This window comes from Ruegeria sp. EL01, assembly GCF_900313035.1.
GTDB lineage: Bacteria > Pseudomonadota > Alphaproteobacteria > Rhodobacterales > Rhodobacteraceae > Ruegeria.
The window spans coordinates 110519-166676 of sequence record NZ_OMPS01000009.1 but is presented as its reverse complement, the minus strand read 5'-3'; the positions used below and the strand labels follow the sequence as shown (position 1 = coordinate 166676).

61 protein-coding genes (2 of these 61 cut by a window edge) are annotated in these 56158 nt (G+C 56.9%); 34 read left to right on the top strand and 27 right to left on the bottom strand.

Annotated features, from left to right (window positions below; all coding sequences use genetic code 11):
* Together D9K61_RS06575 and murJ are read left to right on the top strand one after the other, a co-directional pair.
* A protein-coding gene (locus D9K61_RS06575) for a [protein-PII] uridylyltransferase (protein WP_120632443.1) crosses the window boundary here: on the top strand, positions 1-985 show its end. It extends 1835 nt beyond the left edge of the window; the window shows 985 of its 2820 coding nt (coding positions 1836-2820); its start codon lies beyond the left edge, outside the window; its stop codon occupies positions 983-985.
* On the top strand, positions 982-2523 hold the full coding sequence (murJ, locus tag D9K61_RS06570) for a murein biosynthesis integral membrane protein MurJ (protein WP_120632442.1): 1542 nt from the start codon (positions 982-984) through the stop codon (positions 2521-2523). The genes D9K61_RS06575 and murJ overlap by 4 nt, the downstream gene beginning before the upstream one ends.
* 4 nt (positions 2524-2527) lie before the next feature.
* Here the strand turns inward: murJ and D9K61_RS06565 are convergent, their stop codons facing one another.
* Positions 2528-3214 carry a rhomboid family intramembrane serine protease gene (locus D9K61_RS06565; protein ID WP_120632441.1) on the bottom strand — a complete coding sequence of 229 codons (687 nt, stop codon included), beginning with the start codon at positions 3212-3214 and terminating at the stop codon, positions 2528-2530.
* An 86-nt stretch (positions 3215-3300) separates the two neighbouring features.
* Here D9K61_RS06565 and trpS point away from each other — a divergent pair, with 86 nt between their 5' ends.
* From trpS to D9K61_RS06495, 14 genes are all read left to right on the top strand, one after another.
* Positions 3301-4329, top strand: coding sequence for a tryptophan--tRNA ligase (gene trpS / locus D9K61_RS06560; protein ID WP_120632440.1), 1029 nt, complete (start codon positions 3301-3303; stop codon positions 4327-4329).
* Between the two features lie 70 nt (positions 4330-4399).
* On the top strand, positions 4400-5263 hold the full coding sequence (locus tag D9K61_RS06555; RefSeq protein ID WP_120632439.1) for a branched-chain amino acid aminotransferase: 864 nt from the start codon (positions 4400-4402) through the stop codon (positions 5261-5263).
* 76 nt (positions 5264-5339) lie between these two features.
* Complete coding sequence (locus tag D9K61_RS06550) at positions 5340-5795, top strand: universal stress protein (RefSeq protein WP_120632438.1); 456 nt, start codon at positions 5340-5342, stop codon at positions 5793-5795.
* Positions 5796-5804: 9 nt separating this feature from the next.
* A complete protein-coding gene (locus tag D9K61_RS06545; RefSeq protein ID WP_120632437.1) occupies positions 5805-6398 on the top strand; it encodes a 2-hydroxychromene-2-carboxylate isomerase in 594 nt (197 codons plus the stop codon).
* 69 nt (positions 6399-6467) lie between these two features.
* Positions 6468-7031, top strand: a complete 564-nt coding sequence (locus tag D9K61_RS06540; protein ID WP_120632436.1) for a NifU family protein — start codon at positions 6468-6470, stop codon at positions 7029-7031.
* A gap of 46 nt (positions 7032-7077) precedes the next feature.
* Positions 7078-7458: a GFA family protein gene (locus tag D9K61_RS06535; protein WP_120632435.1), complete on the top strand. Its 381-nt coding sequence runs from the start codon at positions 7078-7080 to the stop codon at positions 7456-7458.
* A gap of 2 nt (positions 7459-7460) precedes the next feature.
* On the top strand, positions 7461-8063 hold the full coding sequence (gene tsaB / locus D9K61_RS06530; RefSeq protein ID WP_120632434.1) for a tRNA (adenosine(37)-N6)-threonylcarbamoyltransferase complex dimerization subunit type 1 TsaB: 603 nt from the start codon (positions 7461-7463) through the stop codon (positions 8061-8063).
* Positions 8060-8473, top strand: coding sequence for an N-acetyltransferase (locus tag D9K61_RS06525; RefSeq protein WP_120632433.1), 414 nt, complete (start codon positions 8060-8062; stop codon positions 8471-8473). Before tsaB ends, D9K61_RS06525 begins: the two co-directional genes overlap by 4 nt.
* A 157-nt stretch (positions 8474-8630) precedes the next feature.
* A complete protein-coding gene (locus tag D9K61_RS06520; RefSeq protein ID WP_120632432.1) occupies positions 8631-9629 on the top strand; it encodes a BMP family protein in 999 nt (332 codons plus the stop codon).
* Between the two features lie 104 nt (positions 9630-9733).
* On the top strand, positions 9734-11263 hold the full coding sequence (locus D9K61_RS06515) for an ABC transporter ATP-binding protein (RefSeq protein ID WP_120632431.1): 1530 nt from the start codon (positions 9734-9736) through the stop codon (positions 11261-11263).
* A 1-nt stretch (position 11264) separates the two neighbouring features.
* Positions 11265-12356: an ABC transporter permease gene (locus tag D9K61_RS06510; protein WP_120632430.1), complete on the top strand. Its 1092-nt coding sequence runs from the start codon at positions 11265-11267 to the stop codon at positions 12354-12356.
* Between the two features lie 3 nt (positions 12357-12359).
* Positions 12360-13328 carry an ABC transporter permease gene (locus tag D9K61_RS06505; RefSeq protein ID WP_120632429.1) on the top strand — a complete coding sequence of 323 codons (969 nt, stop codon included), beginning with the start codon at positions 12360-12362 and terminating at the stop codon, positions 13326-13328.
* A gap of 257 nt (positions 13329-13585) precedes the next feature.
* The gene (locus D9K61_RS06500) at positions 13586-14506 is read left to right on the top strand and encodes a sulfite exporter TauE/SafE family protein (RefSeq protein ID WP_120632517.1); all 921 of its coding nucleotides are present in this window, start codon (positions 13586-13588) and stop codon (positions 14504-14506) included.
* A gap of 2 nt (positions 14507-14508) precedes the next feature.
* The gene (locus D9K61_RS06495) at positions 14509-15276 is read left to right on the top strand and encodes a TIGR02186 family protein (RefSeq protein WP_120632516.1); all 768 of its coding nucleotides are present in this window, start codon (positions 14509-14511) and stop codon (positions 15274-15276) included.
* 3 nt (positions 15277-15279) lie between these two features.
* On the opposite strand, the gene D9K61_RS06490 is transcribed toward D9K61_RS06495, so the two are convergent.
* The 7 genes from D9K61_RS06490 to D9K61_RS06460 form a co-directional block, all read right to left on the bottom strand.
* A complete protein-coding gene (locus D9K61_RS06490) occupies positions 15280-16008 on the bottom strand; it encodes an SDR family oxidoreductase (RefSeq protein WP_120632428.1) in 729 nt (242 codons plus the stop codon).
* Positions 16005-17537 (bottom strand): ATP-dependent RecD-like DNA helicase, encoded by a 1533-nt coding sequence (locus D9K61_RS06485; RefSeq protein WP_120632427.1) that lies wholly within the window; start codon positions 17535-17537, stop codon positions 16005-16007. Before D9K61_RS06485 ends, D9K61_RS06490 begins: the two co-directional genes overlap by 4 nt.
* 60 nt (positions 17538-17597) lie before the next feature.
* A complete protein-coding gene (locus D9K61_RS06480; RefSeq protein ID WP_120632426.1) occupies positions 17598-18236 on the bottom strand; it encodes an acyl-homoserine-lactone synthase in 639 nt (212 codons plus the stop codon).
* A gap of 83 nt (positions 18237-18319) precedes the next feature.
* Entirely contained in the window at positions 18320-19039 is a 720-nt protein-coding gene (locus D9K61_RS06475) for a LuxR family transcriptional regulator (protein WP_120632425.1), read from the bottom strand.
* A complete protein-coding gene (locus tag D9K61_RS06470; RefSeq protein ID WP_120632424.1) occupies positions 18978-19196 on the bottom strand; it encodes a hypothetical protein in 219 nt (72 codons plus the stop codon). The genes D9K61_RS06475 and D9K61_RS06470 overlap by 62 nt, the downstream gene beginning before the upstream one ends.
* Before the next feature lie 207 nt (positions 19197-19403).
* Positions 19404-20690, bottom strand: a complete 1287-nt coding sequence (gene ccrA / locus D9K61_RS06465) for a crotonyl-CoA carboxylase/reductase (RefSeq protein WP_120632423.1) — start codon at positions 20688-20690, stop codon at positions 19404-19406.
* Positions 20691-20803: 113 nt separating this feature from the next.
* The gene (locus tag D9K61_RS06460) at positions 20804-22192 is read right to left on the bottom strand and encodes a 1-acyl-sn-glycerol-3-phosphate acyltransferase (RefSeq protein ID WP_120632422.1); all 1389 of its coding nucleotides are present in this window, start codon (positions 22190-22192) and stop codon (positions 20804-20806) included.
* A gap of 143 nt (positions 22193-22335) precedes the next feature.
* Between D9K61_RS06460 and D9K61_RS06455 the strand changes: the two genes are divergently transcribed.
* The 3 genes from D9K61_RS06455 (at position 22336) to deoD (ending at position 25476) form a co-directional block, all read left to right on the top strand.
* On the top strand, positions 22336-24303 hold the full coding sequence (locus tag D9K61_RS06455; RefSeq protein WP_120632421.1) for a protein meaA: 1968 nt from the start codon (positions 22336-22338) through the stop codon (positions 24301-24303).
* A gap of 124 nt (positions 24304-24427) precedes the next feature.
* The gene (locus tag D9K61_RS06450; protein ID WP_120632420.1) at positions 24428-24745 is read left to right on the top strand and encodes an H-NS family nucleoid-associated regulatory protein; all 318 of its coding nucleotides are present in this window, start codon (positions 24428-24430) and stop codon (positions 24743-24745) included.
* Positions 24746-24762: 17 nt separating this feature from the next.
* The gene (deoD, locus tag D9K61_RS06445) at positions 24763-25476 is read left to right on the top strand and encodes a purine-nucleoside phosphorylase (RefSeq protein ID WP_120632419.1); all 714 of its coding nucleotides are present in this window, start codon (positions 24763-24765) and stop codon (positions 25474-25476) included.
* Between the two features lie 283 nt (positions 25477-25759).
* On the opposite strand, the gene D9K61_RS26875 is transcribed toward deoD, so the two are convergent.
* The 11 genes from D9K61_RS26875 to D9K61_RS06390 all read right to left on the bottom strand — a co-directional run bounded on the left by D9K61_RS26875 (position 25760) and on the right by D9K61_RS06390 (position 33799).
* The gene (locus tag D9K61_RS26875) at positions 25760-25906 is read right to left on the bottom strand and encodes a hypothetical protein (protein ID WP_162946776.1); all 147 of its coding nucleotides are present in this window, start codon (positions 25904-25906) and stop codon (positions 25760-25762) included.
* Positions 25907-26041: 135 nt separating this feature from the next.
* A complete protein-coding gene (locus D9K61_RS06435) occupies positions 26042-26821 on the bottom strand; it encodes a succinate dehydrogenase iron-sulfur subunit (RefSeq protein WP_120632417.1) in 780 nt (259 codons plus the stop codon).
* A 31-nt stretch (positions 26822-26852) separates the two neighbouring features.
* Positions 26853-27479 (bottom strand): sulfotransferase, encoded by a 627-nt coding sequence (locus D9K61_RS06430; RefSeq protein WP_120632416.1) that lies wholly within the window; start codon positions 27477-27479, stop codon positions 26853-26855.
* Positions 27480-27578: 99 nt separating this feature from the next.
* On the bottom strand, positions 27579-29387 hold the full coding sequence (gene sdhA, locus D9K61_RS06425; RefSeq protein ID WP_120632415.1) for a succinate dehydrogenase flavoprotein subunit: 1809 nt from the start codon (positions 29385-29387) through the stop codon (positions 27579-27581).
* Between the two features lie 24 nt (positions 29388-29411).
* Complete coding sequence (locus tag D9K61_RS06420; protein ID WP_120632414.1) at positions 29412-29783, bottom strand: succinate dehydrogenase, hydrophobic membrane anchor protein; 372 nt, start codon at positions 29781-29783, stop codon at positions 29412-29414.
* 11 nt (positions 29784-29794) lie between these two features.
* A complete protein-coding gene (gene sdhC / locus D9K61_RS06415) occupies positions 29795-30178 on the bottom strand; it encodes a succinate dehydrogenase, cytochrome b556 subunit (RefSeq protein WP_120632515.1) in 384 nt (127 codons plus the stop codon).
* 214 nt (positions 30179-30392) lie between these two features.
* On the bottom strand, positions 30393-31055 hold the full coding sequence (locus tag D9K61_RS06410) for a DUF1194 domain-containing protein (protein WP_120632413.1): 663 nt from the start codon (positions 31053-31055) through the stop codon (positions 30393-30395).
* A 77-nt stretch (positions 31056-31132) separates the two neighbouring features.
* Positions 31133-32161, bottom strand: coding sequence for a MaoC family dehydratase (locus D9K61_RS06405; protein ID WP_120632412.1), 1029 nt, complete (start codon positions 32159-32161; stop codon positions 31133-31135).
* Entirely contained in the window at positions 32161-32367 is a 207-nt protein-coding gene (locus D9K61_RS06400; RefSeq protein ID WP_120632411.1) for a DUF1737 domain-containing protein, read from the bottom strand. Before D9K61_RS06400 ends, D9K61_RS06405 begins: the two co-directional genes overlap by 1 nt.
* Before the next feature lie 12 nt (positions 32368-32379).
* Positions 32380-32934: an NnrU family protein gene (locus D9K61_RS06395; protein WP_120632410.1), complete on the bottom strand. Its 555-nt coding sequence runs from the start codon at positions 32932-32934 to the stop codon at positions 32380-32382.
* Positions 32935-32941: 7 nt separating this feature from the next.
* On the bottom strand, positions 32942-33799 hold the full coding sequence (locus D9K61_RS06390) for a CoA ester lyase (RefSeq protein WP_120632409.1): 858 nt from the start codon (positions 33797-33799) through the stop codon (positions 32942-32944).
* A gap of 177 nt (positions 33800-33976) precedes the next feature.
* Between D9K61_RS06390 and D9K61_RS06385 the strand changes: the two genes are divergently transcribed.
* Positions 33977-34291 carry a hypothetical protein gene (locus D9K61_RS06385; protein ID WP_120632408.1) on the top strand — a complete coding sequence of 105 codons (315 nt, stop codon included), beginning with the start codon at positions 33977-33979 and terminating at the stop codon, positions 34289-34291.
* A 2-nt stretch (positions 34292-34293) separates the two neighbouring features.
* Here the strand turns inward: D9K61_RS06385 and D9K61_RS06380 are convergent, their stop codons facing one another.
* Positions 34294-35049, bottom strand: coding sequence for a sulfite exporter TauE/SafE family protein (locus D9K61_RS06380; protein ID WP_120632407.1), 756 nt, complete (start codon positions 35047-35049; stop codon positions 34294-34296).
* 160 nt (positions 35050-35209) lie between these two features.
* Between D9K61_RS06380 and mdh the strand changes: the two genes are divergently transcribed.
* From mdh to lpdA, 12 genes are all read left to right on the top strand, one after another.
* Positions 35210-36172: a malate dehydrogenase gene (mdh, locus tag D9K61_RS06375; RefSeq protein ID WP_120632406.1), complete on the top strand. Its 963-nt coding sequence runs from the start codon at positions 35210-35212 to the stop codon at positions 36170-36172.
* A gap of 325 nt (positions 36173-36497) precedes the next feature.
* Positions 36498-37691 carry an ADP-forming succinate--CoA ligase subunit beta gene (gene sucC / locus D9K61_RS06370; RefSeq protein WP_120632405.1) on the top strand — a complete coding sequence of 398 codons (1194 nt, stop codon included), beginning with the start codon at positions 36498-36500 and terminating at the stop codon, positions 37689-37691.
* A gap of 209 nt (positions 37692-37900) precedes the next feature.
* On the top strand, positions 37901-38152 hold the full coding sequence (locus D9K61_RS06365; RefSeq protein ID WP_120632404.1) for a hypothetical protein: 252 nt from the start codon (positions 37901-37903) through the stop codon (positions 38150-38152).
* Between the two features lie 173 nt (positions 38153-38325).
* Positions 38326-39153, top strand: a complete 828-nt coding sequence (locus tag D9K61_RS06360) for a glycosyltransferase family 25 protein (protein WP_120632403.1) — start codon at positions 38326-38328, stop codon at positions 39151-39153.
* A gap of 13 nt (positions 39154-39166) precedes the next feature.
* Entirely contained in the window at positions 39167-40048 is an 882-nt protein-coding gene (gene sucD, locus D9K61_RS06355) for a succinate--CoA ligase subunit alpha (protein WP_120632402.1), read from the top strand.
* A 149-nt stretch (positions 40049-40197) separates the two neighbouring features.
* Positions 40198-40695, top strand: a complete 498-nt coding sequence (locus D9K61_RS06350) for a DUF805 domain-containing protein (protein ID WP_120632401.1) — start codon at positions 40198-40200, stop codon at positions 40693-40695.
* The gene (locus tag D9K61_RS06345) at positions 40692-41234 is read left to right on the top strand and encodes a DUF805 domain-containing protein (protein ID WP_120632400.1); all 543 of its coding nucleotides are present in this window, start codon (positions 40692-40694) and stop codon (positions 41232-41234) included. The genes D9K61_RS06350 and D9K61_RS06345 overlap by 4 nt, the downstream gene beginning before the upstream one ends.
* Positions 41231-44188, top strand: coding sequence for a 2-oxoglutarate dehydrogenase E1 component (locus tag D9K61_RS06340; RefSeq protein ID WP_120632399.1), 2958 nt, complete (start codon positions 41231-41233; stop codon positions 44186-44188). Before D9K61_RS06345 ends, D9K61_RS06340 begins: the two co-directional genes overlap by 4 nt.
* 3 nt (positions 44189-44191) lie before the next feature.
* On the top strand, positions 44192-45709 hold the full coding sequence (odhB, locus tag D9K61_RS06335) for a 2-oxoglutarate dehydrogenase complex dihydrolipoyllysine-residue succinyltransferase (protein ID WP_120632398.1): 1518 nt from the start codon (positions 44192-44194) through the stop codon (positions 45707-45709).
* A gap of 2 nt (positions 45710-45711) precedes the next feature.
* Complete coding sequence (locus D9K61_RS06330; protein WP_120632397.1) at positions 45712-45981, top strand: hypothetical protein; 270 nt, start codon at positions 45712-45714, stop codon at positions 45979-45981.
* Positions 45982-46069: 88 nt separating this feature from the next.
* Positions 46070-46459, top strand: a complete 390-nt coding sequence (locus D9K61_RS06325; RefSeq protein WP_120632396.1) for an MAPEG family protein — start codon at positions 46070-46072, stop codon at positions 46457-46459.
* Between the two features lie 86 nt (positions 46460-46545).
* On the top strand, positions 46546-47934 hold the full coding sequence (gene lpdA / locus D9K61_RS06320) for a dihydrolipoyl dehydrogenase (protein WP_120632395.1): 1389 nt from the start codon (positions 46546-46548) through the stop codon (positions 47932-47934).
* 17 nt (positions 47935-47951) lie between these two features.
* Here the strand turns inward: lpdA and D9K61_RS06315 are convergent, their stop codons facing one another.
* Positions 47952-48530: a TetR/AcrR family transcriptional regulator gene (locus tag D9K61_RS06315; protein ID WP_120632394.1), complete on the bottom strand. Its 579-nt coding sequence runs from the start codon at positions 48528-48530 to the stop codon at positions 47952-47954.
* Between the two features lie 101 nt (positions 48531-48631).
* On the opposite strand from D9K61_RS06315, the gene D9K61_RS06310 reads away from it, so the two are divergent.
* Positions 48632-49225, top strand: a complete 594-nt coding sequence (locus tag D9K61_RS06310; protein WP_120632393.1) for an NAD(P)H-dependent oxidoreductase — start codon at positions 48632-48634, stop codon at positions 49223-49225.
* Between the two features lie 19 nt (positions 49226-49244).
* On the opposite strand, the gene D9K61_RS06305 is transcribed toward D9K61_RS06310, so the two are convergent.
* From D9K61_RS06305 to D9K61_RS06290, 4 genes are read right to left on the bottom strand one after another with little or no spacing between them, the layout of a single operon-like run.
* The gene (locus D9K61_RS06305; protein WP_120632392.1) at positions 49245-49850 is read right to left on the bottom strand and encodes a pyridoxamine 5'-phosphate oxidase family protein; all 606 of its coding nucleotides are present in this window, start codon (positions 49848-49850) and stop codon (positions 49245-49247) included.
* Positions 49837-50580 (bottom strand): lysophospholipid acyltransferase family protein, encoded by a 744-nt coding sequence (locus D9K61_RS06300; protein ID WP_371688460.1) that lies wholly within the window; start codon positions 50578-50580, stop codon positions 49837-49839. Before D9K61_RS06300 ends, D9K61_RS06305 begins: the two co-directional genes overlap by 14 nt.
* Positions 50577-51476 (bottom strand): ABC transporter permease, encoded by a 900-nt coding sequence (locus D9K61_RS06295; RefSeq protein ID WP_120632391.1) that lies wholly within the window; start codon positions 51474-51476, stop codon positions 50577-50579. Before D9K61_RS06295 ends, D9K61_RS06300 begins: the two co-directional genes overlap by 4 nt.
* Positions 51473-52150, bottom strand: a complete 678-nt coding sequence (locus tag D9K61_RS06290; protein WP_120632513.1) for a cell division ATP-binding protein FtsE — start codon at positions 52148-52150, stop codon at positions 51473-51475. Before D9K61_RS06290 ends, D9K61_RS06295 begins: the two co-directional genes overlap by 4 nt.
* Before the next feature lie 183 nt (positions 52151-52333).
* Between D9K61_RS06290 and D9K61_RS06285 the strand changes: the two genes are divergently transcribed.
* Positions 52334-53086 (top strand): zinc-ribbon domain-containing protein, encoded by a 753-nt coding sequence (locus tag D9K61_RS06285; RefSeq protein WP_120632390.1) that lies wholly within the window; start codon positions 52334-52336, stop codon positions 53084-53086.
* 15 nt (positions 53087-53101) lie between these two features.
* On the opposite strand, the gene D9K61_RS06280 is transcribed toward D9K61_RS06285, so the two are convergent.
* Entirely contained in the window at positions 53102-55645 is a 2544-nt protein-coding gene (locus tag D9K61_RS06280) for a TIGR02302 family protein (protein WP_371688459.1), read from the bottom strand.
* A 36-nt stretch (positions 55646-55681) separates the two neighbouring features.
* Positions 55682-56158, bottom strand: the 3' portion of a protein-coding gene (lysA, locus tag D9K61_RS06275) for a diaminopimelate decarboxylase (RefSeq protein ID WP_120632388.1). The gene runs 789 nt beyond the window's last position; 477 of the gene's 1266 nt are visible here — the last part of the coding sequence; its start codon lies beyond the right edge, outside the window; its stop codon occupies positions 55682-55684.

The following is a 56158-nucleotide window of genomic DNA, read 5'->3' as shown; positions in this document are numbered from 1 at the left end:
GCGCACGGTGCGGGATTTCGCCAAGGCGGTGAAGACGGTCAAACGGCTGGACCTGTTAACGGTTTTGACAGTCTGCGACATTCGCGGCGTCGGGCCGACCACTTGGAACAATTGGAAAGCTACGCTGCTGCGCGCCCTGCATGCGGAAACCAAGCGCGCGTTGGAGACCGGTATGGAGGATCTGAACCGTGCCAATCGCGGGACAGAGGCCAAGAAAGCCCTGCGGACGGCATTGCAATCTTGGGCCAAGGCCGACCTCAAGTTGGAAACCGGGCGTCACTATGCGCCCTACTGGCAAGGCCTGAACCTAGCGACACATGTAGAGTTTGCCGAAATGCTGAAGGCGCTGGAACGCAGCGGAGATCCTGGCGCTATGGAGATCCTTCTGCACCCGGACGAAGACCGGGATGCCACGCGCGCTTGTTTTGCCATGGGGGATCACCCCGGTATTTTTGCGCGCATCGCCGGGGCTCTGGCCCTTGTCGGGGCGAATGTGGTTGATGCACGCAGCTATACCACCAAGGACGGATATGTGACGGATGCGTTCTGGATTCAGGATTCCGAAGGCCACCCGTTCGAAGCCTCGCGTCTACCCCGTCTAACCCAGATGATTCACAAGACACTTAAGGGCGAGGTCGTGGCACGTGATGCCTTGAAATCCCGTGACAAGATCAAGAAGCGTGAACGCGCCTTCAAAGTGCCGACCCATATTACTTTCGACAATGACGGATCCGAAATCTACACGATTATCGAGGTTGATACCCGCGACCGGCCCGGTCTGCTTTATGACCTGACCCGGACGCTGGCAGCGGCCAATGTGTACATCGCCAATGCGGTCATCGCGACCTATGGTGAACAGGTGGTCGACACGTTTTACGTCAAGGATATGTTTGGTCTGAAATACCATTCCGAAAGCAAGCAACGTGGATTGGAAGCCAAATTGCGCAAGGCAATAACCGAAGGTGCGGAGCGCGCGGCCTCATGAAACAGATCCGGCTGTTTTCGGGCCTGTTCACGGTCGGGTTCTGGACGTTGGCCAGCCGCATCCTTGGGTTTTTGCGAGAAATCCTACTGACCGCCTATATCGGACCGGGACCGGTGATGGATGCATTTGTTGCAGCCTTCCGCCTGCCCAACATGTTCCGTCGCTTCTTTGCCGAAGGAGCCTTTAACGCGGCCTTTGTTCCAATGTTCTCCAAACGGTTGGAAGCTGACGAGAACGCACAAGGGTTTGCTCAGGATGCTTTCAACCTGCTGGCCGCTGCGGTGCTTGCGTTGGTCGGTCTGGCGATGGTGTTCATGCCGGGTCTGGTCTGGTTGACGGCCGAGGGGTTTTACGGCGATGAGCGCTTCGATTTGGCCGTAGATTATGGCTATGTCGTCTTTCCCTACATTCTTTTCATGTCACTGGCGGCCCTGTTTTCGGGCGTTTTGAACGCAACAGGTCGGTTTGCCGCCGCCGCAGCGGCCCCCGTTTTGCTGAACGTCTTTGCCTGCACAGCACTGATCGCCGGAGCAATCTCTGGCGGCGAAATCATACGATGGTTGATCGCAGTCATCCCGATTGCGGGTGTCGCGCAACTGGCGCTGGTCTGGGTCGCGACTGAACGCGCAGGCATCCGCATCCGGCCGAGTATGCCGCGCATTAGCCCCGAAATGCGTCACTTGGTTCGCATCGCTGTTCCGGCAGCGCTGGCCATGGGGGTAACCCAGGTCAACCTGGTTGTCGGGCAGTTGGTCGCATCCAAGACTGAAAAGGCGGTCAGCTGGCTGTTTGCCGCAGACAGGTTGTATCAACTGCCGCTGGGCGTTGTTGGCATTGCAGTTGGCATTGTCCTGCTGCCCGACTTGTCCCGCAGGTTGCGCGCAGGTGACAAAAGTGGTGCGCGAAACGCTTTTTCGCGCGCAGGTGAGTTTACTTTGCTGATGACCCTGCCCTCGACCGTGGCATTTTTGATCATTCCAAACCCGCTGGTCTCGGTCCTGTTCGAGCGTGGTCAATTCAGCGCTGAAGACACCGCTGCGACCGCGCTGGCGGTTGCCATATATGGCATCGGATTGCCTGCTTTCATGCTACAGAAACTGCTGCAGCCACTGTATTTCGCGCGCGAGGATACGAAATCCCCGTTCCGCTATGCTGCGGTTGCCATGGTCATCAATGCCGGGCTTGCCTTTGGCCTGTACCCGCTTGTGGGGTGGATTGCCCCGGCCATCGCAGCCTCGGTCGCCGGATGGGCGATGGTGGCTTTGTTGGCGATCGGTGCGCGGCGCATGGGGGATGAAGCACGTTTCGACGACCGATTGAAACATCGGGCGTGGCGGATCGTTGCAGCCTCGTTCGGGATGGGGGCTGTACTTTACGCCGCAATCCATCTGTTTGGCTGGACACTAGAAGTGCCGGGCTGGCGCTATGTGGCGTTGATCGTTCTGATCAAAGTTGCTGCGGCCGCGTATTTCTTTCTGGGCCACATCTTCGGAGCGTTTGAGATTTCGGACTTCAAACGCGCCCTGCGCCGTTCGTAGGTGGTTATTCGCGACGGATGCGTCCAACGATCCGCGCCCAGCCGCCGGGTGCCAGAAAAAATGACAACAGGAACCCAGTGGCAAAGCCGCCCAGATCGGCAACCCAATCCGATGTGCCGCCAAAGATCAGGCCAAACAGCAATTGAATGCCCATCAGGACGGCAATCAATTGGAACGCTCGTGCCTGGTTTTCGCCCACCACCGAAAGCTTGCGCCACAGCAACCAGGTAAAGGCTCCGATCAGACCGTACACAGGCGGGAACCCCCCAATCAGTGGATAGCGCGGATCCAGCACCAACGCATAAACCAATGCGCCCCCCGCACCTGACAGAACGAAGATCAGCAACATCGGGAAGCCGCCAAATACTTCACCTACCATTTTGCCCATAGCCAGTACGAAAACGCAGACAAATATGGCCTGCGTAAAGCTGCCCGAGACAAAGGGGTAAGTGACAAAACGGATCACTTGTTCGAACGGCCAGCGACCATTCTGAATCATCACGTCGAATATTTCTGGAGAAAAGGAGTAACTCTTGATCGCGTGCAGCCGCCACCCGACGGCTTCTGGTCCGCCGACCAGTCCCCGCGTGCCCAGGGTAAACGCCAGTTCGATCCCGATAATGAACAGAACCAATGCCACAACGACGGGCGGCAGGGGGTTTACTGCGGGTGTATAATGCTCACTGCTCATTGGGCTGGCCTTTCGCGGCTGTTGACGTCCCTTGACCTCATGGGTAAGCGACGGGGGCTGATTTTTCCAGACGGGAGTTCCGTTCGATGACTGAGACCCAGTTCACGCCGCGCGTGTTTTCCGGCATCCAGCCTTCGGGAAACCTGCATCTTGGCAATTACCTTGGTGCCCTCAAGCGATTTGTGGATATGCAGGGACCTGAGTGGGAGACCGTTTATTGCATGGTCGACCTGCATGCGATCACAACTTGGCAAGACCCGGCAGATCTTATGCATTCGACCCGTGAGCTGTGCGCAGGCTTCATCGCCGCGGGGATCGACCCCGAGCAGTCGATCCTGTTCAACCAAAGCCAGGTGCCGGAACATGCACAACTGGCTTGGGTCTTCAACTGCGTCGCCCGGATGGGCTGGATGCAGCGCATGACACAATGGAAGGATAAGGCTGGTAAGAACCAGCAGAATGCCTCGCTGGGGCTGTTTGCCTATCCGTCCCTGATGGCTGCGGACATCCTGATCTATCATGCAACCCATGTGCCTGTCGGCGACGACCAGAAGCAGCATCTTGAGCTGACCCGTGATATTGCGATCAAATTCAACAATGACTTTGGTGTTGATTTCTTCCCGATCACTGAACCGGTGATCGAAGGGGCCGCCACCCGCGTCATGAGTCTGCGCGATGGGGCAAAGAAGATGTCCAAGTCCGACCCATCGGATATGAGCCGGATCAACATGACCGATGACGCCGACACCATCGCCAAAAAGATCCGCAAGGCCAAAACGGACCCGGATGCACTGCCGTCTGAGGCCGACGGGCTGGAAAATCGCCCCGAGGCGCGCAATCTGGTGAACATCTACGCCGCGTTGAGCGATCTGACGGTAGATCAGGTTCTGGCCGAGGTTGGTGGCAAGCAATTTGGTGAATTCAAACCGATGCTGGCAGAGTTGGCAGTCGAAAAGCTATCGCCGATCTCAACCGAGATGGCGCGGTTGATGGGGGATCAGGCCGAGATCGATAAGATTCTTGCCCGCGGCGCCGAGCGCGCGCGCGAGGTGACTGTCCCGGTCTTACAAAGAACATACGAGATCGTCGGAATGGTCGGCGCGAAACAGGTTTAATCCGGACGACAATCCGCTGGACCCTGCACCGCCTCCCTCCTAGTGTCTGCCTGAAGCAGAGGAGGGCGTCATGGCAGTCGGCAAGAATATCCGGACCTATTTCGAGGGCCAGTGGCATGATGGGGATGCGCCCATAATGCGGGCGGCAGATCATGGTGCGTGGCTCGGATCCTCGGTCTTCGATGGCGCACGGTACTTCGAAGGGATGGCCCCGGATCTGCTTGCGCATTGCGCCAGGGTGAACCGGTCTGCCGAAGCGCTGATGCTGACACCGACAACAACCCCGGAACAGATGATCGACCTGATTCGAGAAGGCTTGCAGGCTTACGGCACCGAAACCGCAGTCTATATCCGCCCGATGTATTGGGGGATCGATGGTGATCCAACGGCGATTGTGCCGAAAGAAAACAGCACCGGGTTCGCCATCTGCCTGGAAGAAATCCCCATGGCGCCCGAGACGGCCTCGGCCACGTTGGGCACGACACGGTTCCGCCGACCCGTCTTGGAATCTGCCGTGGTCAACGCCAAGGCCGGGTGCCTGTACCCCAACAACGCCCGCATGTTGCAAGAGGTTCGCGCCAAAGGGTTCTCAAATGCACTTGTTGCGGACGCCCTGGGTCATGTGGCCGAAACTGCAACCGCCAACATCTTCATGGTCCGAGATGGCGAAGTGTTCACACCGACCCCCAATGGAACGTTTCTGGCCGGAATCACGCGCGCCCGTCATATCAAGAACTTGCGGTCAGACGGAGTCACAGTTCACGAGGCTGTTTTGAGTTTTGAGGATTTTCACAAGGCCGATGAGGTGTTCATGACCGGCAACATGAGCAAGGTTACACCCATCACCGCCCTAGAGGACACGCAGTACCAGGTCGGTCCGATCGCCAGACGCGCCCGTGAGGTGTATTGGGATTGGGCCACGAGCAACCGCTAGCCACACGCCTCGGGTTCTCCCGAGTTGCCAGCACGTTTTCCGTCGGGCATGATCCCGGAAACCAAAGAGGATACTCATGCGCAAGTTCTTAGTCGTTCTTGATGACAGCCGCGAATGCCTGAATGCCATGCGCTTCGCTGCGATGCGGGCCGCCCACACCGGTGGTGGCGTCACCGTTTTGTCGGTTATCCCGCCCGACGAATTCAACCACTGGATCGGCGTGGCCGAAGTGATGCGCGAAGAGGCGCGTGAACGTATCCATGCGCATTTCGAAGTCTTCGCCAAATGGATGCGCGATAAACAGGGCGTCGAACCAGAGCTCGCCATCCGTGAGGGTGAGCCAGTGCCTCAAATTATCGAGCACGTCAGGGACGATCCGGAAATTGGCGTTCTGGTTCTGGGTGCCGGGACCGACAAAAAAGGGCCCGGCCCGCTGGTGACGCAACTGACAAAGAATTCGGGAAGTTTGCCAATCCCAATCACGATCGTCCCCGGTGATCTGAGCAAGGAAAAGCTGGAAGAAATCACCTGAGGCATCGATATGGGTGCCGTGGTTCAGTTCTGGTTCGAATTTGCGTCGACTTATTCCTATCTCAGCGCGATGCGCATCGACCGAAGGGCTTCTGCAAAAAGTGTTGCCGTCGAATGGCAGCCCTTTCTGCTGGGTCCTATCTTTGCGGCCCAAGGCTGGAACACATCGCCATTCAACTTGTATCCAGCCAAAGGGCGTTACATGTGGCGTGATATGCAACGGCTTTGCGCAAAGCGCAATTTGCCGCTGACCCGTCCGGACCCGTTTCCCCAGAACTCACTGAAGGCGGCGCGTCTGGCCTTGGCCGTTGAAGCCACGGATCTAAGGGCGGATTTTGTTCGTGCGGTGTATCGCGCAGAATTTGGCGATGGCCGGGACATATCGGATGCAGATGTTCTGCATGATTGTCTCAAAACGGCCAAGTTGCCGGCGGATACTTTAGATCGGATACAGGATCAGGACATCAAAAACGCCTTGTTCAAACAATCGGCGCGCGCCAAAGAGCACGGCCTGTTTGGAGCGCCCAGTTTTCTGGCACGCGGAGAGTTGTTTTGGGGCGATGATCGGCTTGACGACGCAATAAATCACGCCGCATCAATTTAGAACCGTTCCAAATCTTGACTTCCAAGCCCCCTGCCCGCATATCAGGAACACCTCAAACGGAGCTGTCCCATGTTCATCCAGACCGAATCCACCCCGAACCCGGCCACGTTGAAATTCCTGCCTGGCCAAACGGTGCTCGAAGCTGGAACGGCTGATTTTCCAACAGCAGAAGCTGGTGAAAAATCTCCGCTGGCCAAACGCATTTTTTCGGTGAGCGGCGTAACCGGCGTGTTTTTCGGCAACGACTTTGTAACGGTTACCAAAGCCGAAGACATGCAGTGGGACCACATCAAACCTGCGATCCTTGGTGCAGTGATGGAGCATTATCAGTCGGGCCAGCCTGTGATGGGCGCAGATGCCGCAGCGGCCTCTGGCCATGCAGAGCATACCGGCGAGGACGCGGAAGTTGTCAACCAGATCAAGGATCTGCTGGACAGCCGTGTGCGTCCGGCGGTGGCTCAGGATGGTGGGGACATAACCTTCCACGGATTTGATCGCGGTGTTGTTTACCTGCATATGCAAGGTGCCTGTGCCGGATGTCCGTCCTCGACCCTGACCTTGAAGATGGGGATCGAAAACCTGCTGCGTCACTATATTCCCGAAGTGACCGAGGTTCGGCCAGTTGCCGTCTGACGCAATCTACACCGGTCGTTGCTATTGTGGCACCGTCAGATTGCGTATGAGTTCGGCCCCGCAAATTGTTGCCTATTGCCACTGCACGGATTGCCGTCGCTGGACAGGCGGTCCAGTGGGCGCATTTGCAGGATTTGCGGAATCCGATCTAACGGCCACCCCCACTCTGGATTCGTCGTTTTCAGGTGTCGCTGGCGTGCACCGGTGGTCCTGTCAGACATGTAGCTCGCCTTTGGCAGCCACTTTTGACTATCTACCGGGGCAAATCTATGTGCCAGTGGGGGTGTTGGATCAGGCTGAAGATTTGAAACCGCAGATTCACTGCCATGAAGATGCCCGGCTACCGTGGTTGGAAATCAATGATGAATTGCCGTGTGCAACCGGGTCTGGCCGCGACACTCTCAGATCGACACCTCACACTGGATAGACATGTCTAGCCGAACACACGAAGAACCAAAAATCCTCGCATTCGATACTTCGGCGGCTCATTGTGCAGCGGCCGTGCTGTGTGGTGGGCAGATTGTGGCGTCTTGCGACGAAGCCATGTCGCGCGGACAGGCGGAAAGGCTGATGCCACTGTTAGAGGAGGTTTTGAAACAAGCAAACCTCACTTGGGCAGGCCTGGATGCAATTGGTGTCGGTATCGGACCGGGCAATTTCACTGGGATCCGTATCTCGGTTTCCGCAGCCCGCGGTCTTGCCCTGGGCCTTGCCATTCCGGCGGTCGGAGTTTCGGGTTTTGACGCCCTGGCACACATCGCACCGGACAGTCAGATACCTGCGATCCCGGCGACTCGTGATCAGGTCTATGTGCAGGCCGCCGCAAGTACGCCCCGTTTGGTCCCCCGGTCCGAGGCAGAATCACTGGGCGCATTGTTCTTCTGCACGAATCCAGCCTTACACGCTCAAGCGATTGCGCGGGTTGCTGCAGACCGCCGGAGTATGGGCCTGCCCCCTCCCGCCCCGCTTTACGTCAGGCCAGCAGACGCAGCGCCGTCCCGCGACGTGCCGCCAGTCCTGTTAGACGGATGACCCCGCAAGACATGGCCTCGATCCATGCCGCAGCGTTCACTCAATCGCGGCCATGGAGTGCAGATGAGTTTACAGATCTGCTGAAGAACCCTTTCACACATGCTCTCGGAACCCCTGATTCGTTTGCTGTTTTTCAGGTCATCGCGGGCGAAGCAGAGCTACTGACCATCGCGACTCACCCTGATTATCAAAGAAAAGGTAAGGGACTGAAGTGCATGAAATCCTGGCATGCCAAAGCAGTTGAAATAGGTGCGACTCGGGCATTTCTGGACGTCGCTTCGGACAATTTGGCCGCCATTTCATTGTATGATTGCTGCGGATATCGCCCCTGTGGTCGGCGCGACGGCTATTACACAGCCAAAAACGGCGCCAAACGCGACGCAATCACTATGGAATGCAGCTTGCGCTGAAATTAAGTGGTCTTTTTTCGACCAATTGGTCAAAAACCAGTTGACCCTGCCTGTTGCAAACGGCCTTAATTCCCGCCATCACAACGGTTATGCTCGCTCTAAGTGGGTAAACGAGGTTATCTTAGCTTCGGACCGATAAAACCAACGGGAGTAACAAATGACCCTGATGAAATCCTTGATGGGCGCGGCCGCAGCGGTTGCACTGACAGCTGGCGCTGCTTTGGCCGAACCGGCCCTGATCTTTGACCTGGGTGGCAAATTCGACAAATCGTTCAACGAAGCGGCCCATAACGGCGCGCAGCGTTGGGCAGACCAGACCGGCAATTCCTATCGCGAGATCGAGCTTCAGTCAGAAGCCCAGCGCGAACAGGCCCTGCGCCGTTTTGCCGAAGCGGGTGCCAACCCGATCATCACCATGGGCTTTGCCATGGCCGATCCGCTGGCCGCTGTTGTCGGTGACTATCCAGATACCAAATTCGTCGCCATCGACGTCAACTGGCTGGACGCACCGAACCTCCGTCAGGTCAGCTTTGCCGAACATGAAGGTTCGTATCTGGTGGGCATGATGGCCGCAATGGCATCGAAATCCGGTACGGTCGGCTTTATTGGCGGCATGGACATCCCGCTGATCCGTCACTTTGGCTGTGGTTACGCCCAAGGCGCCAAAGCCGTGAATCCGGACGTAAGTGTTGTGGCGAACATGACCGGGACCACTCCGGCTGCCTGGAACGACCCGGTAAAAGGGTCGGAGCTGACCAAAGCCCAGATCAGCCAGGGCGCTGATGTCATCTATGCTGCGGCGGGCGGCACCGGTGTTGGTGTGCTGCAGACGGCAGCAGATGAAGGCATCCTGTCGATCGGTGTGGACAGCAACCAGAACCACCTGCACCCAGGCAAAGTTCTGACCTCGATGCTCAAGCGCGTTGATGTTGCGGTTTATGACGCGATGAAAGCCGGTGAAGATGTCGAGACCGGCGTATTCACGATGGGTCTTGCACAGGAAGGCGTCGGCGTCGCCATAGACGACAACAACGCCGAGCTGGTGACCGAAGAGATGAGCGCAGCCATTGAAAGCGCGCGCCGCGACATCATCGACGGAAACGTAACCGTAGTCAGCTATTACGAAGGCGACAGCTGCCCTGCGCTGCAGTTCTAATATCGCGCGGGACGGGGGTATTCTTCCGTCCCGCATCCATTTTTCCGTCCATTGCGCATCCACAATCACGCACAGACGGCCCCTTCGGCAATTGAGGACAAGACATGACAGTCCCCGCCATTGAGCTCAAAGGGATTTCCAAAGCCTTTGGGCCGGTTCAGGCAAACAAAGACATTTCCATCAGCGTCGCCCCCGGCACGATCCACGGGATCATTGGTGAAAACGGTGCGGGCAAATCCACGCTGATGAGTATTCTCTACGGCTTTTACAAAGCCGATAAGGGCGAAATCTGGATAAATGGTCAAAAGACCGACATCCCGGACAGCCAGGCCGCGATTGCGGCCGGGATCGGAATGGTCTTCCAGCATTTCAAGCTGGTCGAGAATTTCACGGTTCTTGAAAACATTGTTCTTGGCGCTGAAGATGGTGACCTTCTGGCACCATCGTTGACCAAGGCCCGGAAAGAGTTGAAAGAGCTTGAAGAAGAATACGAGCTGTTCGTCGATCCAGACAAGCGGATCGACGAGATCGGTGTTGGCGCGCAACAACGCGTCGAAATCCTGAAAGCACTATATCGCCGGGCCGAGATTCTGATTCTGGACGAACCAACCGGCGTGCTGACGCCCGCCGAGGCGGATCAGCTGTTTCGCATCCTCGACCGGTTGCGGGCTGAAGGTAAGACGATCATCCTGATCACTCATAAGCTGCGCGAGATCATGGAAGCGACCGATACCGTTTCCGTCATGCGGCGTGGGCAGATGACGGCGACCGTCAAAACCGCCGAGACCAACCCACAGGAACTGGCCGAGCTTATGGTTGGTCGCAAAGTATTGCTACAGGTCGACAAAGTGCCTGCAAAGCCAGGCAAACCGATCCTCGAAATCGAGAACCTGAGCGTTACGGACGAAGCGGGCGTTGAACGAGTCAAAGGCATCGATCTTACGGTCCGCGCTGGCGAAATCGTTGGCATTGCGGGCGTGGCCGGCAACGGGCAGTCCGAATTGCTTGAAGTTCTGGGTGGCATGCGCCCCGGCCGGGGGTCGATCAAACTGAATGGAACGCCACTGGCGCTCAGCGGCCCCGGATCGGACGGTCAGGCGCGGCGCGCGCAGCATATCGCGCATGTGCCCGAAGACCGTCAGCGCGAAGGTTTGGTCATGGATTTCCATGCCTGGGAAAACGTGGCTTTTGGCTATCACCGCGACCCCGCTTACCAGCGCGGCATCTTTATGGATAACGCAGCCCTGCGCGCCGATACCGAACGCAAGATCGAAAAATTCGACGTCCGCCCGCCTGACGGCTGGCTGGCCGCCAAAAACTTTTCGGGCGGAAATCAGCAAAAAATCGTCGTCGCACGCGAAATCGAGCGGAACCCCGATTTGCTTTTGGTTGGTCAGCCCACGCGCGGCGTTGATATCGGCGCAATCGAGTTCATTCACAAACAGATCGTCGCCCTGCGCGACGAGGGCAAGGCAATCCTGCTGGTCTCGGTCGAACTGGAAGAGATTTTCTCGCTGTCGGATCGGATTGCAGTGATGTTTGACGGACATATCATGGGCGAACGCCTGCCCCAGGACACAGATGAAAAAGAACTTGGCCTGTTGATGGCCGGTGTTGCCGGGGAGGCCGCGTAACATGGAAAAAATGCCCAAATGGGCCGATGTTGTGCTGATCCCTGTGATCAGTCTTCTATTGGCAGCAATTCTTTCGGCGCTGGTTATCCTCGCCATCGGGGAAAATCCGGTTGAGGCCGTGAAACTAATGGTTACCGGTGCACTCGGATCTACCTATGGCTGGGGTTATACGCTCTATTACGCCACGAATTTCATGTTCACTGGCCTTGCCGTGGCTGTCGCGTTCCACGCGAGGATGTTCAACATCGGTGGTGAAGGTCAGGCCATGCTTGGTGGTCTTGGCGTGGCGATTGTCTGTCTTTACGTGCCTTGGCCGCACTGGAGCATCGCTTTGCTCGCAGCCTGTGCCGCCTCGATGATCTTTGGGGCTGCCTGGGCCGCAATTCCTGCCTACCTGCAGGCCAAGCGCGGCAGCCATATCGTGATCACGACGATCATGTTCAACTTTATTGCAGCGGCATTTCTCAACTACATGCTGGTTAACGTCATGCGCCCGCAGGGTTCGATGGACCCGGCAACCGCACGCTTCCCAGAAGCTGTGCAACTGCCGACGTTCCAGTCAATGTTCTCGACAGCCGAGAATGTGATGTTCCGCGGTGCCCCTGCGAACATTTCGTTTTTTGTGGCGATTGTCGCATGCGTCATCGTGTGGGCTTTGATCTGGCGCACACGGCTGGGTTACGAAATCCGATCTTACGGTAAAACCGAAACCGGCGCGGTCTATGCTGGCATCTCTCCGGTACGCATTACCATCATCGCAATGCTGATTTCGGGTGGTCTGGCCGGAATGATGGCGATCAACAACGTGATGGGTGAGGCCGAGCGACTGGTTCTGAATTCAACTGAAGGCGCTGGATTCATCGGGATCGCGGTCGCTCTGATGGGCCGATCACATCCATTTGGTGTCTTCCTGGCCGCGATCTTATTCGGGTTCCTGTATCAGGGCGGCGCGGAACTGGCACTCTGGACATCAATCCCGCGCGAACTGATTGTTGTGATCCAGGCGCTCGTGATCCTGTTTACCGGAGCGTTGGACAATATGGTGCGCATGCCGCTTGAGAAAGTCTTCCTGAGTTTGCGGAAGGGGGGCTGAGCGATGGAATTTTTCGTTACCCTCATTCAGGTCCTCGATTCGACCGTCCGTCTGGCCACCCCATTGTTGCTGGCCTGTCTGGCAGGGCTGTATTCCGAACGCGCAGGTATTTTCGACATCGGGCTTGAAGGCAAGATGTTGATGGCCGCTTTCTTCTCGGCCGCCGTCGCCGCAGCGACAGGATCGGTCTGGTTGGGCCTGCTGGCCGGGATCGTGTCGTCGCTGGTTTTATCGGCGCTGCACGGGCTGGCCTCGATCACGTTCAGGGGCAACCAACTGATCTCAGGCGTGGCTATCAACTTCCTGGCGTCTGGTCTGACGGTGCTTATAGCCCAGAGTTGGTTCAAACAAGGCGGCCGAACACCTTCCCTGTTTGGCGGTGGTCGATTCGAGCCAATTGAGTTCCCGTTTGCCGACGCGATAAGCGGTGTACCCTTCATCGGACCTATTTATTCAGAGCTTCTGTCGGGTCATTCCATTCTTGTTTATGTAGCATTCCTGCTCGTTCCTTTAACGTGGTGGATCTTGTTTCGCACCCGGTTTGGCCTGCGCCTGCGCGCAGTGGGGGAAAACCCCGCTGCGGTAGATACTGCTGGTGTTTCAGTGGTTGGCCTGCGTTTTGCCGCTGTGGCGATTTGTGGCGTGCTGTGTGGTATCGCCGGGGCCTATCTGGCTACGGCATTGCAAGCCGGGTTCGTCAAGGAAATGACCGCCGGTCGTGGCTTTATCGCACTGGCTGCGCTGATTTTTGCAAAATGGCGGCCGTGGCATGCCATGGGGGCCTGTTTGCTGTTCGGCCTTTTGCAGGCCATCGCCTTGCGGTTCCAGAACATCGATCTGGGTGGAGTAGTCATACCGGTCCAAGTCATGGATGCCCTGCCCTATATCCTGACTGTGGTGATTCTGGCTGGCTTCGTTGGCAAGGCGATTCCGCCGCGCGCAGGCGGCGAGCCCTACGTGAAGGAGCGTTGATAGGTCCAGTTCGGGAATAAATTTGAATCCTGTTCGCTGCAGAGCGGCATGCACAGTTGATTTTGCATGCCGCAACCGCTCTAAGAGGCTATGAGTGTGTGTTCTCCAATAAATGAGGTTGCAAAATTCGCTGGGCAGGCCCACACCTCATTCGGAAAATACAGCACCCAACGCCTTAGGACCCAACTTTCCAGACACTTCGGTGAATGCAGCATCGTGACGCCGTGCAGCAAAACACCGCACATCCAGAAGAAGCCATGCAGATTTATCTCCCCATAGCCGAAGTTTCCGTGAATGCCTTTCTGCTTCTCGGTTTGGGGGGGATGGTAGGTATCCTGTCCGGAATGTTTGGCGTAGGCGGCGGGTTCCTGATGACCCCGCTGTTGTTTTTCATCGGCATTCCGCCCGCTGTAGCAGTTGCAACCGAAGCCAATCAGATTGTGGCATCATCGTTTTCAGGCGTTCTGGCCCATTTCCGACGAAAAACCGTAGACTTTAGGATGGGCACGGTGCTGTTGGTAGGCGGTCTGGCCGGCGCTGCCCTGGGTGTGGTTGTGTTCAACTACCTCAAGAGCCTTGGCCAAGTCGATTTGCTGGTCACGCTGTGTTACGTGGTCTTTCTTGGCGTCATCGGCAGCCTGATGTTCGTTGAAAGCCTCAATGCCCTGCGCAAGGCCAAAAAGGGCGGAGGTCCACCTGCGAAACGGCGGCAGCGCGGCTGGATTCATGCAATGCCGTTCAAGATGCGCTTTCGCACGTCGGGTCTGTATATCTCGGTGATCCCGCCGGTTCTGGTAGGGCTGTGTGTTGGCGTGCTGTCTGCCATCATGGGTGTTGGCGGCGGGTTTATCATGGTGCCCGCGATGATCTATCTGCTGGGCATGCCCACCAAGGTTGTTGTCGGCACATCCTTGTTTCAGATCATATTCGTGACCGCGTTTACAACGATGCTGCACGCGACCACCAACTATACGGTCGACGTCGTATTGGCCGTGTTGCTGCTTGTTGGCGGCGTCATCGGCGCTCAGATCGGCACGGTCATCGGCGCACGCATGCCCGCAGAACAATTGCGGGTTTTGCTGGCCGCCCTGGTCCTTGTGGTTTGCGGCAAACTGGCCCTTGATCTGCTGCTCGAACCCAGTGAACTCTATTCGCTTGGTAGAAGCGGAGGGCACTGATGATGCTACGCCCGCTGATCACCGCACTTTGCCTGCTATGCCTGCCCGCTGCCGCGGCGGAGGAGAAAGTTGTTCTAGGCCTGAGCCAGGACCGCGTTGCCATTACCGCCAATTTCGACGGATCCGAGATCCTGATCTTTGGCGCAATCAAACGCGAAGCACCTATACCAGATGGTCCGCCGCTTGAGGTTATCGTGGCACTTGCCGGACCCTCTGAACCAGTGACCGTCCGGCGGAAGGAGCGAAAGCTGGGGATCTGGGTGAACACGGACAGCGTTCTTGTCGATCTTGCGCCTAGCTTCTACGCGGTGGCCACCAGCGGCCCGCTGAAGGCCATCTTGTCCGATACAGAAGACCTGCGGTATCGGGTCTCGATTGAACGTGCCATTCGGTCTGTCGGTGCAGCAATGAACATCCGCGGAGCGCAGGACTTTGCCGACGCCGTGGTACGCATTCGCGAGGACGAAGATCTGTATTCCATCCGCGAAAACACTGTCGCTGTGGATGAACAGACCCTTTTCCGCACGTCAATCGATATGCCATCGGACCTGACCGAAGGCGAATATGTGGCGCGTATACTTCTGACCCGAGGGGGGGAAGTCATTTCTCAATACCAGACTGCGATAGATGTGCGCAAAGTTGGGCTGGAACGTTTTCTGTTCAACATGTCCCGTCAGCAACCAGTCTGGTATGGTCTCATGTCACTGGTCATAGCGATTGCAGCAGGCTGGGGCGCCTCGACCGCGTTCCGTCTTCTGCGCGAGAAGTGACGCCTACCCCCTGCCGATGTAAGGCATGGTGGTGGCCATAACAGTCATAAACTGCACGTTCGCCTCGGTCGGCAGGGTGGCCATATGCAATACCGAACGCGCGGCGTCTTCGACGGCCATCGTCGGATCTGGCGTATTGCCTTCGGCTTTGGCGGTCTCAACAAGGTTTTGAACCATCTGGGTCCGCGCATTTCCGATATCGATCTGACCGCATGCGATCCCAAACGCACGTCCGTCCAGCGACAGGCTGCGGGTCAGCCCGGTGATGGCATGCTTTGTTGCCGAATAATGCACTGAATTCGGGCGCGGCACATGCGCCGCATTCGAACCGTTATTGATGATCCTTCCGCCCTGCGGGCTCTGGTTACGCATGATCCCAAATGCCTCACGCGCCGACAGGAACATACCGTTCAGGTTCACGTTGACGCTTTGGTACCAGTCATCCAATGCGATCTCATCGATCGTCCCGCCGGGCGCAAAGATGCCTGCGTTGTTGAACAAAACATCCAACCTGTTCGCCCGGTTCACGAACAAGCGGAACGCGGTTGATACGGCATCAGGGTTTGTAACATCCGTAACCAGCGGGATCGCGTTTTGATGGGCGCTGGCGATTTCTTCCAGTTTGCCTTCGCTGCGCGCCAACAGGCCCACGGTCCAGCCTTCTGTCAAGAACAACTCGGCCGTCGCACGCCCAATGCCGGAACTTGCACCCGTTACGATGATAGATCTCATGTCTCTTCCGCCTCCAAGGTCAGAGATGGTGCCTGTACCGCGCGCAGATCATCCACACGCAGCGGATAAGTTGGTTTTGACAGGCGATTGCGCACCACCCAAATCAACCGCTGTTGCGCGCGCGTAATGGCCACATAAGCCAAACGTTTCCACAAAGGTTGCCCGGCCTCGGTCCGTCCCATGCGCGCTGCAGCATAAAGATCAGGCGCAAAGACCTGTACCGTGTCCCACTGTGACCCCTGCGCCTTGTGAATCGTTACTGCGGCCCCATGCAGGAACGTCGCGCCCATGCGGGCAGCGAAGGGAATAAACGGCTCTTCCTCATCCGGTTTTTCAATCTTGACGATTGACGCTGCACTGACCTGAGGGTCTTCGGCCCCCATCACATGCAAGCGCGAAAACCCCGGCTTTCGCCCGGGTCCAAGATAAACAACCTGTGCGCCCTTGATCAGCCCGCGCGCCTCAAGATCCAGCCGTTTCTTGCGGTGTTTGAGCGGCAGCTCGATCCCGTCGCAAATCAGCGGTTCACCCGCCAACAGCTCCGTTTCCGGAGCCCCATGAACTTGCCGAAAGGCTTGAATCAACCGAATGCGTGTTGCGTTGCGCCACACCAGCACCGGGCTGCGAGCCATCAAGTCAACTTCGACCCTTTGCCCCCAGACCACTCGATCGTCGCGCCGAGCCGCATCTTCGATCATCCGCTCGAAATCCTCGAACCCCATTTCCGGATCAGCAAGCGCATGGGCGAGATCCAGAATGGGATTGTCTGCGTCCTGCCGATGAACCCGGTGCAACGTTAGTTTCCGCGGTTCGGGCAAAGTGTCGAATACCATGCTGCCGGACTGATTTACGGGGGCCAGCTGCGCTGGGTCACCAAACATCAAAAGCGTCGGAAAGATCTCTTGCAGGTCTTCGAATTGCCGATCATCAAGCATTGAGGCTTCGTCAACAAAGCCAATATCCAACGGCTCTTCACGGCGTTTCCAGCCCGTGATGAAGTCTGAACCGCGCAACCCCGCCGCCGCCAGTGCGCCGGGGATGGATTTGTTGTTCTCATAAAATGCCGCCGCGCGGTCCAGCGCATCATCGCTTAGGCCCTCGACCTCGGGCCGTTCGCCATTCCCTGCAAGCCATTCCGCAATACGCTCGTATTCGGGGTCGTAGACCGGGGTGTAGAGAATGCGGTGAATGGTCGTTGCCGGGACGCCGCGCAAGCGTAAAACACTGGCGGCCTTGTTGGTCGGTGCCAATATGGCAAGGCTGCGTTTGTCTTTTGATTTTCGGCTTTCGTAGTCGCCGGACACGATCTGGACACCGGTTTCGGCCAGCGCCTTGAAAAGCTCGGCAAGCAACAAGGTTTTACCGGATCCTGCCTTGCCGATCACGGCCATCACACCGGATTTTCCGGCCCCCGGAAGCTTTAGCAGGGCATCGTCTTCGAGGTCTACACCGGCAGAGCGCAGCATCTCGGCGATGCTGTCAAAAGCGGCGGCCTGATCGTCAGAGAAGGTGAGTTTTGGCAAGGACATGGCGCGACCCTACAGGGCCGCGCCAACCATCACCAGATGCGGATTGGTGTTTTCCCGCCCTCAGGCGGACAAGGCAAACCGGTGTTGTTTGGCGGGGCCAAATGCGGTCTTGAACCACAAGCGCGACAGATCACGCGGAATACCTGCCCGGTCGGCCACGCGGGTGCAATCTTCGGCAGAATAGGGCCACAGCCCCACCGAAATTTGTTCGTGCCCCGCCCCCTCGGTGCCGAGTACCTGCGGTGAGGATCCAATGAGGCGATAGATACGAATCATACGTGCATCAAAGACCCCGGCTATATGCGTCAGGCCAAACCCTTCCATCATTTCGCCGCCACTGAGCATGATGGCCCCGGCGGTATGTGGACTTGCAGTGCGAGACAGGCAAAACCGCGTAACCTCCCAGATCAGCGGGCTGCGGATCGGACTGCCACCAGTCAGATGCCCAAAGATGTCGTTCACCATCACCGGTCCGGTTGTTGGCAACACCCGCATAGAACCACCATGACTACCATCCGGTTCTTCCCAGATGACATAAAGCGGATTCAGATCATCGTATCGATCCCGCTCTTCTCCTTTTTCATTAACGTAGACATCCCAGCCCAATCGGATTTTGAACTGATCTGCGCGATCCTGAAACATCCCATCGGCCAGAATCGGAAACTTGTGCAACTCATCTGCATATAGATAACGCAACATGACTTTTTCCCCTTATCGTCCTGTGCAGGAACGAAGGGGGTACAGACACGTGGTTAATTTACGGTTTGGAGGTCGAGCGCCCTTTAAACGACTATTAATCCTCGGCTGAGCGCTGTTGCGATGGCGTGGGTGGTATTCTGGGCACCGAGTTTAGAACGAGCGCTTTCGATATAGACGCGCAGGGTATGCTCGGAAATTGAAAGCGAATGCGCCACTTGCGCACGGCTGTAACCCAGCGCCAGCAAGGTAATCGCATCAGTCTCTCGGGGGGATAAGCCGCGCGGCGAATCCGGCTGCCTGTCCATTTCGAACTCCAGCGCCTTGCGGTTCATATAGTGCGCAATCAGGATCAATTCGCGTCCATATAACGAGATGAACTTCTGCCAAGTATCGTCGTCACAGCTGTGATTTACAGTAAACAAAGCAAACTGTCCGTTGGGGCCGCGGCTCGGAATGGAATATCCCTGGTTGCCAACGCTGTGCTCTCTTGCGTCCTGAAGGAAGGCTTTTGCAACCTTGCCGGACCAATCAAGCGATTTCCAATCGACAGGATGAAACCGTTGGAAACACCCCAGGATGACCGGATCAATTCTGTGGTAGATTTTGTCCCGGTACCGCTCTTCCCAGGCATCCGAGTATGTGGTGCACCCGTATTGATCCCCGGCGCCATCCACCCAGTGATAGGTCAGATGTTCGACCTTAAGTATTTCTCTCAGTCCGAATGCAACACTGCTGAGTTCGTCAAGCGTGCTGGTGTTCTCCAAATCCTGCAGGATCTGACCCAAATCGAGTTCTGTTGCCATCTGCGGGCGCCCGTGCCTCATCCTTCATGGACGCGATCTCGGCCGCTGCTATTAGCTTGGTGTCATCAAGCTGCTCGGCAAGCGCGGTCAACCCGTTCGCAACCGCGAAAGCGTTGAGGTCCGACAATACGTCCAATATCCACTCATTTTGCGCCATCAGGGTCTCTCTGAAACAGTTAACGAAGGGTTAACACAACCATAACATGTATGATGTTTTCCGGCATATTCACCGGTTTCTACTCCCCAAAAACAGCGAGGGGCAATTTTGCAACCCATTGAAAGTTCGAAGTGTGGGCCAAAAACGCAAAACACCCGCGAATTCAAAACGTGATTCGCGGGTGTTTATGTCTAAAATCAGAGCGATCTAACCGCGTGCGTCCAGTACCTCTTCCAGTGTGCGCAAACCGGTACGCGGGGCCTGAACCAGAACCGACATGTTGCCGGGCTTGTGCTCGTTCCGAAGCATTTTCATATGTGCCTCGGGCAGGTCATTCCACGTGAACACTTCTGACATACAAGGGTCCAGACGGCGCTCGACCATCAGCTTGTTGGCAGATGCTGCCTGCTTGAGATGCGCAAAGTGCGACCCTTGCAAACGCTTCTGATGCATCCACATGTAACGCACATCGAAAGTCAGGTTGTATCCGGTTGTCCCGGCGCAGATCACAACCATACCGCCCTTCTTCACAACGAAGGTAGAGACCGGGAAGGTGCTTTCGCCTGGATGCTCGAACACCATGTCGACGTTGTTACCTTTGCCGGTGATATCCCATATCGCCTTGCCAAACTTGCGGGCTTCCTTGAACCACTCGGCATATTCCGGGGTGTTCACTGTGGGCAGTTGACCCCAACAGTTGAAATCCTTGCGGTTCAGAACGCCCTTGGCACCCAACCCCATGACAAAGTCGCGCTTGCTTTCGTCCGAGATCACGCCGATGGCATTGGCACCAGCGGTGTTGATCAGCTGGATCGCATAAGAACCGAGGCCACCCGAAGCACCCCAGACCAGAACATTCTGGCCAGGCTTCAGGTCGTGCGGCTCGTGGCCGAACAACATCCTGTAGGCGGTCGCCAGGGTCAGCGTGTAGCAGGCGCTTTCTTCCCAGGTCAGGTGCTTGGGGCGTGGCATCAGCTGCTGCGCCTGCACGTTGGTGAACTGGGCGAACGATCCATCCGGGGTTTCATAGCCCCAGATGCGCTGGCTTGGGGAATACATCGGGTCGCCGCCGTTGCATTCCTCGTCATCTCCGTCGTCCTGGTTGCAGTGAATGACCACCTCGTCGCCGACCTTCCAGCGGGTCACTTTTGAACCCACGGCCCAGACGATGCCGGATGCATCGGAACCAGCGATGTGATAAGGAGCCTTGTGGCCGTCAAACGGGCTTATCGGTTGACCCAGCGACGCCCAGACGCCGTTGTAATTGACACCCGCTGCCATCACCAAGACCAGCACCTCGTGGCTGTCCAGTTCGGGCACATCGACCACTTCTTGCACCATTGCCGTGTTCGGCTCTCCGTGGCGCTCTTTTCGGATCGCCCATGCATACATCTTCTTGGGCACATATCCCATCGGAGGAATTTCACCCATTTCGTACAGGTCTTTTTCAGGTGCCTCGTACGACGCGATACCGCTTTCGGTGTCCAAAGCCATGCTGGCCTCCTTTTTATCAATTCCTTTGCCGCAACGCAGAATCGCGCGCTTCTCCAGATGGGATATTGGCCGATGCGAAATAATGCAACCGTTTTTGGCATCTTTTTGTAATTTTATGACCCTGCAGATGCAGAAAAATCTTCTGCAGGTGCATTACGCCTTGGTTGCGCGTTTTTCTGCGCAGATGCGGCATAGTAGTCCAGAAGATCGACACGCTGACCAGAAAGCGACAGAGTTTCCCCTTGCCTGCTCAGGATATGACGCTCGACCAATTGATTCAGCGCGTTTGTAATGGCCTCTGACACCTGTTTCGTCTGGTCGCCGTTCTGGCCCATCATTGCCCTGATACGGGATTGAACGGTTTTCTCAGGCATAGATCCATTTTCACGCAACACCCAGCAGGCCGCAGCTGCGGGAACCAATGGAATGGCCAGACCGATGCGCTGCATCAACTCGCGCGCCAGATCCGTCATTGCATCATCACGATGCTGGCCGCGAAATTCTTTTAGTGACAACGGCACGCCATATCGCACAGACGCGAGCCCAAACGTTTTGGAGCGACCGATCAGTCGCCGCCAGACCTGCTTCAGGATCCACCGGGCAATGACGCCGATCCGGGCCTGAAACCGGCGTTCCGTTCCCAGGGCCGCACGAGTCAGGATGGTGTCCTCAAGCACGCGATCATAGTTCAGTGCGACCGGAACAAAGACAACGTCTCGACCTTCCGGCGAGGTTCCATCCAGAATATATTTAAGCAAGCCCAGCTTGGGGCGACCCAATGCGCCGGTCAGACTCAACCCGCCTTCAGGGAACATCGCTTGCGTCACCCCAGCCTCGGTCGCGTGACGGACGTAACATGACAACACTTGACGATAGAGCTCACTCCCTGATTTTCGCCGGATAAAATACGCGCCCATAGCCTGAATGAGACGGCTTAACGGCCAAACCCGAGCCCATTCTCCTACAGCATAGGACAGGGCCGAATGCCGTGCTGCAAGATAGGTCAGCAATACATAGTCCATGTTGCTGCGGTGGTTCATTACAAAAACAACGGTGGCCTCGGGATCAATACCGTCGATGGCTGCTTCATCCTGATAACTGAGGCGAACGTCATAAAACGCGTTGCTAATAAGACGAGCCAGCCGAATGGCAAAGCTGAAGTAAGCAAACGCCGAGAACGACGGAACAATCTCGCGCGCATAGCGGCGCGCCTGTTCAAAGGCGACGGCTTCGGGAATCCCGTCCTCGCGGGCATGTCGCTGCACAGCCTGCCCCACCTGCGGGTCATAAATCAGCCGCTGAATCATGTCGTGACGACGCGCCAGTTTAAAAGGTTGGATCGGCCGTTGCAGGCGCTTGTTCAGGCGGGCGACGGCACGTTCCAACCGACGGCGAAAGAACCAGCGAACGGATGGGAACAGAAAATGCGAGGCCAGTGTGACCATGGCAAAGATCACGATCAGCAAAAAAAGCCAAAGCGGGAGTTCGACGGTTTGCGTCATCCGCACACAGTGCCACCAATCGGACCGGCTCACAATCTGAACAATTGCGGTATGCCGCAACGCAGCGAATTGACATATCCCGAAAATTGCGCTTTAGAACCCAGTAACGTAATTTTATTGCTCATCGACACACGAGGCTCCTCATGACGCAGATGCAGAAAGATCGACCCTGGCTGATCCGGACCTATGCCGGTCATTCCACCGCCAAAGCATCCAACGCGCTGTATCGGGGAAATCTGGCCAAAGGTCAGACCGGGCTGTCGGTGGCTTTCGATTTGCCCACCCAAACCGGCTATGACAGCGATCATACCCTGGCACGCGGCGAGGTGGGCAAAGTGGGTGTGCCGGTTTGTCATCTGGGCGACATGCGGGTTCTGTTCGACCAAATTCCTCTGGAACAGATGAACACATCGATGACAATCAACGCCACTGCCCCATGGTTGCTGGCGCTATATATCGCGGTGGCCGAGGAACAGGGGGCGGATGTTTCCAAACTGCAAGGCACAGTGCAGAACGATCTGATCAAGGAATATCTAAGCCGAGGCACTTATGTCTGCCCGCCGAAACCCTCGCTGAAGATGATCGCGGATGTGGCAGAATACTGCTACACCAATGTGCCAAAATGGAACCCAATGAATGTGTGTTCCTACCACCTGCAAGAGGCTGGCGCGACACCCGAGCAGGAGTTGTCCTATGCTCTGGCCACCGCCATCGCCGTTCTTGACGAACTGCGCCCCCGAGTCCCAGCCGAGGATTTTCCTGCGGTTTGCGGTCGTATTTCGTTTTTCGTGAATGCAGGAATCCGATTTGTTACCGAAATGTGCAAAATGCGCGCATTTGTTGATCTTTGGGATGAAATTCTGCAACAGCGCTATGGCGTTGAAGACCCCAAGTTCCGCCGGTTCCGCTATGGCGTGCAGGTAAACTCGCTGGGCCTGACCGAACAGCAGCCGGAAAACAACGTCTACCGCATCCTGATTGAGATGCTGGCTGTGACCCTGTCGAAAAAGGCGCGTGCCCGTGCTGTGCAGCTGCCAGCATGGAACGAGGCCTTGGGCTTGCCGCGTCCGTGGGATCAGCAATGGTCGATGCGGATGCAGCAGATACTGGCTTACGAGACGGACCTTCTAGAATATGGCGATCTTTTCGACGGAAACCCGGCGGTGGATGCCAAAGTCGAAGAATTGAAAGACGGCGCACGCGCTGAACTGGCGAACCTGGATTCGATGGGCGGGGCCGTTGCCTCGATCGAATACATGAAATCGCGTCTGGTGGATTCCAACGCAGAACGTCTGAACCGGATCGAGCGGAATGAAACAGTTGTGGTCGGTGTGAACAAATGGACCGAAGGTGAACCCTCTCCGCTGCAGACCGAGGATGGCGGCATTATGGTCGTCGACCCCACGGCCGAGCAGGAGCAGATCAACCGTCTGAATGAGTGGCGCACCGAACGGGACAGCGCGGCGGTTGCCGCTGCACTGGCCGCCCTGCGCGAGGCGGCGCAGACAGGTGCCAATGTCATGGAACCGTCTATCGCAGCGGCCAAGGCCGGTGTGACGACCGGCGAATGGGCCGAGGAAATGCGCAAAGTCTACGGCACCTATCGCGGCCCGACCGGCGTATCCGGTTCGGTCTCGAACAAGACAGAAGGGCTTGAAGACTTGCGTGCTGCTGTTGACGCAGTCAGCGACAAACTGGGTCGCCGCCTTAAGTTTTTGGTCGGCAAGCCGGGCCTGGATGGCCATTCGAATGGTGCCGAGCAGATCGCCTTCCGCGCGCGGGATTGCGGCATGGATATCAGCTACGATGGTATCCGACTGACACCAGAAGAGATCGTGACAGCCGCTGCAGAGGACGATGCCCATGTCATTGGGTTGTCGATCCTGTCTGGCAGCCATTTGCCTTTGGTCGAAGACGTAATGACCCGCTTGCGCGAAGCCGGATTGACCCACATTCCGGTTGTGGTGGGTGGAATTATTCCTGACGAGGACGCAGAGAAGTTGAAATTAATGGGCGTGTCAAAGGTTTACACCCCTAAAAACTTCGAATTGAATTCGATCATGGGTGACATTGTTACTCTGGTCGATCCGCAAAACCTCGCGGCCGAATAACAGTCACTTTACCGGATAAATTCCCCGTTTCTATCCCCGATTTATTGGGGATAGATTATGTCGTCCCTTGGATTTAGGGTGCGCGCACCCACCACCACCAAAAACACACTCACGGAGAAGAGCAATGGGGATGAACCTTGAAAAGATGTCGCGAAAAGACCTTCTGGAATTGCGCGGCAATGTCGAAAACGCACTTTTTGATGCAGAAAAACGGGAACGCCGGGAAGCTCTGATGGCAGCCGAGAAAGCCGCCGCTGAATTCGGTTTTTCACTGTCTGAATTGTCGGGCGATGCACCGCGCGGCACAAAAGGGACCAAAGCCAAGCCGAAGTACCGCAATCCCGCCGTGCCAGAGCAGACCTGGACCGGACGTGGTCGCAAACCTCAGTGGATTCACGATGCATTGAAAGCAGGCGCTGATATCTCTGACTTGGAAATCTAATTGGGGTTTGTCTCGGAATGACAATTCATATTGGCGCTGAAAAAGACGAAATTGCAGAAACCGTTCTTTTGCCCGGCGATCCGTACCGGGCAAAATGGGCGGCCGAGACGTTTCTGGAAGACGTCAAGCAGGTCAATAACGTGCGCGGAATGCTGGGTTTCACCGGCAATTGGAAAGGGAACCCTGTCACAATTCAGGGCAGCGGCATGGGCATGCCATCCCTTTCGATCTACGTGAACGAGCTGATCCGTGACTTTGATGCAAAAACCCTGATCCGTATTGGATCATGCGGCGGGATGCAGGACAAAGTGAAGGTGCGGGATGTCATTCTGGCGATGACATCGACCACTCTCAGCACGCCGTCCCGTGGCATCATGAAAGAGATGAACTTTGCCCCCTGCGCTGATTGGGAGCTGCTGCAGGCCGCCGTAGCTGCGGCCAAGGCCAAAGGCACCCCAACCCATGTAGGCGGGATCTATTCGTCTGATGTCTTTTATGACGAACGTCCTGATCTGAATGAACAGATGGTGCGTCACGGCATTCTTGGTGTCGAGATGGAGGCAGCAGAGCTGTACATTCTGGCCGCACGCCACAAGTGCAGAGCGCTGGCCGTTCTGACCGTATCTGACCATTTACTGACAGGCGAAGCCCTGCCGTCGGCCGACCGCGAAAGCAGCTTTGGTGATATGGTCGAGATCGCGTTGCAGGCGGCATTCCCGGACGCCGCATAAACGCGTCGGGCAGGTTTCCGATCTGCCCGGTTGCTAGTCGTCCCTTGTCTTACGCAAGCAATTTGATGGGCTCTCGGGCCCTTCTTGTTGCGCGCCGCAAAAAGCACAGATCCAAACGCCTTCTTTTCGGTGCTGGCGCCACCGACACTCGCGGGTCAGCGAGGAAGATCGCGCACGCCATAGGAAATAGGCAAACACCCCAGCGGCAAGAAGAAGCAAAACAATGGGCATATCCCTGCTTTGCCCATCCTATCCGGTGTTGGCAAGCCCAACATGACTCGTATCAGGCGGCGTTGGCGTACTCGAACAAGCGTGGCTCGGGCTGTTTGTCAACCAGCACGGGTTCCGGCGTGTAGTAAGCCCAAGCCTGTTCAAGCAGTTTCAAGGCCTCATCGGCATCGCATTTCGGACTGTGATTTTTTGTATTCATCGGAGTGATCCTGATTCAATGTCATCACTCCTCCCTACCTCGAACTTAGGACAGGGCCCCTGGCCCTGCATCCTCTTTATTCGCAAGCTGGGCATGCACTTTCTGCAAGTCGGAAAATGCAATCTCAAAAGCGTCTCAAACGGCGCGATCAACCATCATCTTTTTGATCTCGGCAATCGCTTTGGCCGGGTTCAGACCCTTCGGGCAGGTTTTGGCACAGTTCATAATGGTGTGGCAGCGATACAGCTTGAACGGGTCTTCCAACTCATCCAGACGCTCACCCGTTGCCTCATCCCGGCTGTCGATGATCCAGCGGTAAGCATGCAACAAAGCGGCGGGGCCTAGATACCGATCACCGTTCCACCAGTAGCTGGGGCACGAGGTTGAGCAGCTGGCGCACATCACGCATTCATACAGGCCATCAAGTTTCTTGCGATCCTCAATGGATTGCTTCCACTCTTTCGCCGGGCGGTTGGTCTTGGTCTCAAGCCAAGGCATGATGCTGGCATGCTGAGCGTAGAAATGGGTCAAATCAGGGATCAGGTCCTTGACCACAGGCATGTGTGGCAGCGGATAGATCTTCACGTCGCCCTTGATCTCATCCATGCCATAGATACAGGCCAGCGTGTTGATCCCGTCGATATTCATTGCACAGGATCCACAGATGCCCTCGCGGCAAGACCGGCGGAAGGTCAGAGTCGGGTCAATCTCGTTTTTGATCTTGATCAACGCGTCCAGGATCATCGGACCACATGCGTCCATATCGACAAAATACGTGTCCACACGCGGGTTCTGCCCATCATCCGGGTTCCAGCGGTAGATCTGGAACTTACGTACATTGCCGGCGCCTTCTGGCTTGGGCCAGGTCTTACCGGTGGTGATCCGGGAATTTTTGGGCAGGGTCAGTTGAACCATGTCAATTCTCCATTCAGCACAAGGCCGCCATTCAGCCTGTCTGGGCGCGCTCGGACGCCCCTTGGTTGTAGTGTCCCCAATGGACAATGTTCACATCAAAATCCGGAGCGAGCCAATCCGCAATGATCTGCGGCTCGTCCGTGTCTATGTCAAAGCGCAGGAAACGGGGATTGCCGTCAAAATGCGCTTCAACCTCGGCATGGTGCACGTCATACATATGTGCCCAGCCTTGCTTTACTTCTTCTGCCGTAAGACCATTGGCCTTGCAGCATTTTTCGAGATACGCGCCGCCGGAATGAAGCGCGCGCGAAGAGATCCAGTCATCCAGGTTGCGCGTGTTCAGCATGAAATAGGCGTCCGGGTAGGCTGCATACAGGTCCCGAAAAAAACGTGCGCCATCCAGCATGAACCGCACATTCACGAAGGCGATGTCGGTAAATGCATGCACGGTGCCGAACCCATCCAGCGGTTTGCGACCCATGGAGATATTCGTCACCATCCGATGAGCAATGTTGCCACCGTCGCTATCCACCCAATGCACTGAAGGGATCCCGCTGTTCTGAAACAGCATGTGAAAAGACGTCGTTGCACATCTGTTCAATCCGATCAGGATGATTTTTGGATCGCCTTGCGCGGAATGCAGCACTTCAACAGTCATGGCCGACACCAGACACAACAGTGCATACGATGGTCAGTGACCTTCGCGTCGTCTTTGGGTATTTGGCGCGTGCACACCATTGCCTGATTTCCGCGCTCCTTAGAACGTGCGCGCTTTGGGCGCGATTTTGTTAAGGCTGATGCCCCCTGCATCCTCGGTGGTCAGAGGATCGACAATCACCGGGCGATAGCTGAGATCGACCTTGTTGCCGTCAACGCGAGATACTGTGTGGACGCGCCAGTTTTTGTCATCACGCTCGGCGAAATCTTCATGCGCATGGGCACCCCGGGATTCCTTACGAGCTTCGGCACCAACGATGGTGGCCAGCGCGCTTGGCATCAGGTTGGTCAGTTCCAGCGTCTCCATGAGGTCGCTGTTCCAGACCAAGGAACGGTCGGTGACTTTGAGATCATCCATCTTGGCGGCAATCGCTGTCATCTTCTCGACGCCTTCAGCCATCGTTTTGGCAGTCCGGAAAACGGCGGCATCCGCCTGCATTGTCTTCTGCATCTCAAGGCGCAGATCGGCGGTTGCGACAGACCCGCTGGCGTTACGCACCTCGTCAAAGCGATCAAAGGCCTTGTCCACAGAACTCTGGTTCAATACCGGGTTCGCCGAGTCTGCGTCGACAACTTTACCCGCCCGGATTGCCGCCGCACGGCCAAACACAACGAGGTCGATCAGTGAGTTTGATCCCAGACGGTTCGCCCCGTGAACAGATGCGCACCCAGCCTCGCCCACAGCCATCAGGCCCGGAACTACAGCGGTCGGATCGTCCGCGGTCGGGTTCAGAACCTCACCCCAATAGTTGGTCGGGATACCGCCCATATTGTAGTGCACGGTAGGCAGAACCGGGATCGGTTCTTTGGTGACATCGACGCCGGCAAAGATCTTGGCGCTTTCGGAAATCCCCGGCAGGCGCTCGGCCAAAGCTTCGGCTGGCAAATGGCTGAGGTTCAGATGAATGTGATCACCTTCATCGCTCACACCACGCCCTTCGCGGATTTCCATGGTCATGGATCGCGAGACATAGTCGCGCGGTGCAAGGTCTTTGTACTGGGGCGCATAGCGCTCCATAAACCGCTCACCTTCCGAGTTTGTCAGGTATCCACCTTCACCGCGCGCGCCTTCAGTGATCAGGCAGCCCGAGCCGTAGATGCCGGTCGGGTGGAACTGAACAAACTCCATGTCTTGTAGGGCCAGCCCGGCACGCGCAACCATGCCGCCGCCATCACCTGTGCAGGTATGGGCCGAGGTCGCGCTGAAATAGGCCCGGCCGTAGCCTCCGGTTGCCAGCACCACCATCTTGGCGTTGAAGACATGCATGGTGCCGTCATCGAGCTTCCAGCAGACAACACCCTGACATTGCCCGTCCTCGGACATGATCAGGTCGATGGCGAAGTATTCAATGTAGAATTCGGCGTTGTTCTTGAGGCTTTGACCATACAGCGTATGCAAGATCGCGTGGCCGGTTCTGTCGGCCGCGGCGCAGGTACGCTGCACCGCGGGACCCTCGCCAAATTCGGTCGTGTGGCCACCAAATGGGCGCTGGTAAATCTTGCCTTCTTCGGTCCGGCTGAAAGGCACGCCGTAATGTTCCAATTCGTATACCGCTTTGGGGGCCTCACGCGCCAGATATTCCATCGCGTCAGTGTCACCCAGCCAGTCCGAGCCCTTGACGGTATCGTACATGTGCCACTGCCAATGATCCGGACCCATGTTGGACAGCGACGCAGCAATGCCGCCTTGTGCAGCAACCGTGTGTGAGCGGGTCGGGAAAACCTTGGTCACACAGGCAGTGCGTAACCCCTGTTCCGCCATGCCCAGCGTCGCCCGCAACCCAGCGCCACCTGCGCCAACAACTACAACATCATAGTCGTGGGTTTCATATTCATATGCTTGTGTCATTGTTCTGGATCCTTAAGACGCAGGTCAAAGGGCGAGCTTGATCAGCGCGAGAAGACCCGCAGCGATCAACGTGTAGCAAAATGCCTGCGTGGCAACGATTGTCAGCTTTTCCGCGACACCGTGCACGTAGTCCTCAATCGCTTCCTGCGCTTCATGCATCAGTTGGATCAAACCAACGACCAGCGCCAGAGCCACAATAATTACCGGTATAGGTCGGCTGAAATAGGCCAGTACCTCTTCGTAGGATCCGCCGATGCCTTTGCCCAAGGCGATCAGGAACAACGGCACCAGTACAACCATAATCATTGAGCGTACCATCATGCGCCAATGCCCTTGGGTTCCCGAACCTCCGGCCCCCATGCCCTGCGCGCGCTTACGGTCTGTCAGATATTGCATCAGTCAGTTCCTTACACCAAAAACACTGTGAGAATGGTTAGAACGGTGGCAAGGACGAACATGCCAATACCCATCTTTTCCGAAGTCTCAACATCCAGACAATAGCCAAAGTCCCAGATGACGTGACGCAGACGACCCAGCGTGTGATACCAAAGCGCCCAGGTTGCACCCAACAAAAGCAGATCGCCAAACCAGCTGCGCAGAAAATTGTCTATGGGCACAAAAGCGCTTTCAGACGTTGCCGCAGCCAAAAGCCACCAGACAACCAATGGTGATAAAACCAAAACCGCAATCCCCGAAAGCCGAACCATGATCGAAGACATGGAGGTCAGCTGAGGACGATAAATCCATATGTGCGGTGAAAGTGGGCGGTTGCCCCGATTTACATCGGCCATGATGGCTCCTTTTCGGTTGGCTACAGACGGTTTTACCGTTTTTTCCCACTGTGTCACGTGCTGCAGGTGCAAAAGTGCTTAAATTCGGCTCAAAAACACAGTTTAACAAGTTATGTGATCACACCAAATAAACTCGTGATCACAAAACCTATTCCACATCTTCAATGTTAGCGTTTTCAAGGGCCAAGCATTGTGATCACGAATCTTCGATGCTTCACTTCAACCCGGCCGTTTGCTCTACGACTTCGCGCAACAGCTTTTTTCTTATTCGTTCCGGGTAGTCTTCAAATCCAGACGCAGAAACCACAAAAGCCCCTTCTCCGACGATCACATTCTCAAAGAAATACGCGGTCAGGTCCGGCTCGCTTTCTTCGATGGCGATTGCATTGACTGTAACCCCCCGATTGCGCAACACGCTGTGCACCTTCGTGGGTTCGACACCCTCGTTCGAAACCCCGTCCCCCGAAAGGTCGATCAAGTGGCGCTTACACTCCGAGACAGATTCAAAACTGTCCATTGTCTTCTCAAGCGCTTCGCCAATGGCAGTTGAAAAATTGCGCCAAACCCTTGCATCCGAGGAAACTTGTGCAGCAAACCCATCCAACGCCTGAAAACTGTCAATTTGTGTCCAGGGAACCGTGATCTTCTGGCGCGACGCGCCCGTCCACTGTACCAGCATCAATTGCGCCTGCCCCCTGACCAGTGCTTCGGACACTATGGGGTCGCGCAACCCGGCGGCAAGCCCGTCCATCTGGATGCGAAACTCTTTGCTGTCGACCGAGCCCGAGACATCAACCGCCAGCGCCAATGCCAGATCACAGGCCCAGACCGGAGGGGCGAGGAACAGGCAGACAGAAAGGGCGCGTAGTGAGACCATGAGAACACGTTAGCACGTATCCCGAAATCTGCAGTCACATGAATGTAATCGGGCCGCTGGCAGTCTTCAGCAAAACGCTAGGTGGGCATCAATGCCCAATAATCCAGGTCCAACAGAACGTCAGGAAGGTATTTGCCGTCTTCGCTTCGCAGTACAAAAGTCGACCCACCCTTGGTCGCCACCAATCGCAGGCGAACTGCGCCTACGCCGGGAACGCCGGTCTCGGCCTTGTCCAGCACTTCGGACCAGGCCTTGATCGTATCGCCTGCAAAACACGGATTAGCATGGGCGCCGCCATTCAGACCCACGATCATCTGCGCGTTTGCCAGCCCGTTGAAAGACAACGTGCGCGCCATCGAGATCACGTGGCCGCCGTAGATCAGACGTCCGTCGGGACGGAAGGTCAGGTCGAAATGCACTTTGGCCGTGTTCTGCCAAAGGCGGGTGGCCAGCATATGCTCAGCCTCTTCAACGGTCACCCCATCCACGTGATCAATGGTTTCGCCGATTTCGTATTCACCCCACCTGTGCGCCTCGCCAGACTGAACAAAACTATAGTTAGAAAAGTCCAGACCCTGCGGGATCACCAGATCTTCAGGGGCCAGCGCTTTTTTTAGCTCCGGAACAACCGCCTCAGGTGCAGGTGCATTCAGGTTCGATTTGCGCACCATAACCCAGCGGACGTATTCGATAACGACGTCATCGCGTTGATTCAATCCGCGGGTGCGCACCCAAACAACACCGGTTTCACCATTCGAGTTCTGCTTGATCCCGATCACTTCGGATTCGGATCGCAGCGTGTCACCGGGATAAACAGGTTGCATCCAGCGGCCTTCGGCATATCCCAGATTCGCCACCGCATTCAGTGATACGTCAGGCACTGTCTTGCCAAACACCACGTGAAATGCGGCCAGATCATCAATCGGGCTTTCTGGCAGGCCACAGTTCCGGGCAAATTCATCCGACGAATACAGCGCGTGCCGTGCAGGATAAAGCGCGTGATACAGCGCGCGCTCTCCGATCGTTACGGTGCGCGGCACAGCATGGCGCAAAACTTGTCCGACAGAATAATCTTCAAAGAAGCGGCCCGGATTGGTCTTTGCCATTATTGCTGCCCCAGTTTCATGTCAGAGGAATAATCAGTCGGAACATCTTTGGTCACGGCCTGTGCGCAACGCATCACGTTGTTGGCGCTGTCAAACGCGTAAGAGGGAGAGCCATAAAGCTCCCACCCCTTGCCCAGCGCCTCCGAGACCTTGTGGCAGAAGGCTGATGTGTCTTGCTCGGTCAGGAGGCGATAGAGCTTGGCCAAGAGGTCAAATCCTTATGATGGGAAAGGGGAAGGGCCGACCAGCCCATGGACATAGCCGATCAGTCCAAGCAGCACGATCGAGGCCACAAAGAACATCGCGTCCTTGCCATAAGTCCCGGGTTCGCCGGGTGTCCAATCTGGTTCGGACCGGTTGATCACGATCACCTCGGCGACCGCCCACGCCAACAGACCGCCAAACAGGACGATCGAGGCCAGATCACCATTCACCAACAGGTGGGCAAAGGCCCAAAGCTTGAACCCGCCCAGCATTGGATGACGCATCTTGTTCAACAGGCGGCCCTTGGCTCCGGCGGGGCTCATCATGTAGATCGCAATCAACACCAACAGGTTGTTGATATGGACCATGAACGTCGGTGGCGCCCAGACGTGGATAAAGTCCGTCATGCGATAGCCGAAGATCATCAGCAAGATCGACACAACAAGTGCCAGTGCAACCGCACCCTTCCCGGCATCGCCCATCGCAGCCCGTTGTTCGGGCAGCAACCGCTGGAAGAAATGGGCGGCCCACCAAAGCGCCACGCCCAGAATCAGTAAAACAAAGCCCATCGCTGGCTTACCCCGCTTGCAATGAAGAAATCGCCTCTGCTTTTGCCAGAGTTTCACGTGCAGTTGCAACGTGTAGGTTTTCTACGATTTTGCCGTCGACCACGGCGACACCCTGCCCTTGCCCCTCGACCTCTTCGAACGCGGCGATCTGCCGACGTGCCAGATCGATCTCGTCATCGGACGGAGCAAAAGCGGCATTGGTGACATCAACCTGTGCCGGGTGGATCAGCGTTTTGCCGTCAAAGCCCATGTCGCGCCCTTGCGCACATTCCGCGGCAAGCCCTTCCGTATCTTTGAAGGCATTGTACACACCATCGACAATGATCAGACCTTCGGCCTTGGCAGCCAGAACACACAGGCCCAACGAAGTCATCAACGGCACACGGTCCGGGCGAAAACGGGTCTGTAGCTCTTTGGCCAGATCATTGGTCCCCATGACGAACCCAGTCATCAGTGGATGGGCCGCGATTTCCGCTGCGTTCAGCATCCCGCGCGGAGTTTCCATCATCGCCCAGATCGGCAGATCACCGGTGATCGCAGCCAAGGCATCAACGTCTGCGGCAGAGTTTACTTTTGGCAGCAGGACCACATCTGCATCCATGTCACGCACTGCTTCAGCATCTGCGCGACCCCATTCAGTGTCCAACCCATTGATGCGAACGATTTTGACCCGCGCGCCGTATCCGCCCGCGGCCAATGCAGCCCTTAGTGTTTCACGTGCGTTGGATTTTTCGTTGGCGGCAACAGCGTCTTCCAGATCAAAAATGATCGCATCAACCGGCAGGTTGCGCGCCTTATCCAGGGCGCGCTCTTTCGAGCCAGGTATGTACAAAACCGAACGGTACGGGCGTTGACGCGGATCCATTGATCCCTCCCCATGAAATAATGTTGCGCGGAATGGGGCATTTTTTTCAGGAAAGTTCAAGGCAAAAATTGCCGCGTTGCAGCATTACCTGCTCTCGCGACGCAACGTGCGCTGCCTTTACCCGATCTCCGGACCCTCGCGGCAGGCTTCAAGCATAGGTTGCAGAAGGGGCCTGAGATGAAAACGACACTGATCAACATGACCTTGGGACTGTGGATAATGGCGCTGGCGGCGCAGCAGTTACAGGCGCAACCACACAATTGCGCACCCCGCGAAGACGTGATCGAGCGGCTCGAAGGAACTTACAGAGAGACCCGGAAAGGCATCGGCATTGCCAGGCGCGGAGCGGTGATGGAAGTTTTTGCCTCGGACGAGACAGGAAGTTGGACAATCACAGTCACACTGCCGGACGGGGTCACTTGCCTTGTGGCATCGGGCCAGTCCTACGAAACCCTCGTTGACGCGCTACCGGTACAAGGCGACGACGCCTGAATTCAGGTCACAGCATCCCAGATCAGTTTTGTGCCTGTGATCGTCAACAAGACGTAAGCAATGCCAAAGAACACGCGTTCGGACATCATGAAATGCGCCCGAACGCCCAACCACGCGCCCAGAACTGCAAATGGTGCAAGCAGAAGATTTGCCCAAGCCGTTTGCAGCGTAAACAGGCCCAAATACGCATAGGGCACAAATTTGGCGACGTTAATTACCCAGAACACAAGAACGGTCGACGCCTGGAATTCCGTTTTCGAAAGGCGCTGTGACAGCAAGTAGACAGCGGCAGGTGGACCACCTGCGTGGCTGACAAAGCTCGTGAATCCAGCAACCAAACCGGCCAACAGCCCGGCCGAAGATGGCAAGCGCTTTGCAGAAACACGGATCCAGCCTCGGGATTGACCGATGTGCCAGATCACGAATCCGACCGAAATCGCACCTATTAGCAAACGCAGAACATCGTCGTCAGTCGCGCGAAAGAGCACGGCGCCCAGCGCCACGCCTGGTACGGCACCCAATATCAGCAGACGGGAATCCGGCCAATTCCAACGTCTCCAATACGGCCCCAATGTTGCAACATCGATGATCATCAGGATCGGCAGCATCAGGGCAAGCGCCTGCCCCGGTTCCAGAATAAGGGCCAGAATCGAAGACGACGCAAACGCCACGCCTGAACCGAACCCACCCTTCGAAATGCCCGCAAAGATCACTGCTGGGATCGCCACGGCAAAAAACATCAAGTTCATCTCGAACATGTGGCAGCCCCAAAACGGTATGTTTCGCAAGCCGTTTAGCGCAATCGGATAGGCCGACGCAAACGGTATGCGGTGGCATGCCACGTTGCAGAACCCTTGCACAGTATTGATTTAGGGATTAGCACAACGGCGATTTCAAAACCGACCGGAGATATTCCAAATGGCCAGACCCAAGATCGCGCTGATCGGCGCAGGTCAGATCGGCGGCACGCTCGCCCACCTCGCAGCAATGAAGGAACTTGGTGACGTTGTCCTGTTTGACATCGCCGAGGGCACTCCGGAAGGCAAAGCACTGGACATCGCCGAATCCGGCCCATCCGAAGGGTTCGACGCCTCTCTGAAAGGCACCCAGTCTTACGAAGATATCGCTGGCGCGGATGTCTGCATCGTGACTGCCGGTGTCCCCCGCAAACCGGGCATGAGCCGCGATGACCTCCTGGGCATCAACCTGAAGGTCATGAAATCGGTTGGCGAAGGCATCGCCGCCCACGCCCCCGATGCGTTCGTCATCTGCATCACCAACCCGCTGGATGCGATGGTCTGGGCCCTGCGCGAGTTTTCCGGCATGCCACATAACAAGGTCTGTGGCATGGCAGGCGTTCTGGATTCGGGCCGCTTCGCGCATTTCCTGTCGGAAGAGTTCAACGTCTCCATGCGCGACGTCACCGCCTTTGTTTTGGGCGGCCACGGTGACACCATGGTGCCATCGGTGCGCTATTCGACTGTTGCCGGCATCCCACTGCCTGATCTGGTGGAGATGGGTTGGACGACTCAAGACAAGCTGGACGCCATCGTTCAGCGCACCCGAGACGGTGGTGCTGAAATAGTTGGTCTGCTGAAAACCGGCTCAGCGTTTTATGCTCCAGCCACGTCAGCCATCGAAATGGCCGAAGCCTATCTGAAAGACCAGAAACGCGTTCTGCCTTGCGCGGCCTATTGTGACGGGGAACTGGGCGTCGAAGGCATGTATGTGGGCGTACCCACCGTGATTGGCGCGGGTGGCATCGAGCGCATCGTCAACATCACCCTGAACGAAGAAGAGCAATCCGGTTTCGACAATTCGGTCAACGCCGTGAAAGGCCTGATCGAAGCGTGCAAAGGCATCGACAGCTCGCTGGGTTAAATCGGCAAAACACCAGACTATTTGAACCGGCCCAGTTTTGGGTCGGTTTTTTTGTTTGCATCCGTTCAGATGTGACCACAACGCCAAGTCGGGAATGTTGGCGCAAACGTCGCAAATACCTTTTTTGAATATGATTTTTCTGCAAACAGCCAATCAGTCGAATCATACAAGCCACCTGATGTGATTTGTGATCACACCCCAAAATCCTGTGATCACAAATACTGAAAATCTTCGTGAAAAAACCCTTCCCTGTCAAAAAACCCTTTAAACTTATCCCTTAGGCACCTCTATAACGGATAAATCGCAGTCAGACGGGACAGTTTCGATGAACATTCACGAATATCAGGCCAAAGCACTTCTTCGCAGCTATGGCGCACCGGTGTCGGACGGCCGCGCCGTGTTGCGCGCCGAAGAAGCCAAAACCGCAGCTGGCGAACTGGACGGCCCTTTGTGGGTCATAAAGGCGCAAATCCATGCGGGTGGTCGCGGCAAGGGGTCTTTCAAAGAGGCCGACGCTGGCGAAAAAGGCGGTGTCCGTCTGACCAAGTCGGTCGAAGAGGCTGCTGAAGAAGCCAAGAAGATGCTGGGCCGCACGCTGGTCACCCATCAGACCGGCCCCGCCGGCAAGCAGGTCAACCGCATTTACATCGAGGCCGGCTCCGGCATCGAACGCGAACTGTACCTGGCCCTGCTCGTGGATCGCCAAACCAGCCGCATCTCGTTCGTGTGCTCGACCGAAGGCGGCATGGACATCGAAGAGGTGGCCGCCGCCACGCCCGAGAAAATCCTGTCCTTCTCGGTTGACCCCGCGACCGGCTATCAAGCCTATCACGGTCGCCGCATCGCGTTCTCGCTGGGTCTGCAAGGCGCGCAGGTCAAGCAATGCGTCAAACTGATGAGCCAGCTGTATGCCGCTTTCGTCGAGAAGGACATGGAGATGCTGGAGATCAACCCGCTGATCGTATCCGACAGCGGTGATCTCAAAGTGCTCGACGCCAAGGTCGGCTTTGACGGCAACGCGGTCTACCGCCACCCGGATATTGCTGAGCTACGCGACACGACCGAAGAAGACCCCAAAGAACTGGAAGCCAGCAAATACGACCTGAATTACATCGCGCTGGATGGTGAGATCGGGTGCATGGTGAATGGTGCCGGTTTAGCGATGGCCACCATGGACATCATCAAGCTCTACGGTGCTGAGCCTGCCAACTTCCTCGACGTCGGAGGCGGCGCGACCAAAGAGAAAGTGACCGAAGCGTTCAAGATCATCACCTCGGACCCGCAGGTCAAAGGCATTCTGGTCAACATCTTCGGCGGCATCATGCGCTGTGACGTGATCGCCGAGGGCGTTGTAGCCGCTGTGAAAGAAGTTGGTCTGAAAGTGCCGCTGGTCGTGCGTCTGGAAGGCACCAATGTCGAGAAGGGCAAAGAGATCATCAATACCTCTGGCCTGGACGTGATCGCGGCGGACAACCTGAAAGATGGAGCCGAGAAGATCGTTAAAGCGGTTAAGGGGTAAGTTCGGTGCGCCCGATAATCCTCTCGCTAGTTACGGCTTGTGCTTTTTGCGCTTGTGCTGCTCAAGGCCAAACCGTTTCTAAAAGTCCTGACGCCGGACCAGGTCAGCGCCTGCTTTCTCCATATGATGCTGGCGTCATATTTGCAGATACCTGTCTGATCCGCGGGCCTAACTTCGAAGATGCAGAGGAGGGTGTCCGGGTTCACAACGTGACGCAAAACTCAGAAACCGGAACGTACTATCACAACGCGGCCAACCTCTCAGTAAAGGTGGCGAACGGTCAATGTTCGTTGGTATTCGCCGCCAACAAACAAGTCGATGACACCGTGTCTCAGTTGGCACAAGGAACAGTGTCGATGGTTTATACAGTTCCAGCTGGAGTAGATGTGACATCGCGTGTCGAAGCCGATGGCCTGAGATACTTCCGCATTGCAATCAAAGCACCGGTAGCAGCGCTATAGAACAAACTGAATACATGATAGGTGATCTCGCTCATCTCAAAAAATCAAAGGAGAACGCCGGGTGGCAAGCCTCATCGATGAAAATACCAAAGTGATCTGTCAGGGCCTTGCAGGCTCTCAGAACATATCTGCATTCGATGTGGGCTCTCTGATCTGTCTGGAACTGTAACCCCATGACCATCCCCATTTTCCTCATAGGCCTAGAACGCGCCACCGGGCGGGCGCGTTTGATGGAGCAGGAGCTGCAGAAAGCAGGCCTGTCGGCGACTCGGGTCAACGCTGTTGATTGTGATGCGGCGACACGCCAGGATTTTCTGCGCGACTGTCGGGAAGAAGGGCCTTGGGGCTATTTCCACACCAAAGACATGGCCTGCACGCTGAGCCATGCCAAAGCGTGGGAGGCGCTGATTGCTTCGGGCGCGGAACAGGCGCTGATCCTTGAGGACGATGTCTTTCTGACGCCAGAACTGGCCGATTGGCTGAACGATACCGCGTGGTGGCCCGCAGATGCGGATATCGTCCGGTTCGAACGCTGGCGCAGCACAAAGCTATATGTTGCGCTTGGGCGCAAGGGGTCGTCGCATTTGGGGCGGGACCTGCGTCAGATACGGTCGCGCTATCCCGGCGGGGCCGCCTATGCCTTAACCCGGAAGGCCGCGCAGCACTTTCTTGCGCAAAAGCCTTTTGACATCACGCTTGATGGCCTGTTGTTCAACCCGTCCGCATCAGCAGCGGCACGTCAGGTCAATATCTATCAGGTCATCCCGGCCATGGTCGAACAGGGCAATGAAGCCCCCGGAGAGGTTCAGATGGGCGCGCCGCGCCAACGCCCCACCGGATGGCCGCTGTTCCGACAGAAGGTCCGGCGCGGGATCGCCGAAATCGACGGAGGGGTCCGGACCATCGCCAATCTGGCACTGGGCCGCGCCACTCTCGAAAAAATAGACTACGCGCCGCAGGTTCTGCCGGACGCGCAACCCAATCAAACCAGCATCGCCTAAGGAAAGGGACATCATGGCAGTCCTCATCGACGAAAATACCAAGGTAATCTGTCAGGGCTTTACCGGCTCGCAGGGCACATTCCACTCTGAACAGGCCATTGCGTATGGCACCAAGATGGTTGGCGGTGTGACCCCCGGCAAAGGCGGGATGGAGCATCTGGGCCTGCCCGTGTTCAATTCGGTCCACGAGGCCAAGCATGTGACCGAGGCCAATGCCTCAGTGATTTACGTGCCGCCACCGTTTGCCGCGGATTCGATCCTCGAAGCGATTGATGCCGAGATGGAGGTGATCGTCTGCATCACCGAAGGTATCCCGGTTCTGGATATGATGAAGGTGAAGCGCGCGCTGGATGGTTCAAGCTCGCGCCTGATCGGCCCGAACTGCCCCGGTGTGATCACGCCGAATGCCTGCAAGATTGGCATCATGCCCGGCCACATCCACAAGCGCGGCTCGGTTGGTGTTGTGTCGCGTTCCGGCACCCTGACTTATGAGGCCGTCAAACAGACCACCGACGTGGGTCTGGGCCAGTCGACCTGTGTGGGCATCGGCGGCGACCCGATCAAAGGCACCGAGCATATCGACGTGCTGGAATGGTTCCTGGCCGATGACGAAACCCACTCGATCATCATGATTGGTGAGATCGGCGGCTCGGCCGAGGAAGAAGCCGCACAGTTCCTGGCGGATGAAGCCAAGAAGGGTCGCAAGAAGCCAACAGCCGGTTTCATCGCAGGCCGCACAGCCCCTCCGGGCCGCCGCATGGGCCACGCGGGGGCCATCGTCGCCGGTGGCAAGGGCGGTGCCGAGGACAAGATCGAAGCCATGCGCGCCGCCGGTATCGTTGTGGCCGAAAGCCCGGCGCAGCTGGGTGAGGCTGTGCTGGAAGCGATTGGTTGATTGATGCTTGCCCGTCGCGCATATGTGCTAAGGGCAACGCCCGACCACGTGTGGGTGCAAAGCGCCCGCCCGTCAAACCTCTGGTTTACCGTCGGCGGAACGGGGCAATCAGGCGCAACCCGATGTCGCCGTAGTGCGGATGAGTATTGATGGGACCAAAGCAAGCCATATCGACGGGTTTCCGAAAATCTTTCGATCTCTCGGGCCGGGCGTCGCGGTCTGAGTTTTGGTGGTTCGCACCAGTTGCCTTCGTGTCACCGATAAGCGTTGGTTTGCTACTCGACTGGAGTATGTCCGAAAACTGGGTGTTTTGGCGACTGATCCCGATAGCGGCAGCATCTATTCCATTACTTGCCGCGATGCACCGCCGATTGCAGGATGTTGGTGAGAACGGACAACAGGCGTTCTATCCCTTTTCGACAATACTGATCATTTGGCTTGGATATCGTTTTTTGCTTGGGTTTGGACTACTAGTTGGTGGACCCATTCTTTTGTTCCTTGTAGCTCTTTTGCTTTTTGTTCCAATGCTCGTGATCGCAATAACTGCGGGTGCGATAGTTACTTCTAACATAGTCGGGATGATGCTGATCGCTTCAGAACCAGGAGTTAATCAGTTTGGACCTCCCAACGGCGAGGTTTCAATTTGACCTTCTCTAACGCCATCCGCACCTGTTTCTCCAAGTTCTTTACCTTCTCGGGCCGTGCTTCTCGGCCCGAATACTGGTTCTTTTTCCTGTTCATCGTGATCTGGAACATCATCGCTGGGATCATCGACGCGCAGTTTTTTACACAAGTCGCAGTGACTGAAACTGAGACTTCAAAATCCGTCTCTGCCACCTCCGCGCAGCCGGTGCAGAGCATCGTTGGCCTGATCGTGTTCTTCCCGCATCTGGCCGTCGCGTGGCGGCGGATGCATGATACCGGGCGCAGTGGGCTTTATGCCTTGCTGCCGATCCTGCTGATCCTTGGCGCCGGGGTCGTGCTGGTCTTTGGCATCGGCCTCGCTTCGCATTTCCAGCATGGTGGCAATCTGGACATCCTGTTCACCCGCGCCACGCTGCTGATTGTCATTCCGACACTGATCATCTTGTTTGTGTCGCCCCTCCTGGTTCTGTGGTGGTTGTCTCGCCCCAGCCAGCCAGGCACCAACCAATACGGTCCCAACCCATATGAGGTAGCCCAATGACCGAACACCTGCCCAACTCTGCCTTTCATGCCTCAAGCTTTATGCAGGGGCACAATGCCGAATATCTGGAGCAGCTTTATGCCCAATATGCGAAAGACCCGGGCGCGGTGGATGCCGCATGGGCCGATTTCTTTCGCCAGATGGGTGATGCCAAACCAGATGTCGAAAGAGAAGCCGAAGGGCCATCCTGGGCGCGGACCGACTGGCCGCCGATGCCTACGGATGATCTGACCAGCGCGTTGACTGGCGAATGGGCCGAGATCGACGCGAAAGCCGCTGGGGACAAGATCAAAGACAAGGCGGTGTCAAAGGGCGTTGAGGTCAGCGAAGATCAGATCAAACGCGCGGTGCTGGACAGCCTGCGCGCCCTGATGCTGATCCGGGCCTATCGGATCCGGGGCCATCTGGCTGCCAACCTGGACCCGCTGGGTATGCGCACCGCCAGCACACATCCCGAGCTTGACCCAAAGACCTATGGGTTTGCCGAATCCGACATGGACCGGCCAATTTTCATCGATAATGTCTTGGGCCTGCAGATGGCCTCGATGCGGCAAATCGTTGAGATCGTGAAGCGGACCTATTGTGGCACCTTTGCGCTGCAATACATGCATATCTCGAATCCCGAAGAGGCCGCCTGGCTGAAGGAGCGGATCGAGGGTTATGGCAAAGAAATTGCGTTCACCAAGGAAGGCCGCAAGGCCATCCTGAACAAGATGGTTGAATCCGAAGGGTTCGAAAAGTTCCTGCACGTGAAATACATGGGCACCAAACGCTTTGGTCTGGACGGCGGCGAAGCGCTGATCCCGGCAATGGAGCAGATCATCAAGCGCGGTGGCGCGCTGGGGGTCAACGATATCGTCATCGGCATGCCACATCGGGGCCGTCTGAACATTCTGGCCAACGTGATGCGCAAGCCATACCGCGCGATCTTCAACGAATTCCAAGGTGGTAGCTTCAAGCCCGAGGACGTGGACGGCTCGGGTGATGTGAAATACCATCTCGGAGCGTCCAGCGACCGCGAGTTCGATGGAAATTCGGTTCACTTGTCGTTAACAGCAAACCCCAGCCACCTTGAGGCCGTGAATCCAGTTGTCATTGGCAAAGTTCGCGCCAAGCAGGATCAGATGGGCGATACAGATCGCACCAAGGTCATGGGCATCCTGCTTCATGGCGACGCGGCTTTTGCGGGTCAGGGTGTTGTAGCCGAAGGGTTTGGCCTGTCCGGTCTGAAAGGCCATAGGACCGGTGGCACAATGCATATCGTGGTGAACAACCAGATCGGGTTTACCACCGCTCCGCATTTCAGCCGATCCAGCCCTTACCCAACCGACATCGCCCTGATGGTCGAAGCGCCGATCTTCCACGTCAACGGCGACGACCCCGAGGCGGTGGTACATGCGGCCAAGGTGGCAACGGAATTCCGGCAAAAGTTCCACAAGGACGTGGTTCTGGACATCTTCTGCTATCGCCGGTTCGGACACAACGAGGGTGATGAGCCCATGTTCACCAACCCAATCATGTACAAGAAGATCAAAACCCATAAGACGACGCTGTCCCTGTACACCGAACGGCTGGTCAAGGATGGGCTGATCCCCGAGGGTGAGATTGAGGATATGAAAGCCGCCTTCCAGGCGCATCTGAACGATGAGTTTGAAGCCGGCAAGGATTACAAGCCCAACAAAGCCGACTGGCTGGACGGTCGCTGGTCTCATCTGGATAAGAATAAAGATGAATATGTGCGCGGTGATACAGCGATTTCACCGGACACCCTGGCCGAGATCGGAAATGCGCTGACACATTCGCCAAAAGATGTCGCGCTGCACAAAACGGTCGGTCGCCTGCTGGATCACAAGAAGCAGATGTTTGAAGCTGGCAAAGGGTTCGACTGGGCGACCGGCGAAGCACTGGCGTTTGGGTCACTTTTGACCGAGGGCTATCCAGTGCGTCTGTCAGGGCAAGACGCGACACGCGGCACCTTCAGCCAACGCCATTCCGGGTTCATCCATCAGGAAACCGAGGAGCGGTATTATCCGCTGAACAACATCCGCGCCGGCCAGTCGCAATACGAAGTGATCGACTCGATGCTCAGCGAATATGCGGTGCTGGGTTTTGAGTACGGCTTTTCGCTGGCCGAACCGAACTCATTGGTCCTTTGGGAAGCGCAATTTGGTGACTTTGCCAACGGTGCGCAGATCATGTTCGACCAGTTCATCAGTTCTGGCGAAAGCAAATGGCTGCGCATGTCTGGTTTGGTCTGCCTTCTGCCGCACGGGTTCGAAGGTCAGGGTCCAGAACACAGTTCTGCCCGTCTTGAGCGGTTCCTGCAGATGTGCGGACAGGACAACTGGATCGTGGCGAATTGTACGACGCCTGCGAACTACTTCCACATCCTGCGTCGCCAGCTGCACAGAACATTCCGCAAGCCACTGATCCTTGTGACACCAAAGTCGCTGCTGCGCCACAAGCTGGCGGTGAGCACGGCCGAGGAATTCACCACCGGATCGAGTTTCCACCGAGTTCTGTGGGACGACGCGCAGCATGGGAATTCCGATACGAAGCTGGCGAAGGACGATAAGATCAAGCGGGTCGTGATGTGTTCCGGCAAGGTTTACTATGACCTGCTGGAAGAGCGCGACGCCCGTGGCATCGAAGATGTCTACCTGATGCGGATCGAGCAATACTATCCGTTCCCCGCGCATTCCCTGATTAACGAGCTTGAACGGTTCAAGGGTGCCGAAATCATCTGGTGTCAGGAAGAACCCAAGAATCAAGGGGCCTGGACCTTTATTGAACCCAATATCGAATGGGTGCTGACGCGTATCGGCGCCGAGAACAAACGGCCGCGCTATGTCGGTCGTGCAACATCGGCCTCGCCCGCGACGGGTCTGGCCAGCCAACACAAAGCCCAACAAGAAGCGCTGGTGAACGAAGCGCTAAGCATTGAAGGAAAATAAGCGATGTCGATTGAAGTTCGTGTTCCCACGCTTGGCGAGTCGGTAACCGAAGCCACGGTTGCGACATGGTTCAAGAAACCCGGCGATGCTGTTGCCGTGGACGAAATGCTATGTGAATTGGAGACCGACAAGGTCACAGTCGAAGTGCCATCCCCCAGTGCGGGCGTGATGGGCGAGATTGTAGCTGCCGAAGGTCAAACAGTTGGTGTTGATGCGCTGTTGGCAACGATTGCGGCCGGTGATGGTGCCGCGGCCGCGCCAGCCGCTGCAGCACCTGCCCCAGCGGCTGCACCTGCCGCTCCGGCAGCAGCCAGTGTTGACGTAATGGTGCCGACTTTAGGTGAATCTGTCACCGAAGCCACCGTTTCGACCTGGTTCAAACAGGTGGGTGATGCCGTCGCGCAGGATGAAATGCTGTGTGAATTGGAAACCGACAAGGTCTCGGTCGAAGTTCCGGCCCCGGCTGCGGGCGTTCTGGCAGAAATCGTCGCCGCAGAAGGCGCGACAGTGGACGCAACGGCCAAACTGGCAGTGATTTCGGGCGCTGCGGCCGGAACTGCTGCAGCCCCGGCGGCTGTTACGGCACCCGCCGTCGGAGGCGCCTCGGTCGGCAAGGACGTGGCCAACGCGCCATCGGCCGAAAAAGCCATGGCCGAGGCTGGTCTGTCCGCTGATCAAGTCACCGGAAGCGGCCGCGACGGTCGGATCATGAAAGAGGATGTCGCCAAAGCGGTTGCAACGGCTTCGGCGCCGGCACCTGCCTCGGCTACACCCGCACCTGCGGCACAAGCTCCGCGTGCGCCCGTCGCCGCCGAGGACGCCTCGCGTGAGGAACGCGTACGCATGACCCGTCTGCGTCAGACCATCGCCAGACGCCTGAAAGACGCACAGAACACCGCCGCGATCCTGACCACCTTCAACGAGGTGGACATGACCGAGGTGATGGCTCTGCGCAACGAATACAAAGAGCTGTTTCTAAAGAAACACGGCGTAAAACTGGGCTTCATGTCCTTCTTCACAAAAGCCTGCTGTCACGCGTTGAAAGAAGTGCCCGAGGTCAACGCCGAGATTGACGGCACCGACATTGTCTACAAGAATTTTGTGCATATGGGCGTGGCCGCCGGAACCCCGCAGGGTTTGGTGGTGCCAGTCATCCGCGATGCAGACAGCATGTCATTCGCAGCCATCGAAAAAGCCATTGCCGAAAAAGGCAAGCGCGCCCGTGATGGCAAGCTGTCCATGGCTGAGATGCAAGGCGGCACGTTCACCATCTCGAACGGCGGTGTCTACGGGTCACTCATGTCCTCACCGATCCTGAACCCGCCGCAGTCGGGCATTCTGGGCATGCACAAGATCCAGGACCGACCCATGGCCATCAATGGCGAGATCAAGATTCGTCCGATGATGTATCTGGCCTTGTCTTATGACCACCGGATCGTGGACGGCAAAGGTGCGGTGACATTCCTTGTCCGCGTGAAAGAAGCGCTGGAAGACCCGCGCCGTCTGTTGATGGATCTGTAAGTATGGCGACCCATGTGCTCTGGCAGGCCGACGTCGCAGATTTCAACGTTTGGCTAAAAGTGTTCCGCGAGGATAAGCCGATGCGCGAAGCTGCGGGTATCCATGATCTTCACATCTGGCAAGACCCCGAACAGCGCGACCACGCGGTAGCGCTGTTCGAGATCGCGGATCTGGAAAAGGCCCGCAACTTCTTCGAATCCGAGGAACTTGCGATGCACCACGAACGCGGCGGTGTGGCACATATTCAGATCAAAGTGCTGACACCCGCCTAAACCCTGATCTTTCGCCCCCGAACCAGGTGGGCGAAAGTTCGTTTTGGAAACGTTCAACAGACGCCTAACAACCAAGGAACTCGACCGGATGACCACGGAACTGACCGTCCTGTCCCTGGCCGCCCTGCTTTGGGTCGCTCAATTCGTTGCCTACCTGATTGCCGGACACGGCAGGGTCGATGTGTGGCATGCGATTGGACCACGTGACACACCCTTTGAAAAGCCGGCGGTTATGGGGCGTTTGCACCGGGCGCTGAGCAATCACACCGAAGGGCTGGTGGTTTTTGCTATTGCCGCTTTGGTCATCGCAATTTCGGGGCAGTCTAATGGGTTCACCGGGATGTGCAGCTGGATCTACCTTGTCGCGCGCGTTCTCTATGTTCCCGCCTATGCCTTTGGCTGGACCCCGTGGCGCACTGTCATCTGGATGATAGGGCTGGTCGCGACGACCGCATTGCTGTTGGCTGCTCTGTTTTGATTCCTCGGCCAGCATATATTATTCAAAAGGGGGCGGACCGCGCGACGCATGCGCATCCAACCCCGCTTAGTACAAGGACCTGACAAATGGCAAACTATGACGTCATCGTAATCGGAGCAGGGCCCGGCGGCTATGTCTGCGCCATCCGCTGTGCCCAGCTGGGGCTGAAAACCGCCGTCGTCGAAGGGCGCGAGACACTGGGCGGCACCTGCCTTAACGTCGGCTGTATCCCGTCCAAGGCGTTGCTACATGCCAGCCATCAGTTGCACGAGGCCGAACATAACTTTGCCAAGATGGGCCTGAAGGGCAAAAGCCCTTCGGTCGATTGGAAGCAGATGCAGGCCTACAAGGACGAGGTCATCGACGGCAACACCAAGGGCATCGAGTTTCTGTTCAAGAAGAACAAGATCGACTGGCTCAAAGGTTGGGGATCAATCCCCAAGGCCGGTCAGGTCAAGGTCGGCGATGACATTCACGAGGCCAAGAACATCATCATCGCGTCGGGGTCCGAGCCATCTTCGCTGCCGGGCGTAACCGTCGACGAGAAGGTTGTTGTCACCTCAACCGGCGCGCTGGCGTTAACTAAGATCCCAAAGAAAATGGTCGTGATCGGCGCAGGTGTGATCGGGTTGGAACTGGGCTCGGTCTATCAGCGGCTTGGGGCCGAGGTCACCGTGATCGAATTCCTCGACGTGATCACACCGGGCATGGACCCCGAGGTGCAAAAGACCTTCGCGCGTATTCTCAAAAAGCAGGGGCTTAAGTTTGTCATGGGCGCCGCGGTTCAAAAGACAGAGGCCACCAAGACCAAGGCCAAGGTCACTTACAAGAAGCGCAAGGATGACAGCGAACATGTGATCGATGCCGATACGGTTCTGGTTGCAACTGGCCGCAAGCCATTCTCAGACGGTCTGGGGTTGGACGCACTGGGGGTTGAGATGACGCCGCGCGGACAGATCAAAGTTGGCGCTGACTGGCAGACCAACGTTCCGGGTATCTATGCCATCGGCGATGTGACCGAAGGTCCTATGCTGGCGCATAAAGCCGAAGATGAGGGCATGGCCGCCGCCGAGCAGGTGGCAGGCAAGCATGGACATGTGAACTACGGCGTCATTCCGGGCGTGATCTACACATGGCCCGAGGTTGCCAATGTCGGCGAGACCGAGGAGACGCTCAAGGAACAGGGTCGCGCCTATAAGGTCGGCAAGTTCATGTTCATGGGCAATGGGCGTGCCAAGGCCAACTTTGCCGCCGATGGCTTTGTAAAGATCCTGGCGGACAAGGAAACTGACCGCATTCTGGGCGCACATATTATCGGCCCGGCGGCCGGTGATCTGATCCACGAGGTCTGCGTGGCCATGGAATTCGGCGCATCTGCCGAAGATCTGGCGCTGACCTGTCACGCGCACCCGACTTACTCCGAGGCCGTGCGCGAAGCCGCACTCGCCTGCGGCGACGGGCCAATCCACAGCTGACACCAAGACCCCGGTGGCTATGTCTCCGGGGTCAACCACGCTTTAAGATAGATTTCCAACCTGTCTTCGAAACTCTGCACTTCGTGTAACGCGCAGAATTTCAGGGACATGGCTTGAATCGCAAAGGCCTGAACGCCTTCGGCGAGCAAATCCGCAGAGACATCTTTACGCACATCCGCATCTTCAAGCCAACTCTCAACCACGCGAAAGTACCGTTCAAAACAATGCGCAATGGGGCCGATTTCGGCAACAGCGGCTGCACCGGAATAGCGTATCAACAGATCAAACACATACCGCTCGGACGTCATGAAACTGTGAATGGGTTTCAGGATGCGGACAAGCTCGGGCACGGTTTTTGGCGGTATATTGGCTTCAATCTGATTGAAGATTGCACTCAATCTCTCACCGATCAGAATTTCCATCAGGGCATCTTTGTCGCGAAAATGCGCAAAGAATGTACCCTTGGCGACACCTGCCGCTTTTACAACTTCTTCAACGCGCAGGGCCTCGTAGCCTTCGCCGTGAATCACCTCTTCCGACGCTGCAAGCAATCGGGCGCGTGTCTTGAGGGTGCGTTTTTGAACTGTCTTTTGCATATGGCTTTTTCACATGTTTTTTGACCATGGTCAAATTTTTATTGACCGCGGTCATTTTATAAACTAAGAAACTGACCATGGTCAATTTTAGGAGAACCCTCATGCACCCCAAAAAGATATTCATCCTCGATGGGCACCCCGCTGAAAGCAGCCTGTCCCGTACCTTTGCGCAGACCTACGAAGCCGCCGCCCGTGGCAAAGGGCACGAGGTTCGGTTGGTACATCTAAGTGATTTGCAGTTCGATTTTGATTTTGGACAAGGCAACTATAAAAACTTCAAACCGCTTGAGCCGGTGTTGGATCAGGTCCTGCAGGACATTGAATGGAGCGACCATCTGGTCCTGACCACGCCAATGTGGTGGGGTGGTCTGCCGGCAAAGCTAAAAGGATTGATTGATCGGATGTTCATCCCCGGACGGACATTCGACACACGGAATACTACCAAGATCGGGCTCCCGGCCCCAATGCTGACCGGTCGTACGGCGCGGGTTATTTTGACGTCAGACACACCTGGCTGGTTCATGCGCCTGATCTATCGGCAAGCCTTGATACGCCAGGTACGCGATCAAATTCTGGGTTTTGTCGGTTTCAAACCAACACGCTTTACCTATTTTTCTGGCGCCAGTTACCCCAAACCAGGCAGCGTAGAGCGATGGATCGAAAAAGTATCCAGGATCGGAGCTGCGGCGGTTTGACCCTTAGATCAAGGGAAACCTACCACATCGTTTTGGCGGCGCGTACTCCCCATTCCTGGTCATACTGCGCGCCGCCCTCTTCTCCCGCTGTCATCTCAGCCAGAATTTCACCCACAGTCGGCAACGCGGCAGTTTCATCGCCAGAGGTCCATGTCCCGGCCCGCATCAACGCGCGCGCGCATTGCGTATAGATTTCACCGATCTCCACAACGATCACCGTCGCAGGCCACTTCCCATGTTTCTCGAAACGGGCACGCAGGGCTTCATCTGCAGTCAGCCGCGCGGTTCCAATCAGCCGAACCACGTTGTTTGACCCCGGAACAATAAACAAAAGCGAAACACGCGGATCACGCACGATGTTGCGCAGCGAATCCAACCGGTTATTACCCCGCCAATCCGGCATGGCCAGAGTGCCTGGGTCCAGTTCAAAAACAACCGGATCGTCATCGCCACGCGGGCTGCCATCGACCCCCTCTGGCCCCACGGTGCTAAGAATGCACAGGCGCGAGGACATTATCCATTTGCGATAAAGTGGCGTTAATCGACGCGCCACTTTCCGCAATGCGGGCGCTCCGGGCGCGCTATACAACGCCTCCAGCGTTTCGATGCCATCAATGAACTTCATCGGGATCAAACCCCACTTCCCGCATCAGCGCATCCGAGCGCGTTTCGATCGCATCTTCCAGTCGCCGCAGAAATTCATCGCGCTGCACACCGGGTTCGATCGGGTCCAGAAAATCGACAATCGCCAACCCCGGTTTGCGCATGATTCCTGTCCGTGGCCAGAAGACGCCCGCATTTGTTGCAACCGGAACGCAAGGGAATCCAAGCCCTTCATACAATACGGCCGTTCCGACTTTATAGGGTTTATGCGCACCCGGCGCGACCCGCGTCCCTTGCGGATAGATCACCAACTGCCCTGGTTCGGTGAACTCTTTGGCAACGTCCTTGACCATCTTGGCCACTGCTGCGCCCTTCTTGCCACGGTTAACCGCGATGCATCCCAATCGGCGCGCATACAGGCCGATGATCGGGGTCCACAGCAATTCGCGCTTCATGATAAACTTGCCATGCGGGATCGCGCTAAAGATCATGATAATGTCCAGAAAGGACTGATGCTTGGCGCCCACGACAACTTCGGCCGTAGGCGCAGTCCCACGCACTTCGCAACGAATTCCAACAATCCAGCGGGCCAACCACATCGTGCTGCGCGCGTAGGTTCTGCAGGCCTGCGACGCCCCTTGTTTGGCAAACAGTGCATAGGGCGCAAATACGATGCCGAGAATCAGCATCCAGGCGTAGATCACGATCATGAAGATCAACGAGCGGACCCATTGAATGGCCATGGGTATCATGAAAGCTCCTTCAATTTACGACGGGCTGCTGTCCAGGTGGCGAAAAAGGCAACCATGGCGCCCAGAACGGGAATGAAAATGGGTAGGGCCCAGTCGCCGCCCTGAAAGCCTACTCCGGTCAGAAAGCCGCCGGTATCCGAAGCCTCAGGTAGCAGTAACACGCCGGTCAATCCCAGCAGGGTTCCCACGGCCGCACCAAAAAAGGCGCGATAGGTGAAGCGGCGGACGAAGGCCCCGGCAATGAACCGATCACGTGCACCCACCTGGCGCAGAACCTCGATGATTTGCGCATTGGCGGCAAGCGACGCGTTGGCAGCCAATGTGATCATGGCCGCCGTGGCGCTGCCGATCAGCAAGATCGACACCCATCCCAGGCGTCGCAGAGACATTGCTGCATCAACCAAAGGTTCGCGCCATCTTGTGTGATCGTCCAGAACAGCCCCAGGAACTTCGGCCCCCAGCCGCAGGCGCAACCCGGCGGCATCCAGTCCCGGGTCACCTTCGACGATTTCAATCAGTTGCGGGATGGGCAGAGTGTCCAGCGGCAGGTCAGGCCCAAACCACGGAGCCAGCAGAGCCGCCTGTTCTTCTGCGGTCAGCGCGCGCGCCGACGCAACGCCCGGGGTCTGGCCCAGAACGGTCAACGCGGCGTTGGTTTGGGCCGCAAGCTGTTCCGCCGGGGCGTTAATACGCAGGGTTGCAGCGCCCGCCAGTTCCGACGCCCAACGGTCAGCAATCCTGCCCGAGGCCAGCGACAAAGCCAGAGCGAACACGGCGAGAAAGGCCATTGCTCCGGACACGAACAGGGTCAGATGTGCAGTGTACCCAGTTGGCGGCACAACCCGGTCGGCGCGTGCATCGCGGCGCAGCAGGTTGCGAATATCACCAGTGCTCATAGATCCGCTCCTGCCAGTTGCAACCGCCGCTGCGAGATCCGCAAGACTCGGGCCTGCACCTGACTTTTGGCCGCGCGGATCAAGCTCAGATCATGTGTCGCAATCAGAACGGTTTTGCCCATCCGGTTCAGTTCGATCAGCAGACGCAGCAAGCGTTGCGACATCTCCCAGTCCACATTTCCTGTTGGTTCATCCGCAAGCACAACGTCGGGTGACAGGATGAGAGCGCGTGCCAAAGCCGCGCGCTGACGCTCCCCCCCGGACAATTCCGGCGGTCTGGCTTCTAGCCGGGGGCCAAGACCCACCCAACTCAGCAGCTCGGTCAGGTTGTCCTGCTCAGCCGATTCTGCACGCCCTGAAACCATCAGTGGCAAAGCGACATTCTCACCCAGGGTCATGTGATCCAGAAACTGGCAGTCCTGATGCACGACGCCAATTCGACGGCGCAACAGGGCCATCTGATCCCGATCCAGCAGAGAGATATCCTGATCAAAAGCGCTCAGCCGTCCCGATGTTGGCAGCAGCGCCCCATAACAAAGCTTGAGCAGCGTTGTTTTCCCTGCTCCCGAAGGGCCGGTCAGAAAATGAAAGGACCCCGGCTGCAGCTGCACCGATACATCGCTCAGCAATTCGCCGCCGCCATAGGTGTAGCTGACATTTTCCAGCTCGATCACACTTGCCCCCATTTACTTTGCCGCTCTTCTTGCCCGAGCGCGGTTGTGGTTTCAATGCCGTCACCGGGTCCAATTGGTGACACTTAGTCCGTGAAACCGAAAACGCCCTTTGCTGTTAGGTCTTAACGGAATATCATTCCTGAAAAAACCAATAACGGTCCGTTTTACGGTCGGGGAGGCAGTATGCGTCTTACATGTCCAAATTGCAGCGCCCAATACGAGGTCCCGGACGAGGTCATCCCCGAGGAAGGCCGCGATGTGCAATGTTCAAATTGCGATCAAACCTGGTTTCAGGCCAAACATCCGACCGACGAGATATCTGAACCTGCACAGGTAGAAGATGACGCCGCCGACGCGGATGCACCTGCTGTTGAGGCGGAGACCTCGGAAGACGAGATAGCGGACTCAACGACCGAAGAAACGTCGACAAAGCCTGAGCCTGAGCCTGAGCCTGAGAAAGCGTCTGAAGAACCCACAGGAAATGTGGACCCCTCAGTTGCCAGTATTTTACAGGAAGAGGCCGCCCGCGAGGCGGAATTGCGTGCTCAGGAAGGCGGAGGACTGGAAACCCAGCCCGATCTGGCATTGGACACCCCACCTGAACCAAAAATCGAGCCCAAACGACCTTCCGCCTCAGTGACAGCTGAAGACGCGGGGCAGAAAGAAGCGCTGCCGGATGTTGACGCAATCAACTCCACCATGCGCGCCGAGATGACCGAGATTGAAGCACCGGTCCGCAAGTCCGGTGGGTTTGTCCGTGGTTTCGCCCTGATGTTGATCATTGGTGTGATTCTGTACTTGATTTACGGCAACGCCCAACAAATCAGCGAAGCAGTGCCGCAGGCGGATCCTGTCCTGAACTCCTATGTCTCGCTGGTGGATCAGGCAAGAATCTGGCTTGAAACCCAGGCCGGTTCAGGCGCGTCCCAAAACTGACGCGCCAACCCCTTCCTAAAACCGCTCAAGCAACCGTTTAAGGTATTCCAGTTCGATTTTGGGGCGATCGGTGTCGCCGGTACGCCGACGAATTTCGTCCAGCAGTTCCCTCGCGCGGCGATAGACATCCTCGCCCTGCAGCATGTCTTCCTCGGTTGAAATGGATCCCGCAGCACCCGGGTTACGACCCAACGGGTCGCGGTTGTCGGCCTGCATATCGCCTTCTTCCGTGCCCTGCCCCGGCTGGTTCTGCTGGTTCTGGGCCATCGCCTCACCCAGTGAACGCATACCTTCCCGCAGGGCTTCCATCGCCTCGGACTGACGGTCTATGGCTTCGGCAAGATCATCGCCGCGCAGGGCCTCTTCTGCGTCATCCATCGCACGGCCCGCACGACCCAAAGCCTCGCGCGCGGCTTCACCGTCCGGTGTGCCTGCACCGGGTAACCCTTGTTCCTGCCGACCCAACTCATCCCGCAGGGCCTGTTGCCGGTTCGCCAGCGTTCCTTGGCCCTGTTGGCCTTCACCCGATTGATCAGACCCTTGCCCCTGGCCGCCTTGACCCTCGTGGCTTTGACCGCGACCTTGACCGCCTGAGCTGCCTTCGTTGCCCTGATTTTCGCCAGCCTGCGCGCCGGGATTGAACTGTTCCTGCAGATCGCGGAAGGCCTGATCGCTTAGGCCCTGCTGTTCGCGCAATGTCTCAGCAAGCCCTTCCATGGCTTGCTGACCCTCGGACTGGCCACCTTGCCCCTGCCCCTGAGTGACGCGCATGTTTTCCATCATCTGCTGGAACTCATCCAACGCTTGCTGCGCCTCGGCCATGCGGCCCTGTTCCATGAGCTCCTGAATACGGTCCATCATGCGCTGCAGATCTTCCTGCGACATCTGCATGGATTCGCCGTTCTGGCCCTGTTGTTGCTCACCATTCTCGCCGTCTTGCTGAGCCAGGCGCTGCAATTGCTGCAAATAGTCCTGTGTTGCCTCGCGCAGTTCCTGCATCAGTTCGGCGATTTCCTCATCGGAAGCGCCATTCTTCATCGCCTCGGACAACCGTTCCTGGGCCTGACGCATCCGTTCGAGCGCATCGGCCAGTGTTCCGTCTTCGATCAAGGCCGCAAGGTCCCACAGGGCCTGCGCGATTTCCTCCTGCTGCTCAGATTTCAGCCCGTATTCGTCAAAGGTCTCCAACCGCCGCAGGATCACGCGCAGACGCAGATATGCGATGTCCGAGCGGAACAGGTCCTCGGGATGATTGGACACCGCGCGCAGTACCTGCGCGACCCGTGTGGCATTGGCGCGCGCCCACAGCAAATCTCGCCGTTGTTCGATCACAGCCGCTGCGAGCGGGTCAAAGAACCGACGCGCGGGCAACGCAGTCGCATAGGGTTCCGATTCGGATTGTTGGTCTGCTGCATCCTGCGCCATCAATGTGATTGTCACCGGCAGATGCGCCCAAGGATGTTGCGAGAAATCTTCGATCAGGTCTTCGGTGAAATCCGTCCGGTCCCCGGTGATCGGCATGAGTAATTCAACTTCAATCGCTTGACGCGGTTCGGGATCCGCGATCAGGCCAAAACGCCGATCAACCGCAGCCAGATCCAGCTCGATCCGGGCCAACCCAGATACGATGCCGTAGTCATCAAGGGCCGCGTAGGGAAGTTTCATCTGACCGCCAGCCTCAGATTCAGCGGCAGCCGCCACCGCAATTTGTGGCGGCGCATCACCAATGATGTCTAGCTCCCATTCCCGACCCGTCGGGCCGTCAATGCGAATCCGCCCGGATTGCTCGACCACGAATTCCTGTTCAGGTTCAGTTGTAGCCTCTGTTCCGGCCGCCGAAGTAGTCTCTGACAGGCTGTGCGCACCAACCTCTCCGTAAAACCGCAATGTGACGCGGCTGCCCTGCGGTATGGAGAGTTCTGTTCCGGATTGATCCGCCAGATAGAGCGTCGGCAACCCGGTGTAACGCGGCGGTTCAACCCAGCCTTCCCATGTCGCCCCTTGCCCGGCGACGGCAGCCCCCGGTGCCATTTCGGCGACCGATCCAATGCGCCAGAATGATCCGAATAAAACCGCGACAACCAAAGCAAGCAAAGCGGCATATCGCAGGGCGTAGGGGTCGCGTGACGCCAGCCGCAGATCCGGTTTCACTGCCTCGGCCTGCGCAACACGCTGCGCCATACGGCGTTTGTGGGCCTGCCACAGAGCCACCGAATCCGCGTCCTGCGCACCAATGGCCTGATCATCCAACAGGGCCTGAATTGGTCGGCCCGGCAAGGTTTCATCAAGTCGCGAAAGTGCTTCGGCACGCGACGGGACGTGGAATCGCCTTATCCCCCAAAGGATCGCGACGATCACAACGACCGCAGACACCGCACCAGTGCCCCATACGAATTCAACCGGCACGAAGTCCTGCAAACCCAGCATCAGTGCCGCCAGAACAAGCATCAAAATCGAAAAAACAGGCCAAAATGCACGCAAAACCTGCTCAGCCAGCATCCCGGCATGGGTCAGCCAAAGTGACAGGCGTGGAATTGGCGGGTTTGTTCTTTCGCTCAAGGCGGGCCTCCTGATCGGGCCCCTGCGATTATCGCATCAGAGCCACGAGGGTATGGTATCGCGGTTTATCATTTCGTCAAAGCTTGGGCGTTCACGAATAACTGCAAATTGATCCCCATGCACCAGCACTTCTGGGATCAGCGGGCGCGTGTTGTACTCGCTGGACATCACGGCACCATACGCCCCGGCACTGCGGAACGCGATCAGATCACCGGCGGACAGCGGCGGCATGCTGCGCTCTTTGGCAAAAGTATCGCCGGATTCGCAGACCGGCCCGACGATATCGTAGGGCTTCTGCTCGACACCCGGTGCGGGTTCCTGCACCGCAACAATATCATGATGCGCCTCATACATTGCTGGGCGGATCAGGTCATTCATTGCTCCGTCGAGGATCAGAAATTCGCGGTCTTCGCCGGACTTCACATAAATGACCTTCGAAACCATCAGACCCGCGTTGCCTGCGATCAGGCGACCGGGCTCGATCTCAATCTCGCAACCCAGATGACCCAGCGT

Coding starts and splice junctions, on each gene's coding strand:
- D9K61_RS06485 (WP_120632427.1), bottom strand. CDS start 17,537: ATGTCCTTGCCAAAACTCACCTTCTCTGACGATCAGGCCGCCGCTTTT.
- D9K61_RS06535 (WP_120632435.1), top strand. CDS start 7,078: ATGAGTTCGGCCCCGCAAATTGTTGCCTATTGCCACTGCACGGATTGC.
- D9K61_RS06565 (WP_120632441.1), bottom strand. CDS start 3,214: ATGAGCAGTGAGCATTATACACCCGCAGTAAACCCCCTGCCGCCCGTC.
- D9K61_RS06475 (WP_120632425.1), bottom strand. CDS start 19,039: ATGGCAACAGAACTCGATTTGGGTCAGATCCTGCAGGATTTGGAGAAC.
- D9K61_RS06450 (WP_120632420.1), top strand. CDS start 24,428: ATGGGGATGAACCTTGAAAAGATGTCGCGAAAAGACCTTCTGGAATTG.
- D9K61_RS06395 (WP_120632410.1), bottom strand. CDS start 32,934: ATGGGCTTTGTTTTACTGATTCTGGGCGTGGCGCTTTGGTGGGCCGCC.
- tsaB (WP_120632434.1), top strand. CDS start 7,461: ATGTCTAGCCGAACACACGAAGAACCAAAAATCCTCGCATTCGATACT.
- D9K61_RS06340 (WP_120632399.1), top strand. CDS start 41,231: ATGACCGAACACCTGCCCAACTCTGCCTTTCATGCCTCAAGCTTTATG.
- D9K61_RS06470 (WP_120632424.1), bottom strand. CDS start 19,196: ATGGCGCAAAATGAGTGGATATTGGACGTATTGTCGGACCTCAACGCT.
- ccrA (WP_120632423.1), bottom strand. CDS start 20,690: ATGGCTTTGGACACCGAAAGCGGTATCGCGTCGTACGAGGCACCTGAA.
- D9K61_RS26875 (WP_162946776.1), bottom strand. CDS start 25,906: ATGAATACAAAAAATCACAGTCCGAAATGCGATGCCGATGAGGCCTTG.
- D9K61_RS06545 (WP_120632437.1), top strand. CDS start 5,805: ATGGGTGCCGTGGTTCAGTTCTGGTTCGAATTTGCGTCGACTTATTCC.
- D9K61_RS06405 (WP_120632412.1), bottom strand. CDS start 32,161: ATGGCAAAGACCAATCCGGGCCGCTTCTTTGAAGATTATTCTGTCGGA.
- D9K61_RS06325 (WP_120632396.1), top strand. CDS start 46,070: ATGACCACGGAACTGACCGTCCTGTCCCTGGCCGCCCTGCTTTGGGTC.
- D9K61_RS06310 (WP_120632393.1), top strand. CDS start 48,632: ATGCACCCCAAAAAGATATTCATCCTCGATGGGCACCCCGCTGAAAGC.
- D9K61_RS06420 (WP_120632414.1), bottom strand. CDS start 29,783: ATGCAATATCTGACAGACCGTAAGCGCGCGCAGGGCATGGGGGCCGGA.
- D9K61_RS06490 (WP_120632428.1), bottom strand. CDS start 16,008: ATGAGATCTATCATCGTAACGGGTGCAAGTTCCGGCATTGGGCGTGCG.
- D9K61_RS06305 (WP_120632392.1), bottom strand. CDS start 49,850: ATGAAGTTCATTGATGGCATCGAAACGCTGGAGGCGTTGTATAGCGCG.
- D9K61_RS06315 (WP_120632394.1), bottom strand. CDS start 48,530: ATGCAAAAGACAGTTCAAAAACGCACCCTCAAGACACGCGCCCGATTG.
- D9K61_RS06500 (WP_120632517.1), top strand. CDS start 13,586: ATGCAGATTTATCTCCCCATAGCCGAAGTTTCCGTGAATGCCTTTCTG.
- D9K61_RS06460 (WP_120632422.1), bottom strand. CDS start 22,192: ATGACGCAAACCGTCGAACTCCCGCTTTGGCTTTTTTTGCTGATCGTG.
- sdhC (WP_120632515.1), bottom strand. CDS start 30,178: ATGGCCGATGTAAATCGGGGCAACCGCCCACTTTCACCGCACATATGG.
- D9K61_RS06330 (WP_120632397.1), top strand. CDS start 45,712: ATGGCGACCCATGTGCTCTGGCAGGCCGACGTCGCAGATTTCAACGTT.
- D9K61_RS06350 (WP_120632401.1), top strand. CDS start 40,198: ATGGGACCAAAGCAAGCCATATCGACGGGTTTCCGAAAATCTTTCGAT.
- D9K61_RS06540 (WP_120632436.1), top strand. CDS start 6,468: ATGTTCATCCAGACCGAATCCACCCCGAACCCGGCCACGTTGAAATTC.
- mdh (WP_120632406.1), top strand. CDS start 35,210: ATGGCCAGACCCAAGATCGCGCTGATCGGCGCAGGTCAGATCGGCGGC.
- D9K61_RS06300 (WP_371688460.1), bottom strand. CDS start 50,580: ATGATACCCATGGCCATTCAATGGGTCCGCTCGTTGATCTTCATGATC.
- D9K61_RS06295 (WP_120632391.1), bottom strand. CDS start 51,476: ATGAGCACTGGTGATATTCGCAACCTGCTGCGCCGCGATGCACGCGCC.
- D9K61_RS06385 (WP_120632408.1), top strand. CDS start 33,977: ATGAAAACGACACTGATCAACATGACCTTGGGACTGTGGATAATGGCG.
- D9K61_RS06555 (WP_120632439.1), top strand. CDS start 4,400: ATGGCAGTCGGCAAGAATATCCGGACCTATTTCGAGGGCCAGTGGCAT.
- D9K61_RS06285 (WP_120632390.1), top strand. CDS start 52,334: ATGCGTCTTACATGTCCAAATTGCAGCGCCCAATACGAGGTCCCGGAC.
- D9K61_RS06495 (WP_120632516.1), top strand. CDS start 14,509: ATGCTACGCCCGCTGATCACCGCACTTTGCCTGCTATGCCTGCCCGCT.
- D9K61_RS06455 (WP_120632421.1), top strand. CDS start 22,336: ATGACGCAGATGCAGAAAGATCGACCCTGGCTGATCCGGACCTATGCC.
- D9K61_RS06390 (WP_120632409.1), bottom strand. CDS start 33,799: ATGGATCCGCGTCAACGCCCGTACCGTTCGGTTTTGTACATACCTGGC.
- D9K61_RS06435 (WP_120632417.1), bottom strand. CDS start 26,821: ATGGTTCAACTGACCCTGCCCAAAAATTCCCGGATCACCACCGGTAAG.
- D9K61_RS06505 (WP_120632429.1), top strand. CDS start 12,360: ATGGAATTTTTCGTTACCCTCATTCAGGTCCTCGATTCGACCGTCCGT.
- sdhA (WP_120632415.1), bottom strand. CDS start 29,387: ATGACACAAGCATATGAATATGAAACCCACGACTATGATGTTGTAGTT.
- D9K61_RS06525 (WP_120632433.1), top strand. CDS start 8,060: ATGACCCCGCAAGACATGGCCTCGATCCATGCCGCAGCGTTCACTCAA.
- lpdA (WP_120632395.1), top strand. CDS start 46,546: ATGGCAAACTATGACGTCATCGTAATCGGAGCAGGGCCCGGCGGCTAT.
- D9K61_RS06510 (WP_120632430.1), top strand. CDS start 11,265: ATGGAAAAAATGCCCAAATGGGCCGATGTTGTGCTGATCCCTGTGATC.
- sucC (WP_120632405.1), top strand. CDS start 36,498: ATGAACATTCACGAATATCAGGCCAAAGCACTTCTTCGCAGCTATGGC.
- D9K61_RS06410 (WP_120632413.1), bottom strand. CDS start 31,055: ATGGTCTCACTACGCGCCCTTTCTGTCTGCCTGTTCCTCGCCCCTCCG.
- D9K61_RS06380 (WP_120632407.1), bottom strand. CDS start 35,049: ATGTTCGAGATGAACTTGATGTTTTTTGCCGTGGCGATCCCAGCAGTG.
- D9K61_RS06515 (WP_120632431.1), top strand. CDS start 9,734: ATGACAGTCCCCGCCATTGAGCTCAAAGGGATTTCCAAAGCCTTTGGG.
- deoD (WP_120632419.1), top strand. CDS start 24,763: ATGACAATTCATATTGGCGCTGAAAAAGACGAAATTGCAGAAACCGTT.
- murJ (WP_120632442.1), top strand. CDS start 982: ATGAAACAGATCCGGCTGTTTTCGGGCCTGTTCACGGTCGGGTTCTGG.
- odhB (WP_120632398.1), top strand. CDS start 44,192: ATGTCGATTGAAGTTCGTGTTCCCACGCTTGGCGAGTCGGTAACCGAA.
- D9K61_RS06550 (WP_120632438.1), top strand. CDS start 5,340: ATGCGCAAGTTCTTAGTCGTTCTTGATGACAGCCGCGAATGCCTGAAT.
- D9K61_RS06520 (WP_120632432.1), top strand. CDS start 8,631: ATGACCCTGATGAAATCCTTGATGGGCGCGGCCGCAGCGGTTGCACTG.
- D9K61_RS06480 (WP_120632426.1), bottom strand. CDS start 18,236: ATGTTGCGTTATCTATATGCAGATGAGTTGCACAAGTTTCCGATTCTG.
- sucD (WP_120632402.1), top strand. CDS start 39,167: ATGGCAGTCCTCATCGACGAAAATACCAAGGTAATCTGTCAGGGCTTT.
- D9K61_RS06360 (WP_120632403.1), top strand. CDS start 38,326: ATGACCATCCCCATTTTCCTCATAGGCCTAGAACGCGCCACCGGGCGG.
- trpS (WP_120632440.1), top strand. CDS start 3,301: ATGACTGAGACCCAGTTCACGCCGCGCGTGTTTTCCGGCATCCAGCCT.
- D9K61_RS06430 (WP_120632416.1), bottom strand. CDS start 27,479: ATGACTGTTGAAGTGCTGCATTCCGCGCAAGGCGATCCAAAAATCATC.